Source organism: Hominilimicola fabiformis, from assembly GCF_020687385.1.
Lineage (GTDB): Bacteria > Bacillota > Clostridia > UBA1381 > UBA1381 > Hominilimicola > Hominilimicola fabiformis.
In genome coordinates, this window is sequence record NZ_JAJEQM010000014.1 from 1 (window position 1) to 57,671 (window position 57,671).

General features: G+C 31.8%; 51 protein-coding genes and 1 pseudogene (1 of these 52 running past the window's edge). 3 read left to right on the plus strand and 49 right to left on the minus strand.

The genetic code is table 11. The features are described from left to right. Positions 1-99: 99 nt before the first annotated feature. From LKE05_RS09955 to LKE05_RS09970, 4 genes are all read right to left on the minus strand, one after another. A complete protein-coding gene (locus LKE05_RS09955; RefSeq protein ID WP_308456720.1) occupies positions 100-309 on the minus strand; it encodes a hypothetical protein in 210 nt (69 codons plus the stop codon). A gap of 216 nt (positions 310-525) precedes the next feature. Next, complete coding sequence (locus LKE05_RS09960) at positions 526-2,847, minus strand: hypothetical protein (RefSeq protein ID WP_308456721.1); 2,322 nt, start codon at positions 2,845-2,847, stop codon at positions 526-528. Between the two features lie 211 nt (positions 2,848-3,058). After that, a complete protein-coding gene (gene tnpB / locus LKE05_RS09965) occupies positions 3,059-4,165 on the minus strand; it encodes an IS200/IS605 family element RNA-guided endonuclease TnpB (RefSeq protein WP_308456722.1) in 1,107 nt (368 codons plus the stop codon). 551 nt (positions 4,166-4,716) lie between these two features. Then, entirely contained in the window at positions 4,717-11,034 is a 6,318-nt protein-coding gene (locus LKE05_RS09970) for an NlpC/P60 family protein (RefSeq protein ID WP_308456723.1), read from the minus strand. A 109-nt stretch (positions 11,035-11,143) separates the two neighbouring features. Between LKE05_RS09970 and LKE05_RS09975 the strand changes: the two genes are divergently transcribed. After that, the gene (locus tag LKE05_RS09975; protein ID WP_308456724.1) at positions 11,144-11,608 is read left to right on the plus strand and encodes a hypothetical protein; all 465 of its coding nucleotides are present in this window, start codon (positions 11,144-11,146) and stop codon (positions 11,606-11,608) included. Between the two features lie 45 nt (positions 11,609-11,653). On the opposite strand, the gene LKE05_RS09980 is transcribed toward LKE05_RS09975, so the two are convergent. From LKE05_RS09980 to LKE05_RS09990, 3 genes are all read right to left on the minus strand, one after another. Further along, positions 11,654-12,142 (minus strand): retroviral-like aspartic protease family protein, encoded by a 489-nt coding sequence (locus LKE05_RS09980; RefSeq protein WP_308456725.1) that lies wholly within the window; start codon positions 12,140-12,142, stop codon positions 11,654-11,656. Between the two features lie 24 nt (positions 12,143-12,166). After that, positions 12,167-12,394 carry a hypothetical protein gene (locus LKE05_RS09985; protein ID WP_308456726.1) on the minus strand — a complete coding sequence of 76 codons (228 nt, stop codon included), beginning with the start codon at positions 12,392-12,394 and terminating at the stop codon, positions 12,167-12,169. A 117-nt stretch (positions 12,395-12,511) separates the two neighbouring features. Continuing rightward, positions 12,512-12,841 (minus strand): hypothetical protein, encoded by a 330-nt coding sequence (locus LKE05_RS09990; RefSeq protein ID WP_308456727.1) that lies wholly within the window; start codon positions 12,839-12,841, stop codon positions 12,512-12,514. Between the two features lie 534 nt (positions 12,842-13,375). On the opposite strand from LKE05_RS09990, the gene LKE05_RS09995 reads away from it, so the two are divergent. Beyond that, positions 13,376-13,642, plus strand: coding sequence for a hypothetical protein (locus LKE05_RS09995; RefSeq protein ID WP_308456728.1), 267 nt, complete (start codon positions 13,376-13,378; stop codon positions 13,640-13,642). Continuing rightward, positions 13,635-14,381 carry a BRO family protein gene (locus LKE05_RS10000; protein WP_308456729.1) on the plus strand — a complete coding sequence of 249 codons (747 nt, stop codon included), beginning with the start codon at positions 13,635-13,637 and terminating at the stop codon, positions 14,379-14,381. Before LKE05_RS09995 ends, LKE05_RS10000 begins: the two co-directional genes overlap by 8 nt. Positions 14,382-14,460: 79 nt before the next feature. Here LKE05_RS10000 and LKE05_RS10005 read toward each other — a convergent pair whose 3' ends face one another. From LKE05_RS10005 to LKE05_RS10210, 42 genes and pseudogenes are all read right to left on the minus strand, one after another. Beyond that, entirely contained in the window at positions 14,461-14,973 is a 513-nt protein-coding gene (locus LKE05_RS10005; RefSeq protein WP_308456730.1) for a hypothetical protein, read from the minus strand. 2 nt (positions 14,974-14,975) lie between these two features. Beyond that, positions 14,976-15,593: an ImmA/IrrE family metallo-endopeptidase gene (locus tag LKE05_RS10010; protein ID WP_308456731.1), complete on the minus strand. Its 618-nt coding sequence runs from the start codon at positions 15,591-15,593 to the stop codon at positions 14,976-14,978. Between the two features lie 246 nt (positions 15,594-15,839). Then, positions 15,840-16,010 carry a hypothetical protein gene (locus tag LKE05_RS10015; protein ID WP_308456732.1) on the minus strand — a complete coding sequence of 57 codons (171 nt, stop codon included), beginning with the start codon at positions 16,008-16,010 and terminating at the stop codon, positions 15,840-15,842. A gap of 14 nt (positions 16,011-16,024) precedes the next feature. Beyond that, the gene (locus tag LKE05_RS10020) at positions 16,025-16,213 is read right to left on the minus strand and encodes a DUF6514 family protein (protein WP_308456733.1); all 189 of its coding nucleotides are present in this window, start codon (positions 16,211-16,213) and stop codon (positions 16,025-16,027) included. A 1,050-nt stretch (positions 16,214-17,263) separates the two neighbouring features. Further along, positions 17,264-22,834 carry a phage tail tape measure protein gene (locus tag LKE05_RS10025; RefSeq protein WP_308456734.1) on the minus strand — a complete coding sequence of 1,857 codons (5,571 nt, stop codon included), beginning with the start codon at positions 22,832-22,834 and terminating at the stop codon, positions 17,264-17,266. Positions 22,835-22,845: 11 nt separating this feature from the next. Further along, positions 22,846-23,361: a hypothetical protein gene (locus tag LKE05_RS10030; protein WP_308456735.1), complete on the minus strand. Its 516-nt coding sequence runs from the start codon at positions 23,359-23,361 to the stop codon at positions 22,846-22,848. Positions 23,362-23,390: 29 nt separating this feature from the next. Then, positions 23,391-23,981 carry a hypothetical protein gene (locus LKE05_RS10035; RefSeq protein ID WP_308456736.1) on the minus strand — a complete coding sequence of 197 codons (591 nt, stop codon included), beginning with the start codon at positions 23,979-23,981 and terminating at the stop codon, positions 23,391-23,393. Between the two features lie 16 nt (positions 23,982-23,997). Further along, a complete protein-coding gene (locus tag LKE05_RS10040) occupies positions 23,998-24,471 on the minus strand; it encodes a crossover junction endodeoxyribonuclease RuvC (RefSeq protein WP_308456737.1) in 474 nt (157 codons plus the stop codon). A 131-nt stretch (positions 24,472-24,602) separates the two neighbouring features. After that, positions 24,603-24,818: a hypothetical protein gene (locus LKE05_RS10045; RefSeq protein ID WP_308456738.1), complete on the minus strand. Its 216-nt coding sequence runs from the start codon at positions 24,816-24,818 to the stop codon at positions 24,603-24,605. Positions 24,819-24,867: 49 nt separating this feature from the next. After that, positions 24,868-25,086 (minus strand): hypothetical protein, encoded by a 219-nt coding sequence (locus LKE05_RS10050; RefSeq protein ID WP_308456739.1) that lies wholly within the window; start codon positions 25,084-25,086, stop codon positions 24,868-24,870. Between the two features lie 246 nt (positions 25,087-25,332). Next, the gene (locus LKE05_RS10055; RefSeq protein WP_308456740.1) at positions 25,333-26,511 is read right to left on the minus strand and encodes an RNA-guided endonuclease InsQ/TnpB family protein; all 1,179 of its coding nucleotides are present in this window, start codon (positions 26,509-26,511) and stop codon (positions 25,333-25,335) included. Continuing rightward, positions 26,483-27,103 carry an IS607 family transposase gene (locus LKE05_RS10060; RefSeq protein WP_308456741.1) on the minus strand — a complete coding sequence of 207 codons (621 nt, stop codon included), beginning with the start codon at positions 27,101-27,103 and terminating at the stop codon, positions 26,483-26,485. The genes LKE05_RS10055 and LKE05_RS10060 overlap by 29 nt, the downstream gene beginning before the upstream one ends. A gap of 596 nt (positions 27,104-27,699) precedes the next feature. Further along, positions 27,700-27,843 (minus strand): hypothetical protein, encoded by a 144-nt coding sequence (locus tag LKE05_RS10065; protein WP_308456742.1) that lies wholly within the window; start codon positions 27,841-27,843, stop codon positions 27,700-27,702. Between the two features lie 63 nt (positions 27,844-27,906). After that, positions 27,907-28,719, minus strand: coding sequence for a YomU family phage tail tube protein (locus LKE05_RS10070; RefSeq protein ID WP_308456743.1), 813 nt, complete (start codon positions 28,717-28,719; stop codon positions 27,907-27,909). A gap of 36 nt (positions 28,720-28,755) precedes the next feature. Then, positions 28,756-29,535: a hypothetical protein gene (locus tag LKE05_RS10075; protein WP_308456744.1), complete on the minus strand. Its 780-nt coding sequence runs from the start codon at positions 29,533-29,535 to the stop codon at positions 28,756-28,758. Then, positions 29,535-30,143 (minus strand): YomW family phage-derived protein, encoded by a 609-nt coding sequence (locus tag LKE05_RS10080; RefSeq protein WP_308456745.1) that lies wholly within the window; start codon positions 30,141-30,143, stop codon positions 29,535-29,537. Before LKE05_RS10080 ends, LKE05_RS10075 begins: the two co-directional genes overlap by 1 nt. A gap of 9 nt (positions 30,144-30,152) precedes the next feature. Then, a complete protein-coding gene (locus LKE05_RS10085) occupies positions 30,153-31,391 on the minus strand; it encodes a hypothetical protein (protein WP_308456746.1) in 1,239 nt (412 codons plus the stop codon). Next, positions 31,392-31,724, minus strand: a complete 333-nt coding sequence (locus LKE05_RS10090) for a hypothetical protein (RefSeq protein WP_308456747.1) — start codon at positions 31,722-31,724, stop codon at positions 31,392-31,394. It lies immediately after the preceding gene. A 4-nt stretch (positions 31,725-31,728) separates the two neighbouring features. Continuing rightward, a complete protein-coding gene (locus LKE05_RS10095) occupies positions 31,729-32,187 on the minus strand; it encodes a hypothetical protein (RefSeq protein ID WP_308456748.1) in 459 nt (152 codons plus the stop codon). 11 nt (positions 32,188-32,198) lie between these two features. Continuing rightward, positions 32,199-32,792, minus strand: coding sequence for a hypothetical protein (locus LKE05_RS10100; RefSeq protein WP_308456749.1), 594 nt, complete (start codon positions 32,790-32,792; stop codon positions 32,199-32,201). A 33-nt stretch (positions 32,793-32,825) separates the two neighbouring features. Continuing rightward, positions 32,826-33,938 (minus strand): YonB family capsid-like protein, encoded by a 1,113-nt coding sequence (locus LKE05_RS10105; protein WP_308456750.1) that lies wholly within the window; start codon positions 33,936-33,938, stop codon positions 32,826-32,828. A gap of 23 nt (positions 33,939-33,961) precedes the next feature. Next, positions 33,962-34,438 (minus strand): hypothetical protein, encoded by a 477-nt coding sequence (locus LKE05_RS10110; protein ID WP_308456751.1) that lies wholly within the window; start codon positions 34,436-34,438, stop codon positions 33,962-33,964. Positions 34,439-34,522: 84 nt separating this feature from the next. After that, complete coding sequence (locus LKE05_RS10115) at positions 34,523-36,073, minus strand: DUF8531 domain-containing protein (RefSeq protein WP_308456752.1); 1,551 nt, start codon at positions 36,071-36,073, stop codon at positions 34,523-34,525. Positions 36,074-36,315: 242 nt separating this feature from the next. Next, on the minus strand, positions 36,316-37,845 hold the full coding sequence (locus LKE05_RS10120) for a hypothetical protein (RefSeq protein WP_308456753.1): 1,530 nt from the start codon (positions 37,843-37,845) through the stop codon (positions 36,316-36,318). A 16-nt stretch (positions 37,846-37,861) separates the two neighbouring features. Next, the gene (locus LKE05_RS10125; RefSeq protein WP_308456754.1) at positions 37,862-39,949 is read right to left on the minus strand and encodes a hypothetical protein; all 2,088 of its coding nucleotides are present in this window, start codon (positions 39,947-39,949) and stop codon (positions 37,862-37,864) included. Positions 39,950-39,996: 47 nt separating this feature from the next. Then, on the minus strand, positions 39,997-41,277 hold the full coding sequence (locus tag LKE05_RS10130; protein WP_308456755.1) for a YonG family phage-derived protein: 1,281 nt from the start codon (positions 41,275-41,277) through the stop codon (positions 39,997-39,999). A 123-nt stretch (positions 41,278-41,400) separates the two neighbouring features. Then, entirely contained in the window at positions 41,401-42,423 is a 1,023-nt protein-coding gene (locus tag LKE05_RS10135) for a tyrosine-type recombinase/integrase (RefSeq protein ID WP_308456756.1), read from the minus strand. Between the two features lie 35 nt (positions 42,424-42,458). Further along, positions 42,459-44,351 (minus strand): hypothetical protein, encoded by a 1,893-nt coding sequence (locus LKE05_RS10140; RefSeq protein WP_308456757.1) that lies wholly within the window; start codon positions 44,349-44,351, stop codon positions 42,459-42,461. 47 nt (positions 44,352-44,398) lie between these two features. Next, positions 44,399-44,968 carry a hypothetical protein gene (locus LKE05_RS10145; protein ID WP_308456758.1) on the minus strand — a complete coding sequence of 190 codons (570 nt, stop codon included), beginning with the start codon at positions 44,966-44,968 and terminating at the stop codon, positions 44,399-44,401. A gap of 16 nt (positions 44,969-44,984) precedes the next feature. Continuing rightward, positions 44,985-45,260, minus strand: coding sequence for an HU family DNA-binding protein (locus LKE05_RS10150; protein WP_308456759.1), 276 nt, complete (start codon positions 45,258-45,260; stop codon positions 44,985-44,987). A 228-nt stretch (positions 45,261-45,488) separates the two neighbouring features. Beyond that, positions 45,489-46,949, minus strand: coding sequence for a transposase (locus LKE05_RS10155; RefSeq protein WP_308456760.1), 1,461 nt, complete (start codon positions 46,947-46,949; stop codon positions 45,489-45,491). Positions 46,950-46,984: 35 nt separating this feature from the next. Continuing rightward, positions 46,985-47,065, minus strand: a pseudogene (locus LKE05_RS10160) (IS200/IS605 family transposase); the annotation flags it as partial. 101 nt (positions 47,066-47,166) lie between these two features. Continuing rightward, positions 47,167-48,369, minus strand: coding sequence for a hypothetical protein (locus LKE05_RS10165; RefSeq protein ID WP_308456761.1), 1,203 nt, complete (start codon positions 48,367-48,369; stop codon positions 47,167-47,169). A gap of 11 nt (positions 48,370-48,380) precedes the next feature. Next, the gene (locus LKE05_RS10170) at positions 48,381-48,569 is read right to left on the minus strand and encodes a YonK family protein (protein WP_308456762.1); all 189 of its coding nucleotides are present in this window, start codon (positions 48,567-48,569) and stop codon (positions 48,381-48,383) included. 9 nt (positions 48,570-48,578) lie between these two features. After that, the gene (locus LKE05_RS10175) at positions 48,579-48,746 is read right to left on the minus strand and encodes a hypothetical protein (RefSeq protein WP_308456763.1); all 168 of its coding nucleotides are present in this window, start codon (positions 48,744-48,746) and stop codon (positions 48,579-48,581) included. 249 nt (positions 48,747-48,995) lie between these two features. Then, the gene (locus LKE05_RS10180) at positions 48,996-49,634 is read right to left on the minus strand and encodes a hypothetical protein (RefSeq protein ID WP_308456764.1); all 639 of its coding nucleotides are present in this window, start codon (positions 49,632-49,634) and stop codon (positions 48,996-48,998) included. 4 nt (positions 49,635-49,638) lie between these two features. Next, positions 49,639-49,890, minus strand: coding sequence for a hypothetical protein (locus tag LKE05_RS10185; protein ID WP_308456765.1), 252 nt, complete (start codon positions 49,888-49,890; stop codon positions 49,639-49,641). Between the two features lie 911 nt (positions 49,891-50,801). Beyond that, a complete protein-coding gene (locus tag LKE05_RS10190; protein WP_373367878.1) occupies positions 50,802-51,032 on the minus strand; it encodes a hypothetical protein in 231 nt (76 codons plus the stop codon). Positions 51,033-51,312: 280 nt separating this feature from the next. Further along, positions 51,313-54,180 carry a hypothetical protein gene (locus LKE05_RS10195; RefSeq protein WP_308456766.1) on the minus strand — a complete coding sequence of 956 codons (2,868 nt, stop codon included), beginning with the start codon at positions 54,178-54,180 and terminating at the stop codon, positions 51,313-51,315. Between the two features lie 922 nt (positions 54,181-55,102). Then, positions 55,103-55,909 (minus strand): hypothetical protein, encoded by an 807-nt coding sequence (locus LKE05_RS10200; RefSeq protein WP_308456767.1) that lies wholly within the window; start codon positions 55,907-55,909, stop codon positions 55,103-55,105. A gap of 274 nt (positions 55,910-56,183) precedes the next feature. After that, entirely contained in the window at positions 56,184-57,104 is a 921-nt protein-coding gene (locus tag LKE05_RS10205; RefSeq protein ID WP_308456768.1) for a phage antirepressor N-terminal domain-containing protein, read from the minus strand. Positions 57,105-57,108: 4 nt separating this feature from the next. Beyond that, a protein-coding gene (locus tag LKE05_RS10210) for a GIY-YIG nuclease family protein (RefSeq protein ID WP_308456769.1) crosses the window boundary here: on the minus strand, positions 57,109-57,671 show its 3' portion. The gene runs 274 nt beyond the window's last position; 563 of the gene's 837 nt are visible here — the last part of the coding sequence; the start codon falls outside the window, past its right edge; the stop codon is at positions 57,109-57,111.

Here is a 57,671-nt window from a genome sequence, read left to right on the forward strand (position 1 = left end):
TAAATTTTTGCAATAAAAAAACAGCTACGCAATATAACGTAACTGTTTATTAGTGGTTTGTATTGTTTTTAATTGTAGCAATATAAACTGTTCATATATTTATTTTGTTGCCTTAACTTTTAAATTATTATCTTTGTCTATCTTGAAGGTAAAATCATGAGTGTTCATATAATTTACCCAATTCATATAATCTTGATTAACCGTATTTCTTACTAGTGGTTTGGTTGTAACTATTGGCTTTTCACTCTTTATAGCATATACTCCCATGACAATTCCTCCTTTATAAATAATTTGAACTATATCTTTCAAAAACATTTATTTAATAATATTATATGCATTTCAACGAAGGTTATAATCACTATACTTTTATTCATTTCGATTATATAATCGCATAAAATTTCTATAACTATTATAACCGATTTTTTTCAAAAAATCAATACCAATCCACGAAATTCCTTGATTCAACCAATAAAAAATAGCATTAGACAGTCACTCCCAAAAGGGAGCAACCATCTAACTTATAACTTATATTTTTGTGTTCTTTATAATTGGATATTGTGATTTAACTTTGTCTGTCAAAGAATCTACAAAAGCATTTGCGTCCGGAACAGGGTCAGTCACATTTATATCGCCCGTAAACGTAATGCTTTCGGTAGTTGACGTTGAATTGTTAGTTGCAGGCATTTGTTGAGGAGATTGCGGAATTAAATCAGGCATTGCCATAGGACTTGCATAATATTCCATCATTTTAGTCATAATATTCTCAAAATTTGAACTTGCAACCATGCCTTGTAAAGTAACCGGTTCAAAACGATCTCCGAATTCAGATAACCCCGAATAATTTATAGGAGTATCATAATAAAGTCTATTGTTTGCCCTTTCTTGATTGACAAGTGCCTCCCATTTTTGCAGTTCTTTACGTTGAGACGGTGTTAATAGTCCGTTCTGTTTATTTTGTAAATCAAGATATTCTTGTACTTTCTCAGCAGGGTCTTCGGTAGGAGCATTATCTCCTCTATACTGTGCAAGCTTTTTATCTCCATTTTTACCTAAAGCTATTTCTGATTCAAGTCCACCATGCTCAAATCGTTGTGAATATTGAAAACTATTGTTATCAGTAGTAACCTTACTGTTTACATGAGTTTCGTTCATTTTGCTTATAGCATTATAGGCTTCGTCTGAATAAATACCTGCTTTATGCAAAAAGTCAACAACACCTTGATTGTTTGCATAATCAGTATTGTATAAAAAATTATTTCCAAGTTCAATGTCACTTAATCCTGCTATTTGACTATAAATAGATTTATCAGAATTTTCAAAGATATTAGCCCACTTAATACTGTTGCCACTTAACGCATTGTTTGTAGCAATAAGAGCCTCAAGAGACTCCATTGTTTCAGCATGACGAACAGCCTCTTCGCCATTTATATTCGATAACGTATCAATATATTGTTGATTTGCTGAAATAATTTCTTGAGTCTTATCACTCTGTTCTTCCATCTTACGAACATTCTCATTCTCAACATTATCTTGAATAAGATTATCACGAGCCATTGTAGCCTTAGTAGCTTCTAACTGAGTATTATAAAGCTTTTCAGGATCAGCAACATTGACCCATCTGTCACCAACAAGAATACGTGTATCACGTTCTTTTAAAGTGTTTTGGAACTCAGCATTTTTCTTTGTAACTTCAAGATTTTGCTTTGCTACTTCTAATTGCTCTTTCAACTGTTCAATACGGCGATTATAAGCATTGGTGATTTGCTGTTCTTGATAATAATCGTCCTTACCCAACGTGTTAATATCTGATTTATACTTCTTATAGGCTCTTGTCATTTCATTATTCAAGCCATTGATAGTATTCATCATATCTGAGTAATCATTCTCATTAAATAGCAATGCTCTTGTATCATCATCTAACCACTGAGAAAGATTTTTATTTGCAATAAGTTCACTTTGATAATCCAAAGCAGCATCTCTCAATGATTGTTGGAATGAATACTGTTCTTGCAATGCAGAAGTAATAGCTTTCTCTTTGTTCAAGCGAACATCTAAGATTTTGTTAATCATCTCATAATTGTCCGTAGCGATTTTAATCTTATTAGTAGCATCTTCTATTTGCTGGTCTGCAATTTTATCCATTAAATCGCGTTCTTGTGAAACAGCATCAAGCCAATTTTGAGTATATTCTTGTCTTTGGGTAAGCATACCCTCAAAAGTTTGCACATACTGAGAACCATTCTCCATATTCTCCAATACAGCTTTTGCTGCTTCATGAGCATATTCATTTATACTACCATCGGCGTTGAACAACTCATCAAATTTGACATTCTGTAAAATAAATCGTTCATCAGCCTTATTCGTGTTATACATATCCAGAACACCTTGATGAGCTTCGTTCTTTCGCATAGTTTGGAACTCAAGCTGTTTATTATAGTTTTCAAGAATATCGTTTGAAAGTTGTGCTTTCTCATACTGATTTTCTGTTCTACCATAACGATTTGTAAGAATATTTTCATCATATTCTAAGTTGCCGATTTCACGAGTATATCTACTATCTTGATTTTGAATATTTTGAACTTTTTGCTCCGTAACCTTTTCCATTACGTCCACAAAATCAGACTCTACATCTTGAATATTTTCACGAATATCACTTAAAGTTTCTTGTGCCTTTTTAGCCAAAGTAGCAGTAGGCGCATCTTGCATAAGCTTCATAGCTACTTCTTCTTTTTCTTTAAGTGCAGCGATAGCACTTCTCATATTATCAGCAACCATTTCTTGTTGCGTAATAACAGATTCCATGTTCTTTGAAGTAGCTTCATCAGCCAATTCAAAGAATCGTTTCATATAATCTCCGTCAGTAGGATTCTTTAAAAAGTCATTGGTCTTTTCTCTAAATCCTGTTTGCCAAGTATTATATTTTGCCTGTTCTTCGTAATACTTTTTCTGAACCTCCCACGACTAAAGTCGTAGGGTTCTCGGTCAATAACTCCAACGAGTTAAGTATCACCGAGCTATCCCCGTAGTTCCTACGGTTCTTATATACATTATTTAAAATTTAATTATTTACCAATCTTAATCCTTCATTCAAAATATTAATAGCTGCATTTACATCTCTATCTAATTCTGAATTACAAGCAGGACAAGACCAAATTCTAATATCTTCTGATTTCTTACTATCTCTATGCCCACAACAATGACAAATCTGACTTGATGGAAAATATCTGTCTATTACCGATAATGTTTTTCCATACCATTCACATTTATATGTAAGCATTCGTCTAAATTCTGACCAAGAAACATCGCCAACACGTTTATTCCTTGTATTACTATCAGTTTCTCTCATAGATTTAACATCTAAATCTTCGATACTAATAACATCAAAATTTTGAACAATAGAAGTAGATATTTTTTGTAAAAAATCATTTCTCTGATTAGAAATATGTTTTTGCAATTTTGCAACTTTCACTCTTGCTTTATTCCAACGATTACTACCAATTGTTTTTCTTGATAATTCTCGTTGCAATTTAGCAAGTTTCTTTTCTGATTTTTCATAAAATCGAGGATTGTCAATTTTAGTACCATCAGATAATATAGCAAAATCTACAATACCTAAATCTAATCCGATATTTCTATTAGTTTTTGGCAACTGTTCAAAGGTTATATCAGTACAACATAACGAACAGTAATATTGTCCATTTGATTCTTGTGATATTGTGGCATTTAAAATTCGTCCTTGTGGAATTTGTTTATCTCTTACTTTTACTAATCCAAGTTTAGGAAGTTTAATATGCTTATTTTCAAAACCTAAACAGTTATTTGTATTTTTTGTCTTATAAGACTTATGTCTATTTTTCTTTGATTTGAATTTAGGATAACCAGAATGTTCTTTAAAAAACTTCTGATATGCCATGTCTAAATCTCTAAGTGAAGATTGTAATCCAACCGAATCAACCTCTTTTAGCCAAATCAATTCTTTCTTTAATTGGGTTAAATCTTTAGAACACATATTGTATGTAAAAGTCATTTTATCTTGTTCATACGTTTTTATCTTTTTATCAAGATAATAGTTATACACAAATCTTGTACAACCAAAAGTTTTTTGAATTAACTCTTGTTGTTTCTTATTAGGATAAATTCTATATTTATAAGCCTTTTCAGCCATAATATCACTTCCTTTCATTTATATATTCTCTGAAAGGAATTTTGTTTTTATTAAATTTTAAATAATATACATAAGTTCCGATGAGAACTCTTAGTCGTTTTAGAGGTTGTCGTTCACATAGAGTCGCTAATTCTATGTATCCTTATCTGCTTTATTGTTTAGCAGTAGGTATCTTATAGTTTCCTATAAGCACAGACCATATCTTATCCCTCGTCATTACACGTTAGGGTCTATCCACTTCGGGACGCTTGTCCCTACTTCCCTCAAGAGGAATGGTCGTTGAACTTTACCTTTCGGTCTTAGCTGCTGATTATCCATTATTAAAGTGTTTAGGATTTAACCTTGCACCATCTATTCAATTTTTTCTACTTTCGTTACATTCACGCTTATATCTTTTAAGATATTACGTTGTAGTTTGAATAGCTTTAGGAATTTCCAGCAATTCAAGTAGTATTGGATGCCATAAGCACCACTACACGCAAGTTTCCCTACGTGCTTACTATTCTCGTCAATTCATCTCATGACTAAAGTCACGAGTGTTCTTGACTCGTTTAATAAAAGTCTTCATTATAGGTATTTAAAGTATCTTCAAGGTCATTCTCAATCCAATCGTCCAATTTTGAGAAATCTTCAGCATAGTCTTTAAAACTCTTTAAGATTTCAGAAGTAAGGTCGTCATCTTTCCCCCAAGATTCAGACATTTCTTTTAAACCTTTTAAAGTATCATAATCATAACCTTTGATTTCATCATCCAATGTGCCTTTGGTTAAATTTTTAGAAATACTTTCAAGAAAACCAAGACGTTCTTTTTCTTTTTCTTCTGCTTTACGTTCTTCAGCAGTTTGTTCCTTTTCTTCGTCTGTATTATCGGCATTAACACTGACTGATGTATTACCATTCTTTAAGAACTGTACCGGCTTTTTATCGCCGCCATACTTCTTAATCTTAGCATAGTCATCAGCATTAATAACAGGAAATGGCTTATCAGAAACAAACATCTGTGGTTTACCATCGCCAAGAGGAACAACTTTGTCGTTTTGATCAATAGTAGCCTCTGCTTTTTCTTCATTTACAAGCGCCGTAACTCCGGCACCGACCATTCCACCGTCTTTCTTTTGAGTAAACGGAACATCAAAACTATAATTACTTTGCTTTTTGTCGCCTAAAGACTTTACATTGCCAACTTTAGTAGCCGATGTATGAGTATTAGTCTTAAATGTACCATAAACTTGTTGAAGTTTAGACATAAACTCTTGCATTTTTTGAGTTAATACAGAAGTTCCGCCAACAGAAGGCATATCAGAAAAATCAAAGCCTTCCAACGAGCCTAAATTCTCAATTAAAGTAATTGCATGATTTAGATTACCATATGGAGGAGTGCCACCGTTAGCTTTATAAGCAGGAGCAATAGCTGATTTCTTAACTTCAAATTCAACCATATCTTGTCCGTTGTTATGACCCCACTTGTTGGCAGGGTTATTATCGTACCAAGTATATGCTTGCGACTTCTCGTCCATTATGATACCGTAAAATACACTACCGTCATCTTGAGTGTATCTCATAACATCTCCAGGCTTACCAAAAGTAGATGTCATTGCTACAAGACGAGCACCTTTATATGTATAGATGCCATTCTCATCGGTTGATAAATCACCGCTATCCAACAACTTCTTAAATAGCTTCCAAGCACTGGAACTTGTATCCCAATATCCAAGCGATGACCCCAAATATCCATTTTCGTCAAAAGCGGTATATGAATGTGACTTACCTACACCTTGTCCAAAATCATTTGTATCCCACGATTGTTGAACTGTATTATTTGTTATACCCGAATTATTACTTCTTGTAGAGCCGTTATTCACTCTATTCTTGACATTGTTTATGCCTAAAATCCTTGATATAGCGTCTTTTGCATTTGGTGTACCATTAGCATAAGCATGACGTACATTGCCGTTTAAAATTCGCTTTGTATCAGCATAAGGGATAACAGTATCACCTCTGTCAAGATTAACAATCTGTGTGCCGTCTAAGCCAGTAAGATATGCTTTACCTGTCTTTTGTCTGATAAGAATTTCAGGTGTAGGATAGTTCAATCCTCTTACTTCTGCTTCATCACCGAGTTTAGCAAGCCCAGGCAATGCACCCTCAGTACCTTTATAATAACGTCTTGCACCAAGATAAACATTTTGACCGTAAGAATTAAAGTCGACTTCCTTGACAACATCACCCGAATGTGGTGCGTGAATCATCTTACCATTGCCTTCATATATTCCTACATGGGTTGCTTCTGTTCCGCCACTCCAATCATAGAATACCAAGTCACCTGCTTGAAGTTGACTTTTATCAACGGCTTGACCTGACGCAAATTGTTCTTGAGAAGTTCTCGGTATTGACTTACCGTTCTGTGCCAATACATACTGTACAAATCCCGAACAGTCAAAGCCAGACGGTGAAGTTCCACCCCATTGATACGGTGTGCCAAGAAATGATTTTGCAGTATTAATTATTTCATTATCACCTTGAGGATTAGTTTGAGAATTACCAGACAAAGCACCATTATTAACATTGATAGCAAAGTTCATATCAACTGTATTTTCACCAAACACTTCATTCATTAATGATATGATTTCTTGTATCTTATTAGCAATTAATACTTGCAATGCGTTCCAAGATTGCTCCGATATAGACGGTGCAATTATTTGTAGTGATTGAATAGCCCTTGCGCCATTGGCAGCAATGGTTTGAGCATCTGTCATATATTGCCCAATAGTATCATTCATACTATTCCAAGAAGATGATAACAAAGTCAATGCTTGTAGTGGGTCATCTTGTACAAATTGATCCCAAGCGTCTTTGCCATTAATACCTGCTTGTTGTAGCAGAGAAGTTACATTGCTATCAAGCAAATCCCAACTACTCATTCCACCATTTTGCATTAGGTTAAATGCTTGAAGTGAATTATTTGAGTCTTTTATCCAATCAGTCCAATTATCTGCATTTACATTCAATTCAGACAATTTATTCTGCAATTCATTCGGTAAATCATTCCAAGCTGAATTTTGCAAAATAAGTCCAACAACCGAATCTGAAAGTGTACTCTTATCAGCTTTGTCAAGCGACTGCGATGTCATATTAACAATAGTGTTTGATAAGTCTTTGTACATCTTCTTATCAGTCAAACTGTTCTTGAATGCATTTTGCACAGCACTAAATTTTATATTTCCTTTTAAAACATTAAACTCATTGTTGATTTCCGCAATAGTCTCTTCAACCATTGCTTGTACGTCAACATCTGAATACAATGCTTGAGTTGATAACGCATTATATGGAATAGGGGAGAATGAAACATTTGTATTACCTTGTGCAAACTTGTCAACCGTTGCAGATTGAATATTTTCAATAGGCTGATAGAAATACTTCATACCAGTATATTTAATGATATTCTGCAAGTCTTTTGCATTGACAATGCGAGTATTCGGAGGTAATTCAGATAGTTGTGCTTCATTATTGAATAGATGAAGTTTGCCGTCTTGTCCTATATACGCTTCTTGTCCTGCATATACTCCCGTACCGTCACCTGTGATTGTAAGTCCTTGTGATGTTGTACCGCCTTTGGCATACTTTTCAGCGTATACAAACTTGTGATTTGAAACACCCCAAGTACCTAAATCTTCATCACCACGATAAATATGACCGTCACGCTTAATTTTTGCGTCTAATGGAATTCCATCAATACTATTCTTTATATCACTTGCTTTTACACTTGATTTGCCTTTTGCAATGTCATTATAGAATTTAGCTTTATCTGATGAAAGACTTTTAACATTAGAAAAACTATTGCCCTTAGTCTTATCTATAATGCTGGTACCTTCTTCTTGTGCTTTTTCTTGAGCTTCTTGTTCTAATTCTTCGGCAGTTTTTACATTAAGTTTGATATTAATGCCGTGTTCATCAAAATACTGTTGTAATTCATCAAGAGTAAGCTTGGTATCCTCGTACCAACTATCGTTAAAATCCGTATATGCCGCCGTTGCAGAAGCAGTTGCTTGTTCAATAGCACTATTGTAATCGTCTAAAGCGTCTTGTAATTCTTCTTGACGTTGTGCATCATCATAATCCTTTGCTTCTTTTGTTGCACGTTGACGAATTTCTTGAATCTTATTTTGATATTTCTTTTCTTCCTCTAATAACTTTTTCTTTTCTGCTCGTTCTTGAGAAACCTTATCTTTTGAAACAGAAGGTGTTAAAGGAGTAGACCAAAGACCATCGCCTGCTAAAGAACCATTTTTGAGATAATCAAAAGAATTATCCAACAAACTCTTTGCATTTTTAACTTGGTCAACAATACCTTTTGCAGAGTCACTTATTGAATCAATGGACGTTTCGTAAACTGAGTCACGATATTCTATAAGATTTTTCTGAGCTTCGAAGTAATCATTTGATACTGTTTCAAGAGTAGAAGCCAATTCAGACCAAGAAGATGAGGTTTCGGGAACTGAATTTATTAAACTATCTAATTCTTGATGTAATCTTTGAGCATATTGAGTCTGAACCAAGTACCTCTGATTAAGCAAATCCATTTTACCGGAATAATCTTTTTCATATAAACCGTCATATGCAGTTTTTAAGGCTTCAACTTGTTCTGTATAGGCTTTTAAAGCATTTGTAACAGTATCAATTTGATATTTGAAATCAGCATCATATTGTTTCTCATTGATTTCTTTAACCTTTTTATCGTAAGTTCTCTTCGCCGAATCTTTTTTCTTTTCATTGTCATCAGAACCTAAAGAATTAGCAGCTTTAAGTCTGTCCTTTGCTTTCTTTGAAGCAATTTGCATAGTAGCATATTGGACGACAAACTGTTCATCCGTACTCAAGTTACTTGTATCAATAACATTTTTGCCATTAGTATTGATGACTGCAAGTGATTTTGTATTTCCCCAATTACGAGCAAGAATAGCATATGCCTGACTAATATTTTGGATTTGATTCAATTCTTCCATATTAGTACCAACACGAGCCATCATTGCGTTATATGCACCATTTGACATATCAATTTGTGCATTTAAATATGCAGATTGTAGGTCAGCAATACCATTTTGAACAACGTCCATTGCACCTGATTCCAAAGACCAACCCTCAGTTGTAAGTTTTAACTTTTTCTTTAAATCAGGAAATTCTTTAACCAAATCAGACATTTGTTCATCAGTCATAGCAGTCTTACCGTTTACAACGTCTGCGATTTGAGCATAGTATTTCCAAGACCGCTCTGTCTTCCTTATACTTGTAGTCAAATCAGTAACATTCTTTGTAAAATCTGAAACTGATTTCGCTTCGCTGTCAATGTCAATGATAACATTGTCATCTGACAGCTTTGTAAGTAAAGTGTCTACTTCATCTTGAGTAATACCTAATATGCGACATAAATCTTTAAATTGTTGCTGAATTTCAGGAATGTTAGTATCGTCTGCATTTATATCAATGTCAAAAAGGTCAGTTGTCTTTACTCCGTTATCTTTAAAGCTTTGTAGAATATTTTGAACTTCATCTTTATTGGTTTCAAGACCTACTTTGATCTTGTGGTCGGTTTCACTACCTCTATCAATACTATCCAATAAATCATCAAAAGCATATTTCGCATCATCTGTACTTTGAGTAATCTCAGTGACTTCGTTTTGAATTCTTGTTAAGTTATCAAATGCTTGGTCTACATTTTCTCCGCTTTGTAATGCAGTGTTGTAGTCATTGATAGCATTTTGTAAGTCGGTATAAGTCTTATAATAATTATTATTTGACAAAACAGCGGCTTTTGAATATTCTTTCAAATTCTTCAATGATTGTTCATAATCATCGTATTTTAACTTATCAATTAATTGATTGATAATATCCAAAGCATCTTCAGTTTCAGAGTTCTTTCCTTTTTCAGAAACTATTTTGCTATAAGCATTAACCAATTCATTATGTAAATCGCCTATATTACCCTTTAATGTAAAGTAAGGAGAACCATTACCTTGTTTCACTTCTGCGGTTGGCAATGCATCTCTTAATAAATTAGTAGTGAATTCGTTATATCTTACACTTCTTGATGTAATTCTTTTCTCGTTTTCAACCTTTTTTCTATCTGCCGCTATATTACCATCATTCTCAGCAACATAATCTTTAGCTTTTTGTCTTTCGAGTTTATCAAGTTTCTTTATTTGCTCGTCATACTTACCGTTAACAAGGTCAATTCCTTCAGCTTCTAATCCAAATTTGTCTATAAGGTCTTGTTGAATTTTAGCAAGTTCTTCTTTATTTGATTTGACTTCATCAGTTGTCAAATTAGCATTCTGCATTTTTTGAGCTAATTCTTCATAACTTTGACGACTATCATCTAAAGATTCTTGTTCTTCTTTATACTGATTAGTCAATTCCGTAGAAGCTTTTCTCAAATCTTCGCTATAATGGATTGCTTTATCAATACCTTTGATAAGTAAATCAATGCCTATACCAATAGCCATATTAATACCGGCACTTGCAAGGCTTGCACCGATACTCTTTACTATTCCACCGAACTTTGAGCCTTGATTGCCAGCGGCTGCAAGTACGGCTTTGTATTCTTTAACGCCATCATTGGCGTGTTCTTGTGCCGTGACGAACTTCTCTAACTCTTTTGTAGGGATTTTGTACGATTCAAGAATTTCGGCTTGTTTTTCTTTTGTATTACCTTTAAGTTTTTCTTGAATTTTTTCTGGAGTATTACCTTTTAGTCTCCACCAATCATCTTCCTCTTGTGTGATTTCAGTACGTGGTTTAGCACCGAGTGATTTTATTGCTTGCTTCCAAGGGTAATATATTTTACCTTTTTCAGAGTTGTATTGTACTGCCAATTTAATTCTGAATAGTTACTTCCGATAACTATTGGTAAATTATACTTGAAATACACCGTCTTTTGGTATATAATGTAGATAACAATAAAATACACAAGGAGATATAATTATGGAATGTTTTGATGTGCTCTTTTGTCAAAAATGTAAAGAGGAAACTGGCGATGGCTTTTTTAGGGAATATAGCGAAGAATATTGCAAGGAATCCAACAAAGAAGTGCCGCCAAGAATTTGTCCTAAGCATCATTGCGAAGGAGAACCAGTCGATATACCGGATAGTGAATTTATGATTCTTTGGAATCAAACAGAAGACCCTGAATTCATAGAAGCAATGGTTAAACTTCGTAAAGATGACATTATTGAATATAGAACAAGATTTTTACAATTTGAAAAACAACACGACGCAAAGATTGCTCGCTTACAATCTGGCTTACCTCACTGCCCACACTGCAATAGCACAGACTTGTCTAAAATATCAAATCTTTCAAAAGCAGGGAAGATAGGCTTGTTCGGTATCTTCGGAGCAGGAGACTTGGGTAAAACTTATAAGTGTAATAAGTGTGGATGTAAGTTTTGATGCATCAAAAAAGACTTATCTCATTTTCGAGGTAAGTCTTTGCTATTATCTTTTTTTATGTTTTCTTTTACCTTTACCGTGCGGTTTACCAATGACATTTTTGAACTGAATTTGTTTTACATAATCGGTTGTGTGTTCAGATGGCATCCGAAAAGTAAAAACAGTTTTACTATTATAATGACTAATTGCTAAATCACCTTGGTTTATGATGTTCATACCAATTAACATACCTATTTTTTGTAATCCAATTTCTGAATCTGCAACTTGAACATCATTAATTTTTACGTCATTGGGAAGATTAATATCTACCAAATATGTATTTGCCTCTGATTGACCATTTGGAGTTTGCATTCCTATTTTTCCTGTAGCAATTAAAGACAATTCATTAACGACTTCTTTTGATATACAACAATTAGTTGCACCAGTATCCCATAATGCAACTGTTTTCATTGAAACATCATTATAAATTATCTCTATTTCAGTAAGTAATTTATTCATTACATTTTTATAGCCAATGGTAAAAGCACTACTCATATCTTTGTCCTTTGTAAAATGATTTTAAAAATTAATAGAAGCAATACTGCACTGATATGCTTTGTAATCAGGGGAGCATTCTTGAACAATAAAAGTTCCAAGTTCTTCGGTCTTAGCCGTTTCTCTAACACCATTACCGTAACTATCATAAACACCAAGAATTTTCTTGTTTTTTATAGCAATAAAGGATTCGCCATATTTCTTTTGAAAGTCAGCGTAGTGTTCTTTAAACCAAGCAAAATCTTCGCTCATAAAAAAAATACCCCCTTATAAAATTTTAATAATCTTAAATTCTATATTTTACATCTATTATAAAGCAATTAAATAATTTTGTCAATAGCACAAAACAACAATATATCAAGCAAGATATTAATCACAAGTAGAATATATACGACTGTACAAATCTTGTACTTCTGACAACAATATATGCAAATCTGAAAGCGGAACACTAAATTCTTCTCCATTTACTCTTACAACTGCGAAATCTTCCATTAATTTAGTCACAATCGCTTTACGATAACAATTTGGGTTGTCTTCGCAAGGAATACGATAAGTTCTTCCTACTTCACAATAAGAAGTTGGTATGTATTTATCCTGAGACACTGATTTTTGTTGATGGCATTGCAACATATTTTCCATGTCTTTAATCAATTTTTGCATATCCTTAATTAATTTACTAAGTTTTATGTCGGCTGACATTACATGTTTTTCAATTACATCACCTCGCAATCATATAATTACAATACCCTAATTTAAGAGTCTTGTTTTTTATTTTTAGAAATGTTACAATAATATTACAAATCTATCTGACATATTGACTTTTTGTGTAACCAATAATATAATATTTGTGTAACCAGAAAGTGAGGTGAAATTTATGACTCCCCGTACTGGTAGACCTAAAAGTGATAATCCTAAACGAAATAGCACTCGCATCCGAATGACAGACGAAGAAGTTGAAAAACTAAATTATTGTTGTCAACAAACAGGTATGTCAAAAACAGATGTTATTGGATTAGGAATACAAATGGTTTATGAAAAAGTACAAAAATAAGACGTTACGCCCTAACCAAGCAATATAACGTCTTATTCCATGAGACAAGAAATCTTATCTATAAATCTATTATACTATAGAAGATTTCTCCTGTCAAGAAAAATGTAATACCATTATAGTATTATGACAAATGTTAAATCATTTAATAAGACATAACAGTAACATAAAAGGAGAAATGTATAATGAAAAATATTAAGGACATCTTGACCATTCGTGACGAATTAGATGAGGTAAGAGAAGGCGTAAATGAAGTGTCTTCTTTGATAAATGTTTTAAGTGTTGCTATAGATGAATCAGCTAAAGACGAAATTGAAATTCCGGCTTTACAATCATCACTAAATGGTTTATTTAAGTATTTGGGCTCTGTTGATTCTCTTTTGCACAGTGCTTGTAAACAACTTGAAGCTTATGAACTTACAACCTCGAAAGGTGGTGTTTATTGTGAATAATCAAATGCAGATATTCTCAAATGATATATTCGGAAACATTAGAACAACCATCATCAACAATGAACCTTGGTTTGTAGGTAAAGATATAACAAATATCCTGGGATACCAAAACGGTAGTCGAGATATTAATCGCCATGTTGATGATGAAGATAAGCTGACCGAACGAATTGTTATGTCAGGTCAAAACCGTGAAGTAACTTTCATCAACGAGTCAGGTTTGTACAGTCTTATCTTATCAAGCAAAATGCCAAATGCGAAAAAGTTTAAGCGTTGGGTTACAAGCGAAGTTCTGCCTACTATCCGAAGAACCGGAGGTTATATTCCGATTTCAAGCAATGAAGATGAACTTACCATAATGGCAAAGGCTCATAAAATTCTTGAACGCACATTAGAAGAAAAGAACCAACTTCTTGAAACCAAATCAAAAGCCTTAGCTATTGCTCAGCCAAAAGCAGACAAGTATGATAAACTTATGAGTGCAAAAGGATATATAAGCTTCAATGTTGCTGCTAAACAATTAGGTTGGGGAAGAAATAAGCTTATGGCTTTTCTCCGTGACAAAGATGTATTGTTCAGAGATGGTTTATCCAATATAGCATATCAGAAATATTGTAAATTGGGATATTTTGTTGTAAAATTCTCAATAGGCAAAAATGGATATGCTTGTGGAGTAACGAAAGTTACACCTAAAGGATTGGATTTTATCTATAAGTTACTTTCAACTGAACAAGTAGCATAAGTGTGGTTGTAAGTTTTGATGCATCAAAAAAGACTTATCTCATTAAGAGGTAAGTCTTTTTGTATTTATTCATCTATATTTATTCATCATTTTTGTCTTTAGCAAATTGTTTTGCTAAATCAGGAATTGTAGTATCAAAAACATTTTTTACGATAAAATATAACATTGATATTAATTCAACAATAATAGAACCTAAATATATTTTTAGCATATCAAATATACTTGTTGACATATCCGAAGGAAAAGGATTGCCTGTCATATATCCAACTATAAAACAAATAATTACACCTGTTAATAAAATGAAAAATAAACCAAACTGGCAAGCCAAAAAGGAAATCACAGCTTTTAATAACCAATCCTTATGTTTACGCTTGGTTTCTTCATTTTTTGTAATCTCATTAGGAATTGCTTCTGCAATTGTTTTATTATTAGTATCATCAACTATTTGATTAGCATTTATACCCCGATCTGTTGATAAATCATTGTTGTCTATATGAAAATGAATTAAATCTCTTTTTATTTTACTGATTGAACTTTTTTCGTTTTTTGGAGGAGATACTGTTACTTTATCTTTTGTATCTATTTGTGCCACAATTATCCCTCCTGAAGTGTGTCAGATGAATCGTCTACAAATCTTAATTCTAAATAATTCAACCTTGCTTTCATAACACTAGTCGAAACCTGAAAAATTTGTGCTAAAACCGACAATGATGGTTTTAATAATTGATTGTATATAGACATCAAACTTGAATAGGGAATAAGAAGTTCTCCTGCAAAAATGTTTGCGTCTCGCTCTCTATCTGAATTATCATCAGTTCTTAATTCTAAATGATTTATCTCTAAATTATCATTATGCAAACAGCAATGTGCTAATTCATGAGCGATTGTAAATCTTATTCTATTCAGTGTCATTTTAGTCGCATATAAGATATTAAGAGAGTCTTTTTCGGACAACGCCGCACCGATGATACTATTCTGTGGATAATTGCCAGCCTTTTCAGCCTCAGAAAAATCATAGCGAACCAAACGAATCCCTATATTGTCAACTAATTTCTTTATATCAATTGGTGGGGATAAGCTTATGCTATATTTTTCAAGAAGTTCATAGGCAGTTAATCCACCAATCTCATTGAGTATTTTACACATATTATTATCACCCTTTTCATTAGTATTTCCAAAACAAAACATTAATCCATATACAAAAAAATACACTTTTTACATTCTCCTGTCTATATGTTTTAATAATTATAACACATAGCTAAAAAGAAAAGTGTCAAAATGTGTAATTTATGTTCAAGTTAATTAATTGTTTACACTATTATTTTACCACAATAGAATCAATGTGTCAATATTTTTGACATTAAAAAGACTCACCTTGTTTATGAGGTAGGTCTTTTATACTTGTTCATAATTTAATTCCAAATTTCTAAAAATTTTTTCATTGTGTAAATTGCATTTTCAACAACATTTTCCTCCATTAATCAAAAACTCAAGCAAAAGTTCCTTAAAATCTTCTTCACTCTTATATACCTTTGTGCTATCTGTCAAAGTAATCCCTTGCTCGTGACTTTCTACAAGTTCAATACCGTAATCAGTACAAATCTTTTCAAATAGTTCCTTATCAAACATACATATCACCTCAACTATATATTCTCCACAAAATCCTCCACAAAGTCGTGTAGATGAATAGGGGAGAGGTCATATTGATTCGCCATAGAGACTAATCTCTCTACTGTGTTCTTCTTTGTTGATATATCCTCTATCCGCACATTACCACACTTAATGCCGTATGAAGATATATCATTGTTTTTCGTTTCAATTAATTCGTACATATTTTAATCCTCTTTTTCATTTAATTTCTCTATAATTATATAATATATGGCATTATATAGCAATACATTATAATAATTTGTAAATAAGTTGTAAAATGTTTATTACAATTACATTTACATACAAAAAGAACGTATCCGTAGACACGCTCAAAATAAGAATATATTGACAGTTAATGTTGAATTTGATATAATAATGTTGTGGAAATCATGCCGTTATACAGTTGAGTTTTAGCTTCTTTTGTAAACGGTATGACGGTTTAAGGACGGTTGCCTTTCATCTCGCTTGAGCGGAATGGAGGCTATGTATAAGCTCTTGACGAGAAATTTTCTTGAAAGGAGGCTGATACATAATTACTTCTTTATTTTTTGGTATCTGTACTATTATTGATACCGTTGTAAATGTAATGGCACTTGTGCTTTACATTTGCGATAGAAATAAAAAGTGAGCCGTCTGCTGCAACAGATTGGCTCACTATAATTGAGATTAAATAATCTCAAATAAGTGTAAACATTATCAGTTGTGGCAACCGTCTTTGGTTTCCACATTTTTTATTTCTATAAATATTATATCACATTTAAGTGAAAAGTCAATATATTTAATTTAATTATTATAATCATACTAATATTTTCGGAAGCTATTAATATAATTACACACAACTTGGTTTCCCAAGGTTCGGACTGTATTTCACAGCAAAAATACAATTATGTCTGTATCTTTGCCAAACCTTGTCAGTCTCTGGGGGTTAAGACAATGAGTTGTGACCTCACATAATATTCAATTAAGAACTTAGTCTTTCCCTGCTTTCGGCATAATGCCTACCTATCGACTACCCATTCCTTTATTATAAAAGCATAAAATGTTACTTAGACTCTCGTCATATAACATACTATATACGTTTCTTTCCGACTTTCGTCACCATTCCATCTGTTGTTTCCAACTCTGTTTTGGATTGTATATAGTCTTTAGGGTTCCCAGCATATTCGGTTTTTTATATTTATCATATAAGGTATCTGTCATTATTTTAAGTGGCTAACACTCCCGTCCGTTAATTATGTGACATTATACATAATCTTAGAGGGGTGGGCACAGTACATTACCACTGAAACTGTACGTTTACCAATACCCATTTTATTCATCACAAAGCCAGATGCAATTCCCAAGTCTCCAAGCAATCCACCACTTGGTAATATTCCCCCAAGAGATGTGATGTTTTGAATTACACCCAAAATTCCAGTAAGTGTTTGTGATAATCCTGTTAAAAGAGAAATCGTCCCCTTTAATGAATTTTGAGATAAAGTATCTTGAGCAAAACCTACCCAAGTTTGTGATAGCTTATTTAGTTTAAATTCAATACTATCAGCCGCTATGCTCATTTCGTTATCAGCACTTCCAGCACTGTCTTCCATTGTTTTAACGGCTTTTTCCACTTGATCCCAGTTTTGAAGAATAGCAGCACCTGTATTTGCTCTGGTTTTAGCAAATAATTTTTCGAGCAATTTTGCCTTATTTTTATCAGTAATGTCGTCCCAAACTCCTGCTATATCTTTTAAAATATCATAAATGCTACGGTATGTATTTTCATCTTTCATGATACTAACTTTACCGTTAGTTAGCTCATATACGTCACCTTTGACATTTGATAATTCGTCAAGGGCTTCACCTTCTTCATCCATACCTCTAATACGCATTGAGAAGGTTTTCATTGCTGAACCAACACTTTCAGCATTTTGTACGATTTCTTGACCGCCTGTAAAAATAGCAATAGTATCTTCCAAACTTGCACCGGTTGAAGCCATTGCTGAAGCCGAACGTTCCAGACCGTCAATAATTTCGTCATTACTTGTAGCAAATGCATTACCAACAGAATTAATCTTTGACATAATTCCGTCTTTAACATCATCTACTTGAACGTCAAAGGCTTTCATTGTAGATACTAATCCTGTTGTGGCTTTGTCTATATCCATTCCAGGAGAGATAGTAGCAAATTGTGAACTTAGTTTTGCCATTTCTGTAGCACTGTTCTTGTCTGAATAACCTAGTCTACTCCATGAACTTGCTTGATCAATAATCTGTTTAGTTGTAACGCCGTACTCTTTTGCTGCCTCATTAGCATCAGAATAGAAATCTTTCAAATCTGTCGAAGACATTGTTGTAGTCTTACGAAGGTCAACAAGGGCAGTATCAAGTTCCTTTACAATATTGACACCTTTTTGAATCATTTCGATTATCTTATAAGGATTTATGTAATTAGCCGTCCAATATGTAATTAACTCTTTAGACTTTTTAGAAAGTGCGTCCATAATTTTTGGAACGCCAACTAAAGAAGTTTGAACTTTCTTGGTATTATCAGCCATGCTAATCATACCGTCATTCCAAGTATATTGAAGGTCTCTAATTTCACCCTTTGCATTACGGATTTTAATAATAGCAGTTGCAAGACCCTTTGAAATGTCGGTTTCCTTGAACTCACCTTGAGAAATTATAGTTCCTTGTTGCTTAGCATTATTTAAGATATAACTATCGGCATTAACTTTACCTCTTATATTGTCTGCAAGAGGTGTGCCGGCATTCGCTATTTTCTTATACTCGTTATATAGGCTCTGAACATTTTGAAGTTCTTTTTTTGTTATTTCTTCACCTTGTTGTTGCTTACCAATCAACTTTGTGACAGCCTTGTTAGCCCTCACGTAATATTGCTCAAGAAAACCTTGTTGATTACCGTTTTGAAGCTCTCCATGTATCTTATTTACAGAGTCATAGTTTGCTCTAAGGGTGTCTGCTTGTGATATTCCCTCGTTTGAACCGTTTACTTTTGCATCTTCTATCTTTTGTTGAACATCTTGAACAACATCGCCATATTGCTTATATTTTTTTATTAATTCATTTAATTTATTTTCTTGGTCTTGAAGATAATCATTAAATGAGTTGTCTCCTTTATCCTTGAATATGCTACCTTCGAGGTTTTTAAGCTTTGATACTTCTGCTTGTTGCTTTGTTATTTTATCTAAAATATCATCTGCACTAGCAACTCTTATATTTTTCCTACCCTTCACTTTAACAGGTTTGACAACATTTCTAAAGTCATCATCTAAGTCATTTGGGTGTGCAGAATAATTTGTTTTGTAATTATCAACCAATTGCTTGTATTGTTGTTCTTCTGAACTTAACTTGGATTGTAAATCATTTAAAGTATCAGTATCGTTAATTGAAGCTATCTTAACGCGATAATCATAAATCGTTTTTAGTGACTTCTCAATGTCTTTTAAAATATCTTCCTTATTAGATAGTTGGGAAGTGTTAGAATTGCCATTAAGAACATTGTCAAGATTATTCGCTTGTTTACCTTGTATGTTCTTCAAAGAAACATTAGTAAGACTTCCATCTGCCTTAACTGTACCGCTTAATTTTTGCCATTCATTTTTAGCATTTTTTACATTGGCGGTGAATTTAACCATACCGTTTGTGGCACGAGCAATTTCAGCATCCAAAACCCCTATGTATTTGCTATTATTACTTAAAGCATCAACATTATCCTTTAACCATTGCTCCGAATTGTTATCATAAACATCTTCGTTAATAAAGTTCTTATTATTGTTTACTGTATTACGTGCATTTGTTAATTGACTTTGGCTTGTTTTAAGCAAAGTAGTTAAATCTTTAAGAGCTTCGCCTTGTTGGGCTAAAATTGTAAGATTATCTAAGAAAGCAAAACCACCATCATTAATCTTATTAAAACTCTTTACTATACCGTCAAGACCAGTTTTAAGATTTTTAAACTTGTCCAATGCCTTGTCGGTAATGCCTAAATTCTTTAATTCTTTAAGCTTAGATAATTCTTGAACCTTACTTAACCAATCATTATCTAAAATTTTCTTTAAAGCTTCTAGTTGAGTTATAAGTTTAGAGGTGACTTCTTCAGGTGCTTCTATTTTAATAGAAATAGTAGAATTTTCTTTGATTTCTTTTAAAGTTTGATTAAGTGTTTCCGCATTGGATTGAGTTGTCTTTAAATCGTTTTGAAGTTTTTCTTGATTATTGTTTGCAGAATTTTCTGTTGCAGTTGTTTGAGACTGAGATGAAGCATTACTCGCATTAATATTTTGTAATTCTGCCGCTGAAGCTTTGATTTTTTCTATATGTTCTTGAATGGTTACTAATGTACCAATTAAAACATCTAGTGAATTAATCTCCCTCTGAACAGTACCAGTAACAACTTGTTGTTCTTCTTTAAATGCCTGTGTCTTTTTATCTACTTCTGAAGTAACTTGAGTGATTGCAGTTTTTAAGTTTTCAAAAGAAGTTACTTCAGATTGAATATCAGAACTTTCATTTGGGACATTTAATGTTTCTTCTTTGATCGTTTCTTTAGGCTCTTCTTTAATTACTTCTTTAGGTTTTTCCTTAGACGTTTCCTTGAAATCTTCACTGGTAGACAGTTGCTTTGTTTCTTCAAGAAGTTCCTCTTGTTGACTGATAATTTTTTCATAATCAATGTTATATTGTTCAGTAATCCTCTTAAAAAAATCGTCTATCTTTGATTTTTTATCCTTATAGCTTTCTCCAACATCACTACTTTGAAGTAATTCATTAAAACGTTCTCTTGATGTAATAAAATCACGAATGTCATCTTCTCCAATTCCTTGTGGCGAGCGTTCTTTAAATATGATATCCATCATGCTCTTTTGAAGTTTCGAATATAAATCCCGTAGTTCCGATTGATTATTTTGTGGAGTGGATGTTTTTTCTTTTAAGGATTCTTTAGGGGTTTCATTTATAGAATCTTCTTTAATATCGTTCGTCGAGACTTCCGGAGGAGTGATTTGTTCTACTTCCTGAATAAGTTCCTTTTGATGATTAATGATTGCTTCATAATCAGCGTTATGTTGTTCAATGATTTTATTAAAAGTTCTATCTATACTAGATTGACTATTTTTATAACATTCTCCAACTTTATCACTTTCAAGCAATTCATTGTAACGTTCTCTTAATGTAATAAATTCATGAAGTTCATCTTCATTAACATCTTTTCCGTTGCCTATTGCAAGTCTAATATTATCCGAACTATCTTGAACTTTTTTCAGTAAATCTTCATTACTTAATTTACGAATATCTGATATTTTATTTTTTATATTAGATAGTTGTTCGTCAGTTACATTAAGTTCCGAATTGGTTACATTAATCTCTGTATTAGCTTGGGACAACACATCTTTTACTTTTTGAATATCAGCTAATTGTTTTTCTTTGAGAGTTGGGTATGACATACTTATCATGTTGTATGTGTCATCAAGACCAATCCGATCCTTCCCATTATTAATTAACATATTAGTATCTGGGACTTCAGTTTTAAGTCTGTCATATAACGCAAAAAAATCTTCACGTTCTTTTTTTGTAGGTTCATAATCTTCGTATTCTGCAAACTTCTTATGTATCTCTCTCATCTTATCATAAGCAGTATCGTAATCCATTTTCAGAATATCGACTATTCTTTGTTGAGATTTGGTCAACTCCGTGCTAATATCAACTGTTGTATTATTGGAGTTAGGCGATCCACTCTTACTAGCATTATCATTATTATCACTAGAACCTATTTTCCCACTATGTTCATTTCCGCTATTGAACCCAGCTTTTTCTCTTTTTGTATTAATATTAGTGACAGCACTATTATTGTATTCCCAAGCTTTATCAATCGCTCTTTGAACAATATCTTTAATTTTGCTATTATCTGCACGATCTTGAGATTTAAGATAAGAATCTGCCGCCCATTTAGTTCCATTTTCATAATATTTAAGGTCTCTACCCAAAAATTCTTGTTTAGAATCACTTTGTGCCAAAGACTCTCTAAATTCTTTTAATTCGGGAATTGATTTCTCTATGTTTAATATTTTATTGTAAGTATCTTCTAATTGATTATTATAACCAACTAATTCTTTTGACCCATCTGTCATATGCTTTTTTTCAAGATTTAACTTTTCAAAAACATTTAACAAAAGTTGATAGTTTTGAAGCTGTTTATTTACATCTTCACTTGAATTACCAATCTTTAACGAAGCAAAATCTGACAGCTCCGAAGAAATATTCTTATCAACAGTATAACCAGACTCTTTTTTGACGTAAGATTTAAGTATTTCACTAGGCTTTGTTTTTGCTGGATTCGCCTTAATTATCTGTTCTCTATTTTTAACAAGATTAGCATTTCTGTTTGCTATAGTTTGTTGAAGTTCTGCAATCTTATCAGCTTCAGTCAATAATTTATCTATTTGATTTCCGCTTAATGGACGTAGTAAATCTTTATAATCACTTGAAGCAACAATCTTATGCAAAGCTTCCATTCGATTTGTAAAATCAGTAATATATTCAGATATATCCGCAGGAGAACCTGAACCCATAATATTCTTTATTAGATCTGTTAGGTAACTAGTTATATTAGCATTTTTCAAAGTAGGTCTTTGAACGACATTCATTGCTGATTCAAATTGCTTTCTTATTTCATCACCAATAGCATTAAATTTGCCGTTAACTTCAGATTTAACTTGTTTGTCTAGTTTATCTATTACTTGTTTAATACTTTTACTATCATAATTCGACATTAATGATATTATGCCGATATCTCGTGTCTTCATCTAACTCCTCCTTATTTAAAACGCAAAAATTGATATTGTTGTTTTTTGGCTGCATTTCGAGCAATATTTTCAATTTTTTTTCGGAACTGCAATTTATCAACTTCTTTTTGCAATACTTCTAGTGGCGGAATTGCATCTCGATGTGCCGAATATCGACCATTAATTCCATTTTCACTACCGTGAATGCCTTTTTCCCAAGCTGGTCGAGCAATATAAAATGGGTCAATGAATCTTCGATTATTTAAACCACCAACAACATAAGGACTCATATTGTAAGTTGATATTCTTACTCCTCCATAATATTGATTTCCATTATTATGTTTATACTTTGAAAAAGAGTTCTTTTTTAAATCATCCGTTCTGTCATAATATTTTGGAGTGTAATGATCATAGAATCTTTGAATTGCTTGTTGTGCAAACTTTGTTATTTCATTTGCAGCTGTATCAGCATATGCCTCTGCAAAAGTTTTTAAATATTTTTCTACATCTTTCTCTAATGCTTTTTTGTTTATATAAGATATAGCCATCGGTATAATTACACTCCTTTCTCAGCCATTTATCTGCTTATCTTTTTTAGAATTTTCTCAACCTTATTTCCGAGCTTGTCTATATCTTCCTCTGTCATATTTTCAACTTTTTCTTTTATCTTCTCAATTAATGGGGAAGTAGTAGCTGTAAAAATATCCACTATTCTTTGAACTTGATTAGAAATAAAAGCATGATTCTCATAATTATTTTGAATGAAGTCATCAAATACCATTTTCAAAATTGTTTCAAAAGAAGTAACTTCACGTTGTGGCATAAGTCGAATGAGTTCATCAACCAAGCCTTGTTCTTCCAACAAATCATATTCTTCAAGAATGTTTGAAAAATCAACTGTTATATTCGTATACAAATCAACCAAATTAAACACATATAGCAAGTAACGTAAAGATGAGTTTATCTTAATCTGTCCATTAACTTGACCGTCTACTTGATTTGTAGATGATAATTGTACTATTTGATCGGCAATAGATAATTTAGTTGCGTAGTTCACATAATTATTACCAACAAACTTTTTTATGTACTTTTCTTTTTTATTAGTTACATCATCAGTTTGCTTCTTATATCCGTCTACAAATTCTTTAACTGTAATAATCTTATCCATATCTAAAATCCTCCATTTATTCATACTTATTGACTAAAGCCTGTGCGATTAAGATTGCATCTGCCTCGTCATCACTTACTTTTTTCTTAAATAATTTTTCAACCGTTTGAACACTCCATTGTTTTAATTCGTCACGTTTACGACCTTTTTTCTCTTTGCTAATCAAAGCACGCCATTCGCTCGGTCTAAACATAACAAATTCAACATTGTTATTAACACACCAACCATAAACAGCACCTAAGATCATAGTTAACATTCTTTGTGACGATGCATTACGCGTAACAGCCGTAGTTTCAATCGCCACTATATCTACTTTTAGAGTAGATAATTTCTCGTATATGGAATTAACCATATCTTGCATACGAATACCACTATTTTTTTGCTTACTAAAATTTAAAACTCCACTGTCGGTAAAGTTTCCATTAACGTAGTAACTCCAACCTGTTTTAGTTGAGGAAGTATCCAAACCTACTAAAATCGTATCTTTCATAAAATCTCCTTACAATTTGGTCAAGGGGAGAGCAGTTCAGCCTTTTGCTCTCAAAAAAAATACCCCTGCTAAACGGCTGAACTAAGTTTAGTAGAGATATTTTCATAGGTGAGATTTTAATTATCTCACCATTATAATTCATGATTATTCCATGCTCTCTTCAATCTCGCATGGTCTTCTTTTGAAAATACAAAAACAAATCTTCCTGGATTTTGTTTTGAGTCCAAAATTGCTTTTAATTCTGCATTTCCTCTAAACACATAAGCATTACTTTGCAATGCATTTTCAAAAAATACACATTGTTCTGGATCATATGTTTTTTGTGTTATTGAGTTATATAGTTCCATATTTTCTCCTTTTTCTCAAGCGTAAAAAATAGGGGGTAGATAGTGAAATCTACGCCCCTATATTGGTTTCTAAATCACTATTCACTATCTTTTTATCTTTAATATTTTCTTTAACTACTTCATCAGCTTTTTCTTCAATAGTAGCTATATTCTTTGAACTTTTTGTTTTTGTCGTTTTTGTACCTTTAACTTCTTTTACTATGGCTTTTAAGTCAGCTTCAATTTGACCACCATATTTAGTGAAGTCAGTTACATTATATTTATCCAAAACATCTACGACATCTTTTGCAGTTTTGTCGTGGGAATTGTAACCTGATAATACCGCCGCTATGATAAATATATATAAATTACAACTAATCTATATAAATCTATACTGTGTCTTATCTCACGATTAAGACTTTCTACTTCAACGTGTCTGATTTTGCCGTAGCTACTTTCATTTGTTATGACACTCCATAGACGTAAATTCCCTAATAGCGATAGGTACATAGTTATATAATTCTTTTAAGTGAATTTATATAACTTCATAATTTGCTAAATTTATACTTGCATTGTAATCTCGGTCAATAACCAGACCACAAACATCACATTTATACATTCTGTCCGAAAGTTTTAAATCTTTCTTGATATTTCCACAACAACTACAAGTTTTACTACTTGGATAAAACTTATCAACTTGAATAAATTCAATTCCATTTAGTTTTGACTTATATTCAATCTGTCTTTTGAATTCATAAAATTTTTGTTGTTGTATTGCTTTTGATAAATGTTTATTTTTCATCATTTCACTTACATTTAAACTTTCCATAACTATTCGAGATGGTTTGGTTTTCACTATCTCTGTCGTTGTTTGATGTAAATAGTTTTGACGAATATTTGCAAGTTTTCTATGTATGTTTCGTATTAGACGATTTTGTTTTTGAACGTTTTGACATTCTTTCAAAGGTCTTTTGTATACAGGGCTTCTATTTGATTTATATGATTGAATATTATTTTCAATCTTCCTTGATAATTTTCGCTGTTCACGTTTTAGTTTCTTCTCTAAATTTTTAACTCTTTGAGTTTTGTTTATATTTTTATAAACTTTTCCGTTTGAACAAATTGCTAAATCTTTAACTCCTAAATCTATTCCTAAACTTTCGTCTGTTAATTCCACTGTGTTTTCTTTCGCTTCATAACCAACAGATAGATACCAATACTTTCCGTCAAACGTTATTCTTGGATTTGAATATTTTTCATTTTTATTTAGTTTAGGAAGCGACTCCGATGTTTTTACAAAGCCTATTTTTTCTCCTTGAAAACCACCTTGTTTTCTTGAAAGACTTTCATAATTGACATAAAAGCTCGGTCTGTCTTTATGTTTAGACTTAAATTTAGGCTTTCCGGACAAGTCTTTGAAATATCTTTGCAATGCAAGATTGGCATCTTTAACACCTTGTTTCATTACATTACTTCCAACTTCTTTGAGCCAAGAATGAGTAGTTGGTTTTAATACATTATTTATGTATTTCCTAACATCGCCTTCGCTAATGCTTTTCTTACCAACTTTTCCATTGTCAATATACTCTCTGTATATTCGTTTATTCTCACCCAAAAAGAAGTTGTATGCCCATCTCGATACACCAGCACTTTTACGAAATAATATTTCCTGTTCAGTTGTCGGTTTAAGTCTGATTTTCTTTGTTATCAGCATTGTTTCTCACCTCATTAATAAGTCGTTTTGTTTTCTTTGAATGTTGTCCATACAATCTATTCGCAAAAACTGTAATAACTTGAATTAAATCATCTGTTAATTCTTTCTCTTTACTACATTCCGAATTGTCTATAACTTCTATTTCTACGTTATTAATTTCACACAAATATTCAATTAATTCAAATCCAAATCGAATCAACCTATCTTTATATAAAATTACAACTTTAGAAACTTCATTATTTTCTATCCTATTAATGAGTTCTTTTAAACCTTTCTTTTTATAATTTATACCCGAACCAATGTCTTTTATAATGTCAAATTTATATCCCTTAGCATACATATATGATTTGACATTTTGTACTTGTGTTTCTAAATCGTCTTTTTGTGATGGAGTGCTTACTCTACAATAACCAATAACTATTCTTTCATTATTACTTGATTGGAATAATTTTAATTGTTCCGTAGAATAATACCTTGTTCCACCATTTGAAATATGTGCAGGAATTAACTCGCCACTTTGATGCATTCTTCTTAATGTTGTCGTAGTTACTCCTACAGTTTTAGCAAATTTACCTATGCTTAACAATTCCATAAAATTCACCACCATATTATTTTTATATATCTATGGTATCATAATTTTATATTGTTGTCAATAGATTTATATAAATAAATTAAATTTGTATATATTTATCTCATTCACTATAAGTCGCAACCTTATAGCAGTCTTATCGTCGCCGACAGACCTCTTATGCTTTCACATAAGCGTAGACTATATCTTCACCCACATGGTAGTGTGGGGCAGTATTTTTCTTCCACCATTAGCTTGTGGTTTTACTCTCCCTCAAGGAGATAGTCGTTGAACGTGTCCCATATCTTATAAAAAGACTTAGGGCTTTCGCTGCTAAACACCCATTGCTTAAGCACTTAGGATGTCCGTTTTTAATGTGTCACGTCAGAAATTATCTGTCCTATCATTAACACTGAGACACTTTTATTTCACCATATGCTATCCTTACGTTTTTTCTACTTTCGTACCATTCAGCTTATCCTTTCAGATTACTGTTTAGGTGTAAGGCTTTAGGGATTAAAAGCAATTAACACTGAGTTTGCACCGATTTCTCGATACAAAGGGCTTTCTGCTTAATAAAATCTATACTACTGCACAAATTTGTACAGATTTGTTTATATTTATTGTAACAGTTTAGTTACCCAAATATCATGACATTCTGCTTTATCCCAACAAGTCATCCATATAGGCTTACCCTTGTCTGCATCACAATTTGGACAGTAATCATATTTTGCACCGCACAAAACACAAACTCTGTTTGCCATTGAAAATCTCCTTTCTAAAGTAATATAGAGGGTAGAAACCCACCCTCTATACATACGTTTTAATTAGTTTTCTTCAATATCATCCTCTGATAGATATATTGTAAACATTTCACCATTAGCACCACAATAATCCTTTTGAGCCGAACCTGAGAATGATTGAGCATCTTCAGTGTTTAGGCTGATTGTATTATCTGGTGACATTTGGAATGAAGGGAACACAATATAAGCATGGCGAAGTGTCTCCTTGTCACAAGGGTCTGCAACAAGAACCGAAAGAGTAAACTTACATGTCTTAGGGAACTTGTCAGCAGCTTGAGTAAGCTTGATACCGCTTTCAACTTCTCTATCATACTTAATTTGAATTTTACCTGTAATATCAGTCGGAAGAGTAAGCTTCTTTTCTGAAAGTGTAAATTCTGTTTCAGATGCAGCTGTGTTCATCTTATACTTCTTGTTTGGATCAGGAACACCTGTATTTGTTAGTCCGTTAATATGAACAACACCGCCAGCCGGTACGTCAGGAAGCTGATATTCCTTATTTGTACCTGTAAGAGCAATAGTATCAGTATTGATTGTAAAAATTCTCGGCATAAGAATCTTATTGCTGTTTGATGCAATTTCTCTATCTTGACCAAACTGAAGAGCTGCAAGAGATGTTGAGAATACTGCATTTTCAGCAGATATTTCAACAGACTTTGATGTAAAGAATCTCATAATTAGAGCACCAACAGCATCTGTTTTATCTTTTGTTTCTGATGTTGTTTCAATAGAAACATTTTGTAGCTGATTAACACCGCCAATAATGTCACCAAGTGAATTTTCAAATATACCTTGTAGTGGGCGGTCAATAATTAAATCTTCAAATTGAATAGCCATAATTTACCTCCTAAAAATTTGCAATAAAAAAAGACGTTATGACACGTCTCTCATCCAATTAAATTGTTTTTTATTTATTTTCTTTGTATCTATCATTCCGCTATACATTCCATGAAGTAAAGCATCTGTAGACACATATATCTGTGAACGTTGAACAGCGTCCATAAACTCATATATGCCACATTCTCGTAATTCTGATTTTTTATATTTAAAACCAGGATACGTCAACATTGCAGATATTAAGTTTTTGAGTTGTGAAACATAAGATTTATTTTTACTAAGTTCTATTTTTTGTCTGTCTTCTTCAATCATAACATCACGAGTAATACGATTCCTTGCCTTTTCTCGCTTTATTGTGAATCCGTGCAATTTTCGCAAATAACCCACCATATTATAATAATCACTTTCAGTAATTATACCGGTTATTTCGGGTGGGGAATTTTCGTCAGCTTGACTGCACTGTAGTAATGCAAATTCATCATTTTCTTTATCTTTTACTGAATGTGTGTATGTAGAAAGGTCTAAATCACCTAATATAATTGATGTATCTTGCGGTCTTAAAGAATGACAATTAAATGCAAATAACTCAAAATCAGACATCTTATTCCAGTCAACCTCAAGCACATCCCATAATGTACTTTTCATATCACTTGGAATTGCACATAATTGAGTTAGCATAGAATAATATCTTCTTTCACCAAACGCCATAATCTCACCGACAGTTGGTTGATGTATAGTAATATAATCACTTACTTTATAATCATCGCCAAAAAACATTTGTAACTCATCATACTGAAACTCAGTTTGTTTACCCATTATGTATAAACCTCGTTATTAATAATTCTTGTAGTATTATTAACAGTATGAGTGATTGAATTTGTTGTAGTAAATTCAAAAATAAGAGTTCGAGTAATGAAGTTTGTGTCAGTGACTGAACTTTGGTCTTTGACGAGTTTGCATTGATTACCGAAGATATTCGACCAATTAAAATGCCTACATAAAATACCACCGATTAAATCATGGCGAGGAATGCCTGTATTTTTATCAATAGCATCTTTGTTATTACACAAAACCGTAAATACGACATTGCAATATTTTTCAATACCGTTATACTTCGGCGTTTCAGAAAAACTCACATCATAACACAAAAAATTCTTAGATTCAGATTGAGATTCTGGAATAAATAAATAGGGACGAATGTTATCTCCAAAATATAGACTCCAATCACCGTCATAATTTATATTTCCATTTTCGAATAATTCGCTTTCTTTATTTACATCATGTAATGCATATAGCAAAGCAACGTTATTCAACAGCTTTTGTTTTATTTTTTCTTTAAATCTTATGTTATCGTAGTCAGGAGTACAAGCATAATTGGCTAATTCTACAATTAATTCTTTTTGAGTAAGTATTTGTTCTGCCATTTGTCCTCCTTATAATGCAATAATCTCTAATTGAATCTTACCTACCAATTTTTCAATATTGCATTCAATATTTAATTTATCAGCAAGATAAGTTCTATCATTAGAGAATTTTATTTTTATATGATTTTTACTTGGTTGTTCAAGCCAAGTAATTAAATCCGAATTTGTTATATCTTCATCATTCAAATAACATCTCCAACAATCTATTGAGAATTTGTCCAAATATTTATTCGTTATATCAGTACCCGAACTATCAAAAATAGCAACTTTTAAAAGTTTATAACTACCACCTGCTTTAATAGTGTTGGTATTACATGAAATTTGAATTTTATTTGAACTGTTATCTTCAGTAGTCTCTGGTTCAATGTTGGTTGAATAATAGTCTGCATACATTGCAAAAATGTCATCTTTGTCTTCTTTATCTATATAATCAGCAAAAGGTTTCCAAACATCTTGATACAATGTAAGTTTTTGAAGACCAAAAGGTTGAGTAGTTTCAACTTTACTGATTTTCCAAACAATCGGAACATCAATCGGAGCACTCATTACTATGCGTTGATTACTATTTTTATCATCAGAATGAGTATAATATAATTTCTCGGTTATACTGTTCATAGGCAACCAAGCCATATTCTGATTTTCAATAGTAGTATAGACATAGTTAGACCACAATCCACTATTATATGAATTTTGATTTCTTGTAACGCCCCACATTTTGCGTTTAATGCGTTTATTATTTTGAACTTCAATCCAATGAAAATAATAATTACAAGGTAAGATACTATATTTTATGAATTGATTTCCGACTTCTTTTGAACAAATAAGCCATTTGTGATATACTCCGTTATCATCAGGAATATCACAATACAAACCAATAGGGAAGGTTGCTCCATATTTATTTGTAAAATTTTCTTCATAATAATATAAATCGTCACCCTCATTAAATTTTAATTTCTGATTCGGACGAAGTTGTAAATGATACTCAACTTGGTCTTTTGACAATGTTCCATATTGAGTAACAATGAATTTTGCGTCTATAGGTGTCTTAGAAGTTGAAGAATAGTCCATACCTTGGTTTAAATGATTATTATCATCATGGAAATAATCATAAATATAGCATTTTCTACTTTGTATATCTTCAAACCAAGTCTGTTCTTCAATCATGTCCGACTGACGCTTTCGGACTTGCCCGTTTGTAAGAACACCATTACGCAAATGAGTTCTTTTATATAAGTCTAAAGACAGCACTTAATCACCGCCCTTGATTTTCAAAGCTTCTGAGCCGGCATCCAGTAAAAGCTTTCTATACAATTTAAAATTAAAATCTTTTTCATCATATAGAGACAAAGCCTGTTCAAGTAAACTCATAATTGTTACAAGTTCTGACGGCTCATATAAAAGCTTATTTAATCCACCTAACCTATTCAATAAGTTGACAAAAGCCTCATTAACATTTATGTATTGATATTCTTGTTTCGTATTTGGATCTGCACATAATAATAAGAAAAATATAGATTTACGAATAGACTGTTTTGTTAAATCTATTTGTCGTTGTGAAAAATAACCGTATTTATGTTTCATGACACTATTCCTCGCTTATATATGAATTAATAATATATCCGTGGTCTCTAAGAAGTTTTCTTAAAGATATATTAGCGTCTGACAACAATGAACGTAATTCATTTAAATGATTTGCTTGGGAATAAAATTTTTCTTCTTTACCACCAAAAAATTGTTTTACATTTAGAATTGATTTTACTTTAGGCTCTAACCATTGAATAATCATTCCTTGTGCAAATACTTCAATGACAAATAATTCGTCAGAATTATCGTCTATAGAATTTTTTAACTCCCAATTCATTTTTAACACTTCATCATTAAGACTAAATGTTTTAAATTTAACACGAACATAGGGGAGGGAGGCAACTGAATGTAACCACCCTTCCATATTGTCATAAACAGTTTCTTCGTCTAATTCTATAAAATCATAATCTGTGCATTTTTGTAGGAAACGAGAATATATATCTTCATAAGAAGATGTCATCTCGCACCTCCTTAATCTCCATACAATTCAGTCATTGTCATAAACTTTGTATCGTATATTTCGTCTAAAGTTTTTATCTTTGAAACACTATCTATCTGACCATTCATAATCATTGATGAAACTATATTCTTGATAGATTCCTTTGCTCCCGAAGGTAATGAATTGATTGTCAATTTCATACTGTTTGCGTCCAAATCAGTAATTACACTTCTTAAATCCTTAATAGAATACATGTCCCCATATAATTTTTTTACATTAGGAAAAGCCTCCAAGAAATCATCATCTTTGATGATGAAATATGGTTCAGTAATATGCTTTTTTCCTGAGCGAATAGCAGCAACCAAATCTTGATATTCTACTTCTGTTTCATCTCCACGAGCAACCCAACTATAATGAATATTTGTCTTTAAACCAAACATACCAAGTTGACCAGGTGTTATAGACATACATAGAATAGGGTCAGAGTCTTTGAAAACTCTTTTCTTTTTTTCAGTAACCTTTTCCTCTGTTTTTTCTTCAACATCTTTGGTTGTTTCAGTGTCAACTGATTGGTCAGCAGTTTCTTCTGTTTTCTTTTCCGTAACAACTTTTTTTGTATATGCCATTAATCAAATCTCCTTTTACTCTGTCCATATGTATTAATTTGCAATATTAAAGACACCATGGTACTTGTCCAAAATTACAGCAATACCCATTTCACGTTGAACTTCATATGTCTGGAAGTCATCGTTTCGGTCACCCTTTTCACTCTCTTCTCTAATTTCCGTTTCACCAACATCAGTGAACTTAACAAATTTATTATCAACGTTAGGCATAATATACAATTTACCTGGCTTAATAAGTTTCTTTGTAACATCGTTCTTTACAAATCTTTGTGGAATTTCTACAAGTGTATTAACACCATATGAACCAAGTCTACCTAGTCTTGCTCTTTCTTCTTTCTGACTATCAGCAATCCAATCTACATCTTGAAGTCTTTCAAGCTTTTGTAGATCCGACTTTAAACCAAGAATAACGGCAGATGCGCCACCATTTGCACCTTCAACATCTTCAATTAGTTCATCAAACTTGCTCTTATTTTCCTTAGTCAAATCATCTGTAATTACAAACTTATCTTGTGCCGGTAGCTTATTATCTGCTTCTACAAAAGCAGTAAACATATCATTCTGAATTTTTTCTTGGAAAGCAATTGAAATTGCATCAACAAATTCAGACCAATCTTTTCTACCAGTAAGATAAACATCAATATCCATTCCGACTTTTATTGCATAATTAGAAGTTTGAACAGAAAAACTTTGTCCTTCCGCCAATTTCTGTAATGAAAGGTCATGGTGGTCACCCGAAACCTTAGCAACAGTAAGAATAACATCGTTGTTCTTAACCCAATATTCATTTTTATCACCATTGGCAATGTTCTTGCTTTCAACAAAATCATTGAAGAATTCATTATCCTGAAAACCTGTTGTAACCTTGAAATCGACAGCTTCCTCAAGAACTTCCATAAGTTCAATACCATTTCTTCTCATGGCTCTCTTTATATCTCTTCTTGTTGGTTTGTAACCTTCGTCAAAGCCGAGAATATCCAAACAAACTTTATTAATTTTTTCATTTGCTTGTGCAGAACTTACCTTATTACCATCTTCATCAAATATCTGGATACCATGTGTATAGTCATACAAAAAGCTTTTAAAACCTTCATAATCATTTTCAGGCTTTGAAAATACTCTTGTTAAATTATCTGAAATTCGCATTTATTTAACCTCCTTTGCTTTTATTAGGCTACTGTTAGCTTCTTATTAGCTACGCCTGTAATCGAAGAACCAACTTCTGGTGTACCGTTGAAGCCTTCAGCAGAAACTTCAAAGCGATCATACTTCACCAAACCATAACAACGAACTATATCACCAGTCTTGTTATATAGGTTACTTTCTTTCTTCCATTCATTTGTCCATTCTTCTGCACCTACTGGAACTTGATATACCAAAACTGCATCACCAGGGTCGGTAACCAATACAAGATAATTACCATTACCCATCTTCTCTACAATCTTTCCTTCAAATTTAGTAACAGCAGCCTCCTTAAATAGGTCAAGACTATCCCAATCTCCAACGGCTATCAAATTACCATTGTCTGTGTCGCTGCCCAAAAGGATTGAAAACATATGACCGCCGTATGTACCACCAGACAATACATTTGATGGGTTTGCAGTGGCATGTTTTGCAATCTCATATTTAATGCTCATGTTTGCCATTTTTATTTCCTCCTCTTAATTTTTACATAAAAAAAACACCCTCGAACGGATACGCAAGTGCATGTCAATTCGAGAGAGCGAATATTATTTGAATTTTAATGTACCATATTTACTTGTCTTTTTTTCATTACCATTTGGATTAGAAAAATGTTTGACAGCAGATTTCTTTTCTACTTTTGTTTCAACATCTCCGCCTTGCAAAGCATATTCTCCAACAAGAATTTTAACTTCTTTTATAAGGTCTTCAGGAGAATACTTGTCCATATTTTCATATAGTTTTGCAAAAGGTTCATTGATAAAATTACCCTCATCGTCTTTTGCGGAAATGATTTCATATGCCTTGTCAGCCAATACTTCTTCTCTTTGAGAATGAAGTTCTTTGGCTTCGGTTTCATTTTTAAAGTCTACCAACGCTGCATAATTTGAACGCATAGACTGTAACTCTGCAAATTCACTGTCAGTCAAAAATTCACGATGCAAGTTGTATCTTTCACCGTCAAAAGCAACATTATCACCATCTACATCATATTTCTGACCATATATATGATTATTCCAGTCTTCATAAATAAAATATGTATCATAAACATCTGAAATCCAATAGTCTGCATTATCAGATTCTTCAAAAGGAATCAAAAGATTATACAAAGCACAACGAATATCATCGTGGGAAAGCTCAAAAGTTTTTGTGAATTTATTGTCTTCATTAGTTACATTATCTGTATCAGAATTACCATCAAAAGCCTTCTGAAAAGCTACTTCAAGTTCTTCGTCAGACAAACTTTCATAATCAAAATCAATATCATCTACTGTTTTATCATACTTCTTTAATAATTCTTCAAACTTGCTCATTTGCATTCCTCCTTTCTTATCATTCTTTTCAAAATGTGAAATAATTTCATCAAGTCTTTCACGAAGTGAATCTAATTTATTTTCATAATTCTCAAAAATGCTATTAGTATCTTGACTAAAATCGCCAATCTTTATATTAGAACCTACCATTCCGGGTCTTACCACATCACCGTCTTCTGTTTTACCTAAAATAGTAACTCCGTTAAAATGAAACTTTTCAATATTCAAAATATTTTCTTTAGCATTAAAGCTTAATTCTTCAATCGCTAATTCTACTGAAACGGAACATTCATTTTCTCTTTTAAGAATTTCAGCAGCTTTACTATATTCTTCAAATATGTAACCTTTAATATTAACATACTTTTTCTGCTTTTCTTCGTCATATACTATTTTTGCGTTACAAGATTCGGGAATGATACCTAACGGCACTTCATCATAAACAACATTACCATCATCATCTAAATGAAGATTATGTGTGTAAAATTCAGGTTGTCCATTAACCGTATGTATATATCCTAAAATCGGACGATTACAAAAACTCGGCAATGCATCTTCCATAACATCATCATTAATATTTGATCCATTAATATTCTTTTGAGTATGGCATGCTTGCAATACAACAGGCATTAGTCCATCAGATACAGTATTCTTTTCAAAATTTAGATTTCCATGAGTTTGAACTACAATAGGGGAATTATCATTTTCTATTGATGAAAAACGAATATCTTCTTTCTTATTGATGTAGAACTCATACAAATCCTCCAAAAACAATAATTTCTTTGCCATCTAACTCCTCCTTTCTTTAAGAATGTAACTCCTCACAAAAGGGGGAGTATTATATGAACAATACATTGCTATATTGAACTTTACTTTTGTCTATGTCGTTTGAAAATTTTGTTGTTGTATTATTAAGAAATGTATATATTCCGCTTGTTTTATCTATCAGTTGAAACCCCAATTTCGTTAATAAATTTGCTGTTTCAACATCAGAAACTTTAATAAATTTTTTGCCCATTGACATCACCGCCTTATTTATTGTTTAGGTCTTTGTCACGAGTTCGTAATCCTGCATCTGTTAAATCGGATTCATCTTTGGTATTTGAACCATCTCCACTTTGCGTATAAGAACTACTTAACGGTTGGAATTTCGTTGAAACAGACAAAATATCTTCTTCTAAGAAATTCAAAGCCATTGTTTCTTTTTCCGAAAACCCATTTAAAGAGTTTACCATTAACTTTGTTGGTAATCCATACTGTGCCGATTCCAATAAAGATTTTCTGAAATCTTCTTTTTGAAAAATACCAACTTCAAAAAATTTTACTTTACAATGGTCTTCGCCAACATAAAAACGAAGCAGTCTATTTATAATAGCTTCAATTTGTGGAATAATAGGGGACATAATAAATTCCGTATCTGCCGCTACACCATATTTGAAAGCAGTTGAATTTGATGCGGAATTTAGATTTAATATCTGAGCACCTCCGGCACTATTCAAAATTTCTTTTGTTGCCTTTTCAACTTTTGTAACATCACTATCCGCACCACTATCAGGAAAACTAATTTCATGTAATTCACCTGGTACAATAGCCGCTGAAATATAGTCGGGAATGGCATCATTTATCATTTTGTTAAAATACTCAATCATTATTTCTGGGTCAACACTCCAGTTATCTGGTTCGTCATTACCCATAGTTTTCATCTCAAGCCATACTAACTTGTATATATTTGCAGCTTCTTGAACTGCTTGATAATCAGCCATATCCATTAAGTCAATTAAACTCAAGAAAATCGGAGTAAATGGGGGAACAACAGTCTCCCAATCCTCCGACCTGAATTTAGTACATACTGCATATTCTTCAGGCATTTGTTGATATTTGTCGCCCGAACTTTCATATGCTTTATATAATGAAGTAAATGGTTCACCATAATACTCTAGCAAATCAGCATTTTTTCTGAAGTAAGACATATCCATGGCAAATGAATATGAACCATCGGTAAATACTCCATTGATTTTACAATAATCTGCATCTAGTGGAAGCCAAAACATACCTTCGCCTTCTGTATAATACGAGCAAGCATAAAACACATCTTCTCGCATATTTACAACTGCTGATTTAAAAACCTCATATTGTATGTGCATATCATCCAACACATTTAATGTTGCTTCATATGATTGTAAAATACTATCTTTGTCATTATCTTCAACTAAACTATAATTAGGGATAACAGAATGAATGCTTGTGTCTATTTGATTTGCATAATACTTACATAATCTGTAATAAATTTCTGAACGATAAAATAAATAACGTGATAAATTACGTAGATTTGCCTCATTTGAACTAACATTTTTTATATATGTCTTAACTGATTCTTTTGAATAGTTATTTATTGTTCTAAGTTTGGTATTTTTATTTTCATTCCTTAAACGTTTTAAAGCATCCATGCTTTTGTCAAATTTTTCTAAACGTTTTTTATTTTTTTCATAAAACTCTTTCATTTCTGCAATAGTTGGTTGTTTTTTATTAGGTGAGTTATTCACCTCTTCATTATTCTTCAATAAAACTCACCCTTTCTTATATTGAAGAAAATCTTTTCGCTTTCCTAATAGGAAGCATATCTACAAGATTTCCTGTTTTCGGTCGTTTTCTTTGCGTTATATTTTTTCTTCGCTCACACATAAGAGCATAAGATGCAAGAGCACAAGTGTAACTTCTATCGTCGTGAAGTTTGTTTTCCTTTTCGGGAGTTAACATAAATGAATCCTTGCCAGACTCTCTCGGTTTACGCACCATATTCACAATTTCTTCTTTTAGGCTATCCAAGTTTGCCAAAGCAATCCTATCTTGCCAATCCAATTTAATTGTTTTTGTATTTACTGATTGAATCTTGTCCAGTTCTTTTTGGAATTGCTGGTCATATTCATCTTGTGGAAGATTTTTTTCTTTAAGTTGTTTTTTTATATCTTCCTTTGCTTTGTTTAAAACGTCTTCATCAATATCAAAAACTGTTAAATAATCTTTATTATCATATGGTGCAGTAAATGTAATTTTATCTTGATTCATTAATTCAATCATTGCTTCATACATTTCAGATTTATAACCGGCTGGATTTATAAGATGTATCTTATTTACAGCATTGGGAAACTTACTTACATATTCAGAAGAATATTCTTTATCTATAAGTCCTCTATGTGTTATTCCTGCCGAATCGACCCAATCCTCCATTAAATAATCGGCAATATTTACGCCACTACCACCTGAACCGGCATCAATATAAACACCAATAATATTACCATATCCATCTACACCACCGTTATAATCCAATATGACTTTTTTTAAGTATTTTATTTGATCTTGTGTTTGCATTGGCGACTTAATCTTTTTACCAACATCAATAAGATTCATACAATTTACTAAACGCATTTTCTTTTCAGTTGAGCCATCTGGCAATTTAGAATCGTATATTTCTCCAACAAGAATGACCGAGTTATCTCGTGATCTGGCTGGGTCATATGCAATTACAAATTTCTTATCACCCGTATCATTATAAAGTAATGGTTTGTATACTCGTTCATTGCGAGTAATAACTCCACGTCTTATAATTGCATCCGAACCTGCGTCAGTTGTAAATTCACAATAATACTCTCTACGTGCTTTTTCGGGATTAGAACGCATGTCAGACTCTATCATTTCTCGTGTAAGAGCAGGTGTAGTGGGGATATTCATAATAGTAGGTTTCATAACTAAATCGCAATCAATTTGGGCTACAAAATAATCTTTATTTCCCATAATCATTTGTTTGCTAAAATCACGATACATTGTATAAAAGGGAGTGTCTGTAGAAGAAGCAGATGAAACATAAACTAATTGATTAGGAATAGGTTTAGGAATGGCTAATAATCTTGTTTGGTCTATCATATTTCCATCTTTATCAAAACCAGTAGCAAATTCGTTTTTTGTGGCACAAAAAGCCTTATAAACAGAAAGTAAATCTTGAGACAAAAAAGCACTTTCGTCAAAAATAACACATGAGGCTCGAGCGCCCCTATTACGATCGATATTCGACGAAAGCGTTCTGGAGAACGAACCATTATGTAAACTATATGTAAAACCACTTGGATTGTGTGAAAAACCATCGCCACTTGCATTTGGAACTTCTACTTCATTTTTGAAAATATATCCAGAAGAATTTATTAATGAAGCTATTCTGTCATTCGCAATATCCTCTAATTTTTTAAAAGTTGTAGCTGATTGTTGACTGCTACCGGAAGCAATATAACAGTTCCAAGGTTGAATAGCTAACATTTGTTTTGCCATTGCAAATAAAACAATCCAAAAACTTTTACCATATGCACGAGATGCACATATCATAACTTGGGGAGTAGCCCATGACATTTGCATTAAATATGCTTGAGAATCTAACAGCTGTATATTAAAAAAATCTTTTATAAACTTAACGGGGTTTTCTTGATAATAATTTTTTTCTTCGGCAATCCTTTGAAAACCTTCCACCTTTCGAGAACTCATAGGATATATAATATCCTTATGATATATTTTTGTGTGATTTTCTATTCCCAAAAGTTCTCGAACAAATGAAGCACCATATATACATCTATTTGCAATTTCATCATTATATACAACTGGATATTTAAACTGTTCCATATAATTCTTCCTCATATTTTTCAATAGTATCCCTGTCATATCGAAACTCAGGTAGTATTTTCTTCTTCATTTTCCTTTTTCCTCCCTAATACATATGTATTAACAATGTTATCGAGGTCGCATAAATTAGCATCTTTCAATAAATTTTTATCTTGCATTGTATCTCGCAAATCTAAATTTTCTTGTAATAAAATACGAAAAGCTTCACGCAACCCATCATTCTCCTCAGTTAATGCACTTAGTTTTTTTCTTTGCTCTGCTACCATATCCGCCCATTCAGATTCATCGTTGTTCAAAGCTTTTAAAATAGCAGACATACTAATATCAGCAACTTGTTGCATACCTTTACAAGTATCTATATTATATCCATTTATTCTTCCTTCTCTTAAATCGAGATCTTTAATTTTTTTCAATTTACCTGTCCAAGTATTTTCACCCTTTTTTGCATTCTTATTATATTTCAATGAAATACAACTATCTTGAGCCAAGTTCGTAATAATAGATGTAATTTTGCTTTTACTATCTTGTAGAGTTTTAATTGTTGCTGAATTTTTTTCAATATTGTTTATATCAGACATTAATTTAGCAACCGTATCATCTATCTTTGACTGCTGAAGAAAGCCTCTAACTATTGAAATTGCAGATGAAGTTCTCATCATATCGTCATTAGCATCTTCACTAGAATCCAATAATCCTAATAATTGCGAATATAAAAAAGGTTGATCTTCAATAGCCTCTTGTTCAAATGGATCATAATTAAGAAGACGTTTAACATCCTCTTTATTCTTTTGACAATCTTCATAAACGTCTTGCCCCAAATGCTCATTTATGATATTTACTTCAGTTTTTTCATCATCATAAACGATTTTTTCTTTATAAAAGTCCGAATCAAAAAATGTCAAACCAAGATAATTTACCATTTGAATATTTTTAATATAAGCCGACCATGCATTATGTTTTACCTTTCCGGCTATTAAATTTTCAGATTCCTGCACACTTGCGTTCCATACAGTATTTAAAAATGGTTTTTGCAAATATTTCAATGCCAAAATTACACTTTCCTTAGTCGGTTCATGTTCTTCTCCATTTTTATCTACTCTCAATGCTATTTTTCTCGCACATTCTCGACATATAGGAGTGCAAGTAGTTTCACCATACATCGGATCTGTATTCACATAGAAATGAGTTTCTCTATTTTTATGTTTTTTACACATTAAACAAAATGCAGTAGAATCATATTTCTCTATTTTTTCTTCTAACTCTTTAACTTTTTCTCTTGCTTGAGCAGCCGTTAATTTTACTGGTTGCTCAGTCTTTTTTACTGCCATAATTAACAGCTCCTTTAACATATTTTGAGGAAGTGCAGGATTTGCACCTACATAATTGCTTTTCTTCCTATATGACAAAAGAGCAGGGGGGTACCTACTCTTTCTTTGTTGATTTATTGTTTGTTAAATAAATGCCTCATCGGCATCATCAGAATCTTCTCGGATTACATATATTTGAGTTGTTTCACTACTTTCGTGTCCCAATAACTTTTGTGCCGTTTCTAAACTTCTGTGATCATGACAAACAAGATTGGTCGCTCTACTTCGACGGAAGTTATGCGGCGTACATCTACGCCCTACAATTTCTGAAATTTCGCCGATACACCAATCGTTAAATGTTCCTTCTCCGACTTGATGAGTTTCACCATTCTTTTGTTTAATAACAAACATATAAGGACAATCATCTTCTCCACGAATCTCAAGCCATTTCTTTAAAGTATCCATAACATCTTGTCCAAACTGAAGATGACGAACTTTTCCAACAGAACTACGTCCCTTGCAACGAATTTCATGTGTTTTATACGACACTGATTCAACCTCTTGTTCTTTTCCGTTTTCATCAATGATTGTAACCATTTTTCTTTTAGGTGTGTAATTTACAACTTCCTTTAATAATTGTCTTGATTCTGCTCGTCTACAACCTGTTGAATATGTAAATTTTACATACGCAAGCTTTTGCCATTCTTCACGTTCTTCTAAAACTTTACACAAGTGTTCTATTTCCTCTGGAGTTAATGGCTCTTTTGTATAAACCCTTCCTGTTTTGGGAATTTGCATCTCGGAAGTAACATAATTGCGAAATTGCGGATAATCGTCTTCGTAAAAATTTTCAATAAATTTATTAAAAGCACTCACCGATGACTTTTTAAACTTTATTCCCGATTCTGAAAATCCTCTAACAGCGAGCCAATTTAAATATCTTAAAAACTCTTTCTTACGAATTTCTGTACAATTTTTATCATGTAAATTGTTCTTCACCCAAACGAAAAATATCCTCAATGCACTACGATAGGCAATTAAACTTTTAGGCGAAAGATGCACTTGATTGTTAAGATAATCTTCTACCATATCTCGATTGAACTCATTTACTGTTAGCCATTCTTCATCAGTTATTTCTTCTGATCTATTCGCAGGTTTACCATCCATAAAAATCACTTCCTTCCTAAATTAAAACAACAAGTTTAACTAATTTTCTTTTTGACATATGCATTTCTTAGAAATTGTTTAGAATAGTCCAATTCCCCGGTTGTATTTCTGATTTTAACCCAATCAATATTATTCTGATAGAAATGTTCGATTTTCTTTTTTAACTCCAAAGACGGATTGGTCAATATATTTTCAAAATTCTCTCTAGTTAAATCACATGGAAATAAAATAAAATAGATAAGATTATTAGATTTTAATAAAAATTCTTTTTTAAATAATTTTTGTCTATATCTTTCTTTTGATTTACTTCGAGATATAGCTTTGTTAGCATAAAACCAAGTTTTATATTCACTTAAAATACCTGCAATCTCTATGTAAATTATTTTCCCGTCTATGTGTATGACATAATCACAGTTCATATTGCCTTTGTAATTTGGGATAAATGTCGAATACTTTACATCCCTAAAATAATCAATATTGTATTTTAGTCCCTTTTCTTTTAAATATTTAGAAAACATATATTCAAATTGACTCGTAACATGTTCATTGTCTGAAAAGGTGAAATTTATCCCACATCCTTGCTTCCCAAATGAAATGTTATATTGTTCAAATATTTCTGATAATTGTTTAGAGTAATACTTCTTTGCATATTTTTCTAAAGTGTTATAATTACTCCAATTAGAGTGAGCATTGATTTCTCTAGTTGTAATAAAATTTCTTCCATCACTCCTAATAAAATCGCATATAGTGGCAATCATGTCATCAAAATCTTCTTTCGATAATTGTTTATCTATCATTGAATCTATATTTATTTCCAATCCTAAATCCTGTTTCATTTTATTTAAAGAACCCCAAATATTACGTATCATTTGAATGCTTACTTGTCCATACTTATAACCTCTAAAATCATCATACATAAGAGGTCTATCGTATTTCTTTGCCATATCTAATATTATTGCAGTACATTGCTCTTTTGTCATGTGTCTTGTGTAAAGTCCAGCCCATTCTTTAAACGTGTCAATATTATTAACAGTTTTATCAGGACAATTATTTACAAACCATCGTATATTTGGCAATTTGTATTTTTTACAATTATCGCCCTGAGACAGAAGATACAAATTGTTCCCAATTTGCGGATTTTCGTGAATTGCTTTTCTTAATCCTTCAATATATTGATCATAATAATTTACATTAGGAACTGATAATTCATAACAATTTATCTTCGCCAACTCATCATTTAATGTTGTGCCGTATCTTCTAAATCTATCCAACATTGTGCTATATGTAAATGAAAAGCCGTTTTCAATTGTATATTCATTATTTTTAGGAAATCTATTATTTTTATCATAAAAATTTTTTAGTGAATCAATAATATGTTCTTTTGTTAACCCACTAGCATAATCACGATGTTGAACATCACATGTACATAAATACATGCCATTTCTTTCAACATTTTTTCTGTATTTTGAATATTGAATACTCTTAATATTGTTACAATTAGGACAATCGCATTTTACATTAACATATACATTAGATGATTTTGGTAAATCTTTTGCTTTTACTTTTATTGTAGTTCCTTGTGGAATTACCCATTTATAGTTCTTTTTTATTCTTGGCATTATATAGCCAAGTCCTTCATAATGCGTGATTAGTCTATTATTTAATTCTATTTCAACTTCTTCATTTATCAATCCCATAAAATATCCTACCTTTCTTGCTACCATTTGATAATATATAGAATAGGGAAGAGTGGTAGGAACTCTATACAAATCGGTAGCTACTCCGACTTGCCCTATTCTAAATACGTAATTAATCGTCAATCTAATTGAATGACGACCTACTTTCATATTCTCCGTTTCATAAACGAAAAACATAACATTTCGAGCAATCAAGGAATTGAACCTCGACAAAGAAACCATTTTACCCATAGAAAAAGAGTGTGCAATTTCTCACACACTCTCACAATTCATATAGTTCACCAACCGAATATTTCACGAATTCTGTCCATTTCCGCAAAACATTCATCCATATGATTAAGATTATCTCTTGCTCTACCAAGTAAGTCTCTAATCTCATCATCACTCAAATTTGATTTAACAACAACATACTTGCCGTCATCAATATCATCAATCAACTCATCTTCATAGTCTTCTTCAACTTCATCAGCATAATCCACTTCATAAACTTCTGCGTTTTTATTCAAATTACAATGAATTAGTCTTGACGAGCAATCACTGAGAATATATAGTACCTCACTATCATAATTGAAATATTTGTCATTTCTCTTAGCCGGTTCAACGAAAACCTCATACTCGTTGTTGATAGATAAAATATATTCATCATCATACTCAACCACGCCACTCAAACCTATCTCAAGTGATATGAAGTAAACATCATCATAACAAGCCAATTCTTTTATAATTGGTTCAATATCTTCATAATGTCCAATTACCGATATATTCTTAAATACTTTTGACTGATGATCAAGTTCAAATATAATATCATCTGCCAAAGTTTCCATATCATCTACTATGTAATTCTTCATATGTTTAACCTCACTATTATTCGTTGATTTGATCTTTAAATGCTTTCTTGAATTCTGCCTTTGGTGCATACTTTGCTGATATAGCAATAGCTTCACCTGTACGAGGGTTTTTACCTGTTCTTGCTTCTCTATGTACCTTTGTAAACTTTACAAAACCAGTAATATCAACAACACCCTCTGTCAAAATGCCGTCCTTTATAATATCAATAACTGAACCAACAACTTCTGTTGCTGCCTTCTTTGTTACATTGTTCTTTTCTGCATATACTGCAATAATATCATTCTTTTTCATAATTAATTTTCCTTTCGTTCTTTACAATTATTTTTTTTAAATTTAACTCAATAGGGTACTGATACTCCAACGGCTAAAGCACGTTGGGTTCTTATATACACAAACTTCCAAATATACTCGAAAGCATATAAGACTAATCTGTTTCTATAAGACTTTCACTACCAAACTCGCTAACGCTTGTTTAACAATAGCATAAGGCTCGTATCAAAACCTTTTATATATTATCTTTTAAATTGCTATACTACTTAAATTTTTATGTCCAGTTAATCTATCTACTTCCAAATTATGAAGTTGATAGAAATTTTCAAATCGTTCATTACATTTATCAATATCAAAACTCTTTAAATCACTTGCTATATTCATTATTAAGAAAGCTGAATACAAATCTCTTTGCACCTTAATTCCACAAAAATCGTTCCATCTTTGAGACAATGTTTTCTTCTGATAAGTTCCATCAAAATGATTAAATTGACTTGCTTTAGCACTCCAAGTATCTATTTTAATTAAATGCTTATCATAATAAGATAGCTTTCTGTCTATAATTTCTAATAACATCGCAGGTGCTCTGTTAGCAATAGACTTCCCAAATCGTTTCTTCTTTTTAAATCTACCTTGTTCATTCTTTTCTGTCTTTGTAGATTTCTTAGCAAGTCCTGAAAAATTCATTGTTTCAACATAGATATTATCGCCAAGTGATATAATTTGATTAGCCAAGCATTCATGTTGATATTTTCTTACATCTGCTTGTTTACGATTTAATTCCTTTAATTCATTTTGATATTTGATATAATGATTTGATTTATTCCAAGTTACTTTCTTACTACCTTGTTTCTTGATAGCACCATCTTCATTGTAATTATTAGGATTCGTTGCTCTACGACTTCTATCCATTTTTCGTAGTAATCTTCGTTTTTCATTCTCAATATTTTGTACATTATCTGCAAGTTCTAATATCTTTACATCAGTAGAAGATGAATAAGCGATAGTAGAAGTGCCAATGTCAATGCCAACATTGCCTTGTCCTATGCAATGTTTTATTTCACCTGTTTTCGTGTCGATTTTAACTGGTGGATTTCCTTTGAAAACGATTTGAACATAATACTTATATTTATTTCGTACATATTTTCTAACAATACGACAATATGAAATATCTGATTGCATTGCTTGATACTCATAATAGTTATCATAGTCAATGATTACAGGTATTTTTAATCCATTCCATAAAATCATATTATTTTTGAAACGTATGCCAGTCTTATTAGATTTTCCTTCTAAGGAATTAAGATTACCATACTTTTTATAATGTATCTTTTCTCCATTTTCATAGAAAAATTTATCATATGCTTTCCATAAATTAGTAGCTATTTTCTGTGAAGTAAAAGCATCTATATTATCAGAAAAATGTTTTTGCATTTTCTTTACATCTGCATGAAATGAATACTCTGACATACCATATTGTTTTCTTATTTCAGAAATTTCTTTCCAAATAAGTTTATCTTTCTTTTTATCTCCTGATAGTTTCGACATAAGATTTCTATATTTTGTAGTCTTAATCATTTCCTTATACCGCTTTTGTGTCACATTTACTAAGGAATTATAAATCTGTCTGCCAATTTCAAAACGTTTATCTAAAATATCTTCTTGATATTTTTCTGTTTTAAGAGGAAATTGAACTATAAAATTTGCCATTGTATTCACCACCTTCCTAATAATATATTCTCCGTTTAATATCGTTTCTTTTGATTTTCTACATATTTCTTAATCGTTTCGCTACATACATTACCAGCAGTTGAAACAAAATAACTCAATATGTGTATAAAATCAATACATACATACACATAAATATATATACGCTATCCATCCCACACCTAAAGGAGTGGGCTTTTCGATAGATTGTTGTAAAAAACTAGTTTAATTTCAGCGTATATTCGCAAACCTTTCCTTTAGTCTGTTCAAATACCAATAACTTTGCAGAAGCATTAGCACTCTTACGCAAAGATAAAGAGTAACTGTCTATGCCAATGATAGAGCCAACATTTATTACTTCGCTATTTACACCAATTTCTTCTGTCTTATTGTGATGCAAATGACCTGCTAACAAATACTGAATAGGAACATTGTAAATCCTTGAAAACTCATCAATGGCAGTTTTCATATTCTTTACTTCACCATGTATTCCTAAAATAGTATTACAAGCCACTTGTGCATAAATAAATCCAGTAGGATTTTCTATGTAAGTAAAGTTTGGATTGTCTTTTAATCGAGTTTTGATAAACTCAGCAACAACTTTGCCCATATTATCCTCTGTGAAAGTACCTTTTGGTTGTCCAAGCATACGAAGTTCTGAATGATTACCATTCGTAGACTGATATTTAACTCGTACATACTTAGTCAATTCATTCAACCAATTAGAAATGAAATCAGCATACTTAATTGTTCCGTCAACAACACCATATCTCAATTTCATCAACTGTGAAACTCTTAGAATACCATCATTGAAATCACCCATATTAAATACATGGAGAGTATCAATATTTTCTTTATCTATGATTTCAACAGTCTGATTGAATAAATCCCACATTCTTTCTTCAAAGATTTCGGGACTGTAAGCATTTATAATATCACCAAATAATCCCTTTAACTCATATTCAATGCCAAAATGTTCATCACCATACACAAGGGCGAAACCACGAGTGTTATGTTTTGGCTCAATATAAGTGGGAATATCCATAGGTGTGAGAGCAGCAATAGCATTACAAATCTTTTCTGTAATCAATTCATCCCTAGCTTCTTCACGCAACCAACGATTATATTCCAACTTTTCTGTTTGGAGTTTCACCTTTGCCTTGTTCAACTCTCTCTTTTGAAACTCAAGTTCTTTAAGTTGCTCACTTGACTCACTAAACTTACTCTGATTTGCATTTAACATTTTTTGGAAAGATTGAAACTTCTTTCGATATGTACTTTCGCCAAAATCGTTTCCTGTTAATTTATTGATTACCACTGCAACGTCAGACCAAGTTCCTATTATGTCTTTTTGAGAACAAATTCTGTAAATAAGTTCTTCCTCAGTTTCATCTTGAAGTCTTTCAAACTTAATAACGTCCACCGCCCTTACGCTTATTCATCGGCAGGAATATCATTGTCCTGCTTAATCGTAAGAGAGATACCGCTTATATGATTCCAGTCCGCCAACAACTTGTCCAATGAATATACTTTTATATCATCTTTTGTTGTTTCAGTGATTGTCATATCTTCCATATTTATTTCCGCATTCTTTAAAGAAACTGCCTTTGTTATCTTTGCCATATGTCCTTCTTATCCTTTCAAATATAATTTTTTTGCCTTATCAGCATACACATCCTCAATATATACACGACCAGCACCGCCTTTTGTTCTGTAATGCCCTACAACAAAATGTGTTTCAGGGTCAATATAACCATTCGAACTTCTGACGATAATGCCATTTTTAATGAGGATATTCAATTCTTCTTTGGAAACGGGTTTAATTGCCTTTCACTTCTTTCTATTAAATTTGCCACAAAGGGCGTGCATTTCTTTTGTACGTGTGAAATGCTCAATGAAATATCACTTAATGGGGGCAGGTAGACGAATTGCACGTCTATCATAAGATAATGAGTCTTATATGCTACTTTTACACCAACCTGCTATATTTTTGCACAAAAAAAAGAGCCAGTTACTATAACTGACTCTAACTGTATTTTCTTTATTAAATTAAGGTGTATGCCAACTATCATCAATTTCTTTCGGAGCAAAGAAACCTTTTATACAATTTGGATTACGAATACAGATTTGAATATGAGACTGTTCTCGAAATCCAGAGGTCTCATAGATAGGATTGCCTTCTAAGAAAACTCCTCTGACAGAATCATAAGGTCTTAAACCATTATCTTTCATATCTTTATGCAGATCTTCTATAACAGCACAATCCAAATATCGTAATAATAAATCATTGTTACCTTTAACATTTTTATTTTTCGGAGTAGGTTTATCAAGAATAGACATTTTAGCAGTGAAAAGTTCATATTGCAACTTTAACATTTGTATATTATAACTATCAAGTAAATTCAAACAATATCCCAAATCAATCACTGCACCAATTACAGCTGGTTTCTCAATTTTTAATTTAGGATTAGTCATTCCACAAGTAGCCCATTCCCATGCACGTTCCAAATTTTGCTCCCAAAAGTACATTCCATTACCTAACCAATCATATTCATTTGTACTAGGCTTAAATGGTTTATGCTCATATAATATTTTATTAAAAACTTCTTGGTCACAACCATGAAACCCAATAATTATGTTTGGGAGAGTAGAATACATCAAATGAGATTTTTCATTAGTATTATTCATACTGCTATTCCTCGTCACGATAAGGTATAGCCAAATCACCATTCTCATCTAAAATGCCTGCACGTTGTAATTCTTCGATTATTGGCTTCGTTTGTATTCTTTTACCTTCTTTTTTTCTTCGTTCTATTGCTCTTAATTGAGCAAGTCGTTTATTTTGTTGTTTAATAAAGGCATCCGTTTCAGCTCTTTCAAATCTTATAATTCTTTCAATAATTACAGGCATAATATCACCAAATCTTTCATTCTCGCTCGACATACATTCATCTCCTTTAAAATCAATGAATATATTATATGCCGAAAAATATAATTTATCTCTTCCATCTCTATAATACCACAATTTAAAAGAAAATACAAGAATAATTCATTAATAATTAAACTTCAAATTAAAAAGAAACGGGATTGCCACTGGTGAAATATCACCAATGGCTTTGAATTTTTATTCAATTACGCAAATAGTAGTATTATTACTTATAAGCATATTGATTTTACATTCATTAATCCAACAAATGCTTTATAATGAACACAAAACAGACCTTCGCCTTACAAACACAAAATCGTACCAATATTCAGTCATTATCTGCTATAGTCTGAGCAATAAGGAGCTACCTCATTACTTCTATAGCAATGCATTAAGCATCAAGAATAAAGAGGACTGATTACCTCTATCTTTCACCCATGTCATTCAGAAAAGATTTTTTGTTTATAAATTCTTCTATTATATGTGTTTTATTTTAATGTCGATTTGGGCTACTCGGACGATAAACAGGGCTTATACACACATTTCTGCGTATCAACGACACAATTGGCTTATTTGGATTTTCTCTACAATCTTGCACAGTTCCACCTAGCAAGCCTCAAGATTCTTCTCACCGAGTGAGCGTCTATTATACCAACGTCCTGAAATCTACTTTTTGCTGCGATAATGTTTTGCACTTATATTTGTTATTGACAGTTTCCGTCTACTTGATATATCTCACAATATACCAAAAGTACCTACACAAAAGTATCCTTCTATGTCAATACTCAACGTTCATATAATCTCGGCATGGTGACTAACCAATCTGCACCGAGTTATCTTGTGTCCATAACAAAGCATTCGTTGGATTATTTTTACGTTATGTGCCAACAAGACATAATAGCCAAGTCGGCACATAACGACATTTTCAGTTATGAAATTTTCTTATCTTTATGTAATTTCTTTATTTGCCTTTTGAAATAATCTGTAAATTTGACCGACAAACTTAATACTAAATCACTTCCGTCTAAAACAAGATTAGACTTAGATTGTTCACAGGGTATATATTTTGAAGTCACAATCAGTCCAGGAAATATCTTTAATTCGACATAATCACATTCATCACTAATTTTGTCCTTCACAACATCTTCTAATGTATTCAATACTTTGTATATTTCATCAGAAGAATATTCAATTCTTTGATTTATTTCATTTACTATATCTTTTTGATTATAATATTTTTTTTCTTCTTGTATCTAAATCATTCCCTTACAAACTTTCTAAACATAAGAGTAGGGAATGGGGCTAATGAAATTAGTCGTTAATATACCCTCTCCTATGTAACATTAAAATCGCCCTCATATCAAGGGTGAAATCAATAGGTGTTCTGCACAATTTACCCTAAAAATTGCGAATTTTTGATAATTTCACTCGTAATCAAAGTCACTCTTTTGAATTATTTACTTTGATTTTTACAACTCTATATCCAATTCCAAACAAACTTATATCATCACCGTCATCTTCTAATTGTAAAATTTCATCAGAAGATTGAATAATTGCATCCTTAAAACTATCGTTACCACATAAATACAATATCTCTAACAATAAATTCTTAATTTGAACATTTTCTTTATCTTCTATTGAGAAAAGTAATCTATGTAATGTCGAAAAGCCAATAGTCTCGCTTTCGATATCTTGGACTAACATTTCTTTCAGTATACGGACTCGTTCAGCTTTATCCTCTCTCGATTCATTCTCCATTGCATATATAGTTTTACACTCATTAACATGCGATTTTAACAAACTATATATCTTATTGATTTGCTTTTGATTAACTCGGTTATTGCGAACTTTGGAATTATCCAATATTGAAACAAATGGAAGCCAATTTTTCTTATAAGAATTTTTAATTTTAAATCCGTTAACGATAGTTTGCAAATAATCCATAGTTGTATGGTACTTACAATAATGTTTTTTGTCGGGGTTATAATAGCCTTTTTGACGAGAAATATGTGAAAAGAAATGAGGCATTTTCTTTCGTCCTTTAACTAGTGTTCCGTTCTCGTCTTCTTCATATTCTCTAAAAATCGGCTCATATTTCTGACGAAGTTTATCAAGTTCTTTTGAATTATTTATAACAAATTCTTTCTTTGCAGAATCTATTTCCAAACCAGACATAATATCTAATTGACAAATATCATAATACAATTCCTTGATTTCATCATAAGATGCACCATGATACATTCTATCCCATAACAATGAATTAAGTTCTTGCGACAAATTTATAATTTCACCAATCTTATTAACAGATGTTTTGATGTCCAGATCGGCTTGTTGTTCAGGTGTATAGTATCTTTTTACTTTTGTCGCCGAAACGAAAGAGGTTGGTGTCTTAAATAAATGATATTTTTTTTGTGCTGCTTTAATGAGATATTTATTATCAGTTAGCAGAACTGTATCACTATCGAAGTCACAGCCTGACAATTTCTGTAAAACATTTTCGTTTATTGAATTAATACAAACAATCTCATTTGTTAAATTCAAATACTTATCAATCATTTCGCTTGATGTATTATACGGCAACCACACATTGCCGATTGTCACATGTGGACTTCGGCTACCCAATAAAGTCTGATTATACTCAAATCTTGTACTATGTATATTACCAACACCTAATTGACTAACACCTTCAAACTTGCCAATCGAATGTTGTAGCATTTCAATAGGATTTCCAAGTAGGGTAGAGTAGTTGCCATTAACATAAATATGACCATTCTTTAAATTCTTATAATATGAGCGTAACAAGTCTTGTAAAAACTGTTGATAATATTTTGTTTCCGTGAAATTATCATTAATACACATCAAATTGTACACAACATCATTTTTACTTAACATTGGTTGTTTCAATGGTTTCATTTCTTCTATATCAGGATATTTGATATAATATCTTACAACTTCCGGTCTATCCCTTAACATTTGAGCAAAGTCTAAAGAATCTTGTAAAAATTCCGAAACCTCGTCTTTTGACATTTGTAATGTATTCAATAATTGATAATGGGTTTGAACCAATCGACCACCAAAAAAATGTGTCTTTTTATCATGCTTTACTACGCCAAAGTTGGGATATAAGTTATCCAACCAATTGTCCAAAGTATCAAATTTCAAATATTTAATACTATTCGGAGTAGTAATTAACTTTACATCTTCAATCCTTTTAGCTCTTGTACGTCCATTTAATTGTGAAACATCGGTTATATTATTATCTTTAAACCATTGTTGAATATTACAATTAAAACAACAAGACTTAAACATTAGGTTTCTCAAAAGAACCATTCCATAATCCGAATAATCCCCAAACAATGATATATCCATAAGAGATTGCCCATCCCAAATGCTATTGACAATTTCACAATTTTTTTCAGATGTAGTCAACCAGCCATTTTCATCATGTGTTTCAACGACGTTTTCTCTAAATATGTTATCATAATCATCTATGACCAATATATTCTCTGGACTAATAGGAAGAGTATCAATAATACTACTTGACGGCAAGGCAATATAACTTTCATATGCAGCCAAATCTATTTCTTGACCGTATTTCGGTTTTATCGTTCCTGAACTGAACTTCAAAATTGGCTTAAATAAGACTTCATCAATAAACAAACATTTTCCAACTCTTGCCGAGCCGGTTGAGCGTTTCATTCGACAATACTTTGTTCCGTTGCAAATAAAACCCGTTTTATATAGGTCCTTTCTCAATTGAGAATTTGTTTTAATTGTACGAGGTTCACCTTGTTTAACATATTGAAGATGAATCCAAAATGTATTTTTATCTTTTTTATCTCTTATTTTAACTTCTTTTGCTTTGAACGGTTTTGGTACTTCAATAGGTCTATGTACATCTTCGTTTAATATAATTCCTACAATTTCACCATCTTGATTCTTCGCAATGCAATCTTGAAATATCAAATCATGATAATTATATCCAAATTTAACGAAAGTGTTTTTGTTCATCTGATTCCACTCTTTTACGGAGTATTTAAACGTGATATTAATAACTTTCGTAGTGTATTTGTGTTTCTTTATAGTAAAGCCAAAGTCATTTCGTCTATACTTTTTATAATAAATATTTAACAATTCAATCAAATCTAAGCTAAAGTCCAAAGAATTGATGAACTTTCTCAAATTATAATGCCCATCTTGAAGTTTTAAATTATATCCATCAGGGTCATTCTCGATATAATGTGATGCCAAGTATATATCTTTAGCATCAATGCTTGGTATGTAAAACTGTACTTCGTTTATAACCAATCATCACCTTTCGTATATTTATGATTCTTTATTTTTGTGATTTCTAATTACAGAAGTTTGCTTTTCGCAACTCCTATTAAAACTTTCGTCTGCTCTTATTCTGTCAGCTATATCTGACATACTATGAAACATTCGTGTATTTGTTTCAAAATCTGAGGAATAAATTTTTCCTGCAAATTCCGAAGGGTCTGGTATGTATCTATCAGTTATCATGTGTTATTTGTATTTTCCTTTCTTAATTACATAATTTCTTGATTTTTACTTAGACAAATGATATAATTATAATTGTCTAGATATTTTTTGCGTTGTTTGCCATATTCCTCCTGCTAGATAAAGGAGGAGCTTAATGACGATATGTCGAGACATATTATATTTGATATTGCAAATCCTAAGATTTGCTAACAATCATATTTATATAACATTATTGATTCTATGCATATTTACAATGTTTCTGATTATTTGCAAATTTCATCATAGAAACAACATAGACGGGACTTGCAATATTGAATATAATCACGGTGACATTCACTTTTCTTTTAAGTATAAGTGTCGTCACTAAGAAGGGAGTCTCCGTATTTTTACGGAGGCTTTCTTTGGTTGTTGGGATAGGGAATAGAGGAGACATTTATATATTCTCCTTGCATTTTGAAAAAGAACGAAATTAATGTATTGTGTTCATTTATGTTACACATCGCCGCCTTTCTAAAATTTTTAATGCTGTCGTTATCTACTAAGAAAATTAATCATTCGTATGCTTTCTTATACCCCCTATAATATTCTCCCAATATCTTTACCAATGACACTTTGTCTTGTATTTCTGCGTAAAGTCTCATGATTGTATCATCTGAAAATGTCACTTTGTATCTATTCATTTAGTTTTCCTTTCTTAATATATTATTCTCCGTGAGAAAACGAATTTTGATTAATCTTTATAATTGCCGGTCAACTCACCAAAAGATTCAACATTGTAAATTTGCAACATTTTATAAATCGCCCATTCAATCTCTTGTTCATAACCCTCTTTATTAAGGACATATATATTGGGAGTATTTTGTGGTGGTTGAGAAGGGTCTGGTTGAATACTTCCGACTTCTTTTTTTATAAGAAGTGGTTGTTTATCATCAACATTAGAAGTCAAATATGAAAGACATTGATTAAGCGTATCTTTAGACATTGACAAATCTTTAGCCATAGATTGTATGCTTTTCCAAAAAGCTTCTGGTCGAGTTTCGGGATTGTACATAGTTTCCTCATTGTCGTTTTTCTTTGGACGGATATATATGTATGAGTTGATATAAAGAAATGCCATTAATATATTCTCTTTATTAATACTCGATTCGCCCATCATTATAAAATCCAATTGAGATGAAGTGATTTTTGAAAAATTTTCAGTTGCATCGAAATTTTCTGGAATGATTTTGATTTCTATTCCCGTATCATATCCAATAGAATCTAAATCTTGCTTTACTTCAATCATTTTATTGTTAATCATATATTCCAATACATCCAAAATATCATGAAAAGCTTTAGGTTTCCGTTTTGTAGTCTTATAACCATAAAACTCTAATATTTTCCGTATGGTTATCCAGCTAAAATCTTCGTATGACCTATATCTGTCTATGAGAATATACGTAATGTAAAATTTTCGACTTATTCCGTATTTTGTTTTTATATTTCCTTGTACATAATCATTGGGGAAACGAGTAAAATATTCTGATTTAGTATTCATGAATTTTCTCCTTTGTTTAATATTCTATAGTTTGGTGATAAACCTACGAGAGTTCGGGAAAGGCTACTTTCATATACGTCAATTTTTTTGAAATGTGAATTTTGAGGCTACCATGATGTACCTCAACTGAACTGAAAGAAGATATACAACAGTTTAAGAAGACAGACTATTACGAGTGGAATTTCGCATAGCTCAATTTTCACTCGTTGAATTACATTTTTTGTTGTGTTATGTCTTGTATGAAATAGTCTTTTTTAAATCTTATCTTATTGAATTAAATCTTATCTTCTATATATGTTATTCTCTGTTTAATTACTGGTCTATCAAACAATGTTGCTCTTTTAAAGTTTTTGATTTGTTCTTCTGTTTGTAATCCATATTTAATCAGACTACTATCTATAAGTAATGTTAATGCGTCTCTTAATTGAGTATGATGTTCTATTGCGTCCATTGGATAACATTCATCTTTGAGGAAGTTATTTTCATAGCAATAATCTTCATGAATTTGATTTATATCTACGTCATATGTATCCTCAAGTTCTTTATAGATATTTGAATATAACTCACTTCTCGTGCAATCAAAGTATTCCATAAGCATTTTGTATTTAGGAGCAATCTTCTTATACCATGCTGATGGATACCTTCTTGATGATAAATAACGATTAGTTTGAGTTTGTTCTATCTTTTCTAATCTTTCAGTTATAGGTTGTAATGCAATAGCTATTGCATTTGAGATACTTTCAGCTAAGAATTCAGCGTTTATGGCATTCGTAGACTTCTTATCTATGAATACAGATGCCAATACATCTGCGCATTTGTCTTGATATAGTTCTAATTTTGTTGCTAATTCTGGTTGAGTTTGTTTCATTTTTGGTGTAATGTTTATTTTTGCTAATGCAATAGGAAGTTTGCGTTGTGAAATGCAATAAGTATCTTTCTCATCAAACAGGGTGGTGTCATTTTTCGCCACCATCTTTTGTGTAGGTAATGTAAATTTGGTTATACCTTTTGAGATTACAGAATCATTAATCCATTTATCTCTTCTTTTTCTTATTTGATTCCTATCTTTAAATCCTATACCTTTCAGAACTGCATTGATAGAAGTATAAATTTCGCCGGTTGCGTTATCTTGAACTGCAATGAGTTTATCTCCATAAAAATCAAAATATGTTGTTTCTAATGCTGTGTTTTTCATAATATCATTCTCCTTTGTTTTCTTCTTGACACAATTCCATTGCAAGAGTGTCAAATATATTCTTAGTCACTGTATTATTCTCCGTTTGAAGATTAAGTTTTCTATTAAAATTATTTATATACATAATTAAACTTAACTTCAATAATTCTAATCGACTAATTTTGTTGTATTCGCAAATATAATCAATAGAATCTTTGTACTCCTTTGGAAAAATGTAATTAAATATATCATGTATTTCATTTAATTGTTCAGCCGCCTTGTTGGTTGTGTTTATATATTCTTTTAATAATTGGTTATAATCATTATTAGAAGGAACAGGATTTTCCATATAGTTAGAAAAAATAATATTTGCAAATTTATGTATGTTTTCAATTTCTTTTTCGATTTGTTGTGAAGAAGGAAAGTTAAAATCAAAATATGAATTGTTTAAATACTCTAAATATAAATCAATATAAGCTTTATCAAACCATTCATGCTTAGAGTCATTTCCGCTTATATTATAATTTTTAAAATATTCTTTAAAATTTTTTTCGATGTCTAACGTATTCATACATAAAGGCGAAGCAT

Excerpts from the sequence above, each read along its gene's own strand:
- LKE05_RS09960 (WP_308456721.1), bottom strand. The coding sequence starts at position 2,847 with ATGAAACGATTCTTTGAATTGGCTGATGAAGCTACTTCAAAGAACATG.
- tnpB (WP_308456722.1), bottom strand. The coding sequence starts at position 4,165 with ATGGCTGAAAAGGCTTATAAATATAGAATTTATCCTAATAAGAAACAA.
- LKE05_RS09975 (WP_308456724.1), top strand. The coding sequence starts at position 11,144 with ATGGAATGTTTTGATGTGCTCTTTTGTCAAAAATGTAAAGAGGAAACT.
- LKE05_RS09980 (WP_308456725.1), bottom strand. The coding sequence starts at position 12,142 with ATGAGTAGTGCTTTTACCATTGGCTATAAAAATGTAATGAATAAATTA.
- LKE05_RS09985 (WP_308456726.1), bottom strand. The coding sequence starts at position 12,394 with ATGAGCGAAGATTTTGCTTGGTTTAAAGAACACTACGCTGACTTTCAA.
- LKE05_RS09990 (WP_308456727.1), bottom strand. The coding sequence starts at position 12,841 with ATGTCAGCCGACATAAAACTTAGTAAATTAATTAAGGATATGCAAAAA.
- LKE05_RS09995 (WP_308456728.1), top strand. The coding sequence starts at position 13,376 with ATGAAAAATATTAAGGACATCTTGACCATTCGTGACGAATTAGATGAG.
- LKE05_RS10015 (WP_308456732.1), bottom strand. The coding sequence starts at position 16,010 with ATGTTTGATAAGGAACTATTTGAAAAGATTTGTACTGATTACGGTATT.
- LKE05_RS10020 (WP_308456733.1), bottom strand. The coding sequence starts at position 16,213 with ATGTACGAATTAATTGAAACGAAAAACAATGATATATCTTCATACGGC.
- LKE05_RS10025 (WP_308456734.1), bottom strand. The coding sequence starts at position 22,834 with ATGAAGACACGAGATATCGGCATAATATCATTAATGTCGAATTATGAT.
- LKE05_RS10030 (WP_308456735.1), bottom strand. The coding sequence starts at position 23,361 with ATGGCTATATCTTATATAAACAAAAAAGCATTAGAGAAAGATGTAGAA.
- LKE05_RS10035 (WP_308456736.1), bottom strand. The coding sequence starts at position 23,981 with ATGGATAAGATTATTACAGTTAAAGAATTTGTAGACGGATATAAGAAG.
- LKE05_RS10040 (WP_308456737.1), bottom strand. The coding sequence starts at position 24,471 with ATGAAAGATACGATTTTAGTAGGTTTGGATACTTCCTCAACTAAAACA.
- LKE05_RS10045 (WP_308456738.1), bottom strand. The coding sequence starts at position 24,818 with ATGGAACTATATAACTCAATAACACAAAAAACATATGATCCAGAACAA.
- LKE05_RS10055 (WP_308456740.1), bottom strand. The coding sequence starts at position 26,511 with ATGCTGATAACAAAGAAAATCAGACTTAAACCGACAACTGAACAGGAA.
- LKE05_RS10060 (WP_308456741.1), bottom strand. The coding sequence starts at position 27,103 with ATGGAATTGTTAAGCATAGGTAAATTTGCTAAAACTGTAGGAGTAACT.
- LKE05_RS10065 (WP_308456742.1), bottom strand. The coding sequence starts at position 27,843 with ATGGCAAACAGAGTTTGTGTTTTGTGCGGTGCAAAATATGATTACTGT.
- LKE05_RS10070 (WP_308456743.1), bottom strand. The coding sequence starts at position 28,719 with ATGGCTATTCAATTTGAAGATTTAATTATTGACCGCCCACTACAAGGT.
- LKE05_RS10075 (WP_308456744.1), bottom strand. The coding sequence starts at position 29,535 with ATGGGTAAACAAACTGAGTTTCAGTATGATGAGTTACAAATGTTTTTT.
- LKE05_RS10080 (WP_308456745.1), bottom strand. The coding sequence starts at position 30,143 with ATGGCAGAACAAATACTTACTCAAAAAGAATTAATTGTAGAATTAGCC.
- LKE05_RS10090 (WP_308456747.1), bottom strand. The coding sequence starts at position 31,724 with ATGAAACATAAATACGGTTATTTTTCACAACGACAAATAGATTTAACA.
- LKE05_RS10095 (WP_308456748.1), bottom strand. The coding sequence starts at position 32,187 with ATGACATCTTCTTATGAAGATATATATTCTCGTTTCCTACAAAAATGC.
- LKE05_RS10100 (WP_308456749.1), bottom strand. The coding sequence starts at position 32,792 with ATGGCATATACAAAAAAAGTTGTTACGGAAAAGAAAACAGAAGAAACT.
- LKE05_RS10105 (WP_308456750.1), bottom strand. The coding sequence starts at position 33,938 with ATGCGAATTTCAGATAATTTAACAAGAGTATTTTCAAAGCCTGAAAAT.
- LKE05_RS10110 (WP_308456751.1), bottom strand. The coding sequence starts at position 34,438 with ATGGCAAACATGAGCATTAAATATGAGATTGCAAAACATGCCACTGCA.
- LKE05_RS10115 (WP_308456752.1), bottom strand. The coding sequence starts at position 36,073 with ATGGCAAAGAAATTATTGTTTTTGGAGGATTTGTATGAGTTCTACATC.
- LKE05_RS10125 (WP_308456754.1), bottom strand. The coding sequence starts at position 39,949 with ATGGAACAGTTTAAATATCCAGTTGTATATAATGATGAAATTGCAAAT.
- LKE05_RS10130 (WP_308456755.1), bottom strand. The coding sequence starts at position 41,277 with ATGGCAGTAAAAAAGACTGAGCAACCAGTAAAATTAACGGCTGCTCAA.
- LKE05_RS10135 (WP_308456756.1), bottom strand. The coding sequence starts at position 42,423 with ATGGATGGTAAACCTGCGAATAGATCAGAAGAAATAACTGATGAAGAA.
- LKE05_RS10140 (WP_308456757.1), bottom strand. The coding sequence starts at position 44,351 with ATGGGTAAAATGGTTTCTTTGTCGAGGTTCAATTCCTTGATTGCTCGA.
- LKE05_RS10145 (WP_308456758.1), bottom strand. The coding sequence starts at position 44,968 with ATGAAGAATTACATAGTAGATGATATGGAAACTTTGGCAGATGATATT.
- LKE05_RS10150 (WP_308456759.1), bottom strand. The coding sequence starts at position 45,260 with ATGAAAAAGAATGATATTATTGCAGTATATGCAGAAAAGAACAATGTA.
- LKE05_RS10155 (WP_308456760.1), bottom strand. The coding sequence starts at position 46,949 with ATGGCAAATTTTATAGTTCAATTTCCTCTTAAAACAGAAAAATATCAA.
- LKE05_RS10170 (WP_308456762.1), bottom strand. The coding sequence starts at position 48,569 with ATGGCAAAGATAACAAAGGCAGTTTCTTTAAAGAATGCGGAAATAAAT.
- LKE05_RS10180 (WP_308456764.1), bottom strand. The coding sequence starts at position 49,634 with ATGAATAATACTAATGAAAAATCTCATTTGATGTATTCTACTCTCCCA.
- LKE05_RS10185 (WP_308456765.1), bottom strand. The coding sequence starts at position 49,890 with ATGTCGAGCGAGAATGAAAGATTTGGTGATATTATGCCTGTAATTATT.
- LKE05_RS10200 (WP_308456767.1), bottom strand. The coding sequence starts at position 55,909 with ATGAATACTAAATCAGAATATTTTACTCGTTTCCCCAATGATTATGTA.
- LKE05_RS10205 (WP_308456768.1), bottom strand. The coding sequence starts at position 57,104 with ATGAAAAACACAGCATTAGAAACAACATATTTTGATTTTTATGGAGAT.